47 protein-coding genes are annotated in these 52496 nt (G+C 69.5%); 25 read left to right on the top strand and 22 right to left on the bottom strand.

What is annotated here, in order from left to right:
- Positions 1-193: 193 nt before the first annotated feature.
- Positions 194-598 carry a DUF5318 domain-containing protein gene (locus E1202_RS24875; RefSeq protein WP_207918906.1) on the bottom strand — a complete coding sequence of 135 codons (405 nt, stop codon included), beginning with the start codon at positions 596-598 and terminating at the stop codon, positions 194-196.
- A gap of 212 nt (positions 599-810) precedes the next feature.
- On the opposite strand from E1202_RS24875, the gene E1202_RS24870 reads away from it, so the two are divergent.
- Together E1202_RS24870 and E1202_RS24865 are read left to right on the top strand one after the other, a co-directional pair.
- The gene (locus E1202_RS24870; RefSeq protein ID WP_132685551.1) at positions 811-1434 is read left to right on the top strand and encodes a PadR family transcriptional regulator; all 624 of its coding nucleotides are present in this window, start codon (positions 811-813) and stop codon (positions 1432-1434) included.
- Positions 1431-2552 carry an inositol-3-phosphate synthase gene (locus E1202_RS24865; RefSeq protein WP_408007268.1) on the top strand — a complete coding sequence of 374 codons (1122 nt, stop codon included), beginning with the start codon at positions 1431-1433 and terminating at the stop codon, positions 2550-2552. The genes E1202_RS24870 and E1202_RS24865 overlap by 4 nt, the downstream gene beginning before the upstream one ends.
- A gap of 205 nt (positions 2553-2757) precedes the next feature.
- On the opposite strand, the gene E1202_RS24860 is transcribed toward E1202_RS24865, so the two are convergent.
- Positions 2758-3600, bottom strand: coding sequence for a sensor domain-containing diguanylate cyclase (locus E1202_RS24860; RefSeq protein ID WP_235878976.1), 843 nt, complete (start codon positions 3598-3600; stop codon positions 2758-2760).
- 356 nt (positions 3601-3956) lie between these two features.
- On the opposite strand from E1202_RS24860, the gene E1202_RS24855 reads away from it, so the two are divergent.
- The gene (locus E1202_RS24855; RefSeq protein ID WP_132685549.1) at positions 3957-5252 is read left to right on the top strand and encodes a glycosyltransferase family 87 protein; all 1296 of its coding nucleotides are present in this window, start codon (positions 3957-3959) and stop codon (positions 5250-5252) included.
- A gap of 54 nt (positions 5253-5306) precedes the next feature.
- On the opposite strand, the gene E1202_RS24850 is transcribed toward E1202_RS24855, so the two are convergent.
- Complete coding sequence (locus E1202_RS24850) at positions 5307-6431, bottom strand: hypothetical protein (protein WP_132685548.1); 1125 nt, start codon at positions 6429-6431, stop codon at positions 5307-5309.
- A 161-nt stretch (positions 6432-6592) separates the two neighbouring features.
- Entirely contained in the window at positions 6593-7348 is a 756-nt protein-coding gene (locus tag E1202_RS24845; protein WP_132685547.1) for a hypothetical protein, read from the bottom strand.
- 377 nt (positions 7349-7725) lie between these two features.
- Here E1202_RS24845 and E1202_RS24840 point away from each other — a divergent pair, with 377 nt between their 5' ends.
- A complete protein-coding gene (locus tag E1202_RS24840; RefSeq protein WP_132685546.1) occupies positions 7726-8919 on the top strand; it encodes an AI-2E family transporter in 1194 nt (397 codons plus the stop codon).
- 23 nt (positions 8920-8942) lie between these two features.
- Here E1202_RS24840 and E1202_RS24835 read toward each other — a convergent pair whose 3' ends face one another.
- A complete protein-coding gene (locus tag E1202_RS24835) occupies positions 8943-10139 on the bottom strand; it encodes a GGDEF domain-containing protein (RefSeq protein WP_132685545.1) in 1197 nt (398 codons plus the stop codon).
- A gap of 208 nt (positions 10140-10347) precedes the next feature.
- Between E1202_RS24835 and macS the strand changes: the two genes are divergently transcribed.
- Complete coding sequence (gene macS, locus E1202_RS24830; protein WP_268952362.1) at positions 10348-11523, top strand: MacS family sensor histidine kinase; 1176 nt, start codon at positions 10348-10350, stop codon at positions 11521-11523.
- Positions 11520-12197 (top strand): response regulator, encoded by a 678-nt coding sequence (locus E1202_RS24825; protein WP_132685544.1) that lies wholly within the window; start codon positions 11520-11522, stop codon positions 12195-12197. The genes macS and E1202_RS24825 overlap by 4 nt, the downstream gene beginning before the upstream one ends.
- Before the next feature lie 228 nt (positions 12198-12425).
- On the opposite strand, the gene ptsP is transcribed toward E1202_RS24825, so the two are convergent.
- A complete protein-coding gene (ptsP, locus tag E1202_RS24820) occupies positions 12426-14060 on the bottom strand; it encodes a phosphoenolpyruvate--protein phosphotransferase (RefSeq protein ID WP_132685543.1) in 1635 nt (544 codons plus the stop codon).
- 256 nt (positions 14061-14316) lie between these two features.
- On the opposite strand from ptsP, the gene E1202_RS24815 reads away from it, so the two are divergent.
- The gene (locus E1202_RS24815; RefSeq protein WP_132685542.1) at positions 14317-14601 is read left to right on the top strand and encodes a hypothetical protein; all 285 of its coding nucleotides are present in this window, start codon (positions 14317-14319) and stop codon (positions 14599-14601) included.
- Between the two features lie 238 nt (positions 14602-14839).
- Here E1202_RS24815 and E1202_RS24810 read toward each other — a convergent pair whose 3' ends face one another.
- Positions 14840-15106: a glutaredoxin domain-containing protein gene (locus E1202_RS24810; RefSeq protein ID WP_132685541.1), complete on the bottom strand. Its 267-nt coding sequence runs from the start codon at positions 15104-15106 to the stop codon at positions 14840-14842.
- A 191-nt stretch (positions 15107-15297) separates the two neighbouring features.
- Between E1202_RS24810 and E1202_RS24805 the strand changes: the two genes are divergently transcribed.
- Positions 15298-15996, top strand: coding sequence for a TetR/AcrR family transcriptional regulator (locus E1202_RS24805; RefSeq protein WP_132685540.1), 699 nt, complete (start codon positions 15298-15300; stop codon positions 15994-15996).
- 7 nt (positions 15997-16003) lie between these two features.
- Here E1202_RS24805 and E1202_RS24800 read toward each other — a convergent pair whose 3' ends face one another.
- On the bottom strand, positions 16004-16318 hold the full coding sequence (locus E1202_RS24800) for a hypothetical protein (RefSeq protein WP_165943971.1): 315 nt from the start codon (positions 16316-16318) through the stop codon (positions 16004-16006).
- A gap of 747 nt (positions 16319-17065) precedes the next feature.
- On the opposite strand from E1202_RS24800, the gene E1202_RS24795 reads away from it, so the two are divergent.
- Genes E1202_RS24795 through E1202_RS24780 form a run of 4 tightly spaced genes read left to right on the top strand, consistent with a single transcriptional unit; the run spans position 17066 to position 20258 of the window.
- Positions 17066-18211 carry an ATP-binding protein gene (locus E1202_RS24795; RefSeq protein ID WP_235878975.1) on the top strand — a complete coding sequence of 382 codons (1146 nt, stop codon included), beginning with the start codon at positions 17066-17068 and terminating at the stop codon, positions 18209-18211.
- Positions 18208-18615 carry a roadblock/LC7 domain-containing protein gene (locus E1202_RS24790; RefSeq protein ID WP_132685537.1) on the top strand — a complete coding sequence of 136 codons (408 nt, stop codon included), beginning with the start codon at positions 18208-18210 and terminating at the stop codon, positions 18613-18615. Before E1202_RS24795 ends, E1202_RS24790 begins: the two co-directional genes overlap by 4 nt.
- Positions 18612-18962: a DUF742 domain-containing protein gene (locus tag E1202_RS24785; protein WP_132685536.1), complete on the top strand. Its 351-nt coding sequence runs from the start codon at positions 18612-18614 to the stop codon at positions 18960-18962. Before E1202_RS24790 ends, E1202_RS24785 begins: the two co-directional genes overlap by 4 nt.
- A gap of 15 nt (positions 18963-18977) precedes the next feature.
- Positions 18978-20258 (top strand): cytochrome P450, encoded by a 1281-nt coding sequence (locus E1202_RS24780; RefSeq protein ID WP_132685535.1) that lies wholly within the window; start codon positions 18978-18980, stop codon positions 20256-20258.
- Here E1202_RS24780 and E1202_RS24775 read toward each other — a convergent pair whose 3' ends face one another.
- From E1202_RS24775 to leuS, 3 genes are all read right to left on the bottom strand, one after another.
- Positions 20259-21206 (bottom strand): hypothetical protein, encoded by a 948-nt coding sequence (locus E1202_RS24775; protein WP_132685534.1) that lies wholly within the window; start codon positions 21204-21206, stop codon positions 20259-20261.
- Positions 21207-21336: 130 nt separating this feature from the next.
- A complete protein-coding gene (locus tag E1202_RS24770; RefSeq protein WP_132685533.1) occupies positions 21337-23280 on the bottom strand; it encodes an acyl-CoA dehydrogenase family protein in 1944 nt (647 codons plus the stop codon).
- A 208-nt stretch (positions 23281-23488) separates the two neighbouring features.
- Positions 23489-26389: a leucine--tRNA ligase gene (leuS, locus tag E1202_RS24765; RefSeq protein ID WP_132685532.1), complete on the bottom strand. Its 2901-nt coding sequence runs from the start codon at positions 26387-26389 to the stop codon at positions 23489-23491.
- A 290-nt stretch (positions 26390-26679) separates the two neighbouring features.
- On the opposite strand from leuS, the gene E1202_RS24760 reads away from it, so the two are divergent.
- Complete coding sequence (locus E1202_RS24760) at positions 26680-27081, top strand: SdpI family protein (protein ID WP_132685531.1); 402 nt, start codon at positions 26680-26682, stop codon at positions 27079-27081.
- Positions 27082-27205: 124 nt separating this feature from the next.
- On the opposite strand, the gene E1202_RS24755 is transcribed toward E1202_RS24760, so the two are convergent.
- Positions 27206-27778: a YqgE/AlgH family protein gene (locus E1202_RS24755; protein WP_132685530.1), complete on the bottom strand. Its 573-nt coding sequence runs from the start codon at positions 27776-27778 to the stop codon at positions 27206-27208.
- A 151-nt stretch (positions 27779-27929) separates the two neighbouring features.
- Positions 27930-29414, bottom strand: coding sequence for a CCA tRNA nucleotidyltransferase (locus tag E1202_RS24750; RefSeq protein WP_207918905.1), 1485 nt, complete (start codon positions 29412-29414; stop codon positions 27930-27932).
- Positions 29415-29539: 125 nt separating this feature from the next.
- Here E1202_RS24750 and E1202_RS24745 point away from each other — a divergent pair, with 125 nt between their 5' ends.
- From E1202_RS24745 to E1202_RS24705, 9 genes are all read left to right on the top strand, one after another.
- Positions 29540-30112 (top strand): NUDIX hydrolase, encoded by a 573-nt coding sequence (locus tag E1202_RS24745; RefSeq protein ID WP_132685529.1) that lies wholly within the window; start codon positions 29540-29542, stop codon positions 30110-30112.
- Positions 30109-32322 carry a DUF6049 family protein gene (locus E1202_RS24740; RefSeq protein WP_132685528.1) on the top strand — a complete coding sequence of 738 codons (2214 nt, stop codon included), beginning with the start codon at positions 30109-30111 and terminating at the stop codon, positions 32320-32322. Before E1202_RS24745 ends, E1202_RS24740 begins: the two co-directional genes overlap by 4 nt.
- Positions 32323-32424: 102 nt before the next feature.
- Positions 32425-34233, top strand: coding sequence for a murein biosynthesis integral membrane protein MurJ (murJ, locus tag E1202_RS24735; RefSeq protein WP_235878974.1), 1809 nt, complete (start codon positions 32425-32427; stop codon positions 34231-34233).
- An 84-nt stretch (positions 34234-34317) separates the two neighbouring features.
- On the top strand, positions 34318-35880 hold the full coding sequence (locus E1202_RS24730; RefSeq protein ID WP_132685527.1) for a protein kinase family protein: 1563 nt from the start codon (positions 34318-34320) through the stop codon (positions 35878-35880).
- 132 nt (positions 35881-36012) lie between these two features.
- A complete protein-coding gene (gene sigM, locus E1202_RS24725) occupies positions 36013-36618 on the top strand; it encodes an RNA polymerase sigma factor SigM (protein WP_132685526.1) in 606 nt (201 codons plus the stop codon).
- Positions 36615-37439 (top strand): anti-sigma factor, encoded by an 825-nt coding sequence (locus E1202_RS24720; protein ID WP_207918904.1) that lies wholly within the window; start codon positions 36615-36617, stop codon positions 37437-37439. The genes sigM and E1202_RS24720 overlap by 4 nt, the downstream gene beginning before the upstream one ends.
- 168 nt (positions 37440-37607) lie before the next feature.
- Entirely contained in the window at positions 37608-38588 is a 981-nt protein-coding gene (gene trxB, locus E1202_RS24715; protein ID WP_132685525.1) for a thioredoxin-disulfide reductase, read from the top strand.
- A gap of 241 nt (positions 38589-38829) precedes the next feature.
- Positions 38830-39162, top strand: coding sequence for a thioredoxin (gene trxA / locus E1202_RS24710; protein ID WP_328591016.1), 333 nt, complete (start codon positions 38830-38832; stop codon positions 39160-39162).
- 331 nt (positions 39163-39493) lie between these two features.
- Positions 39494-40642: an N-acetylmuramoyl-L-alanine amidase gene (locus tag E1202_RS24705; RefSeq protein ID WP_132677506.1), complete on the top strand. Its 1149-nt coding sequence runs from the start codon at positions 39494-39496 to the stop codon at positions 40640-40642.
- A 115-nt stretch (positions 40643-40757) separates the two neighbouring features.
- Here E1202_RS24705 and E1202_RS24700 read toward each other — a convergent pair whose 3' ends face one another.
- Positions 40758-41384, bottom strand: a complete 627-nt coding sequence (locus E1202_RS24700; protein WP_132677507.1) for a GNAT family N-acetyltransferase — start codon at positions 41382-41384, stop codon at positions 40758-40760.
- Positions 41385-41752: 368 nt separating this feature from the next.
- On the opposite strand from E1202_RS24700, the gene E1202_RS24695 reads away from it, so the two are divergent.
- Positions 41753-43090 (top strand): aminotransferase-like domain-containing protein, encoded by a 1338-nt coding sequence (locus E1202_RS24695; RefSeq protein WP_132685523.1) that lies wholly within the window; start codon positions 41753-41755, stop codon positions 43088-43090.
- Between the two features lie 79 nt (positions 43091-43169).
- The gene (locus E1202_RS24690; protein WP_132685522.1) at positions 43170-44120 is read left to right on the top strand and encodes a D-alanine--D-alanine ligase family protein; all 951 of its coding nucleotides are present in this window, start codon (positions 43170-43172) and stop codon (positions 44118-44120) included.
- Between the two features lie 134 nt (positions 44121-44254).
- Here E1202_RS24690 and E1202_RS24685 read toward each other — a convergent pair whose 3' ends face one another.
- From E1202_RS24685 to rpmH, 8 genes are all read right to left on the bottom strand, one after another.
- Positions 44255-45265 carry a ParB/RepB/Spo0J family partition protein gene (locus E1202_RS24685; protein WP_132685521.1) on the bottom strand — a complete coding sequence of 337 codons (1011 nt, stop codon included), beginning with the start codon at positions 45263-45265 and terminating at the stop codon, positions 44255-44257.
- On the bottom strand, positions 45262-46191 hold the full coding sequence (locus E1202_RS24680; protein ID WP_281420613.1) for a ParA family protein: 930 nt from the start codon (positions 46189-46191) through the stop codon (positions 45262-45264). The genes E1202_RS24685 and E1202_RS24680 overlap by 4 nt, the downstream gene beginning before the upstream one ends.
- 62 nt (positions 46192-46253) lie before the next feature.
- Positions 46254-46949 carry a 16S rRNA (guanine(527)-N(7))-methyltransferase RsmG gene (gene rsmG, locus E1202_RS24675; RefSeq protein WP_132685520.1) on the bottom strand — a complete coding sequence of 232 codons (696 nt, stop codon included), beginning with the start codon at positions 46947-46949 and terminating at the stop codon, positions 46254-46256.
- A gap of 273 nt (positions 46950-47222) precedes the next feature.
- Positions 47223-47774: a Jag family protein gene (locus E1202_RS24670; protein ID WP_132685519.1), complete on the bottom strand. Its 552-nt coding sequence runs from the start codon at positions 47772-47774 to the stop codon at positions 47223-47225.
- Positions 47775-47807: 33 nt separating this feature from the next.
- The gene (gene yidC, locus E1202_RS24665) at positions 47808-48716 is read right to left on the bottom strand and encodes a membrane protein insertase YidC (RefSeq protein ID WP_132685518.1); all 909 of its coding nucleotides are present in this window, start codon (positions 48714-48716) and stop codon (positions 47808-47810) included.
- Between the two features lie 5 nt (positions 48717-48721).
- Entirely contained in the window at positions 48722-49051 is a 330-nt protein-coding gene (gene yidD, locus E1202_RS24660; RefSeq protein ID WP_235878973.1) for a membrane protein insertion efficiency factor YidD, read from the bottom strand.
- Between the two features lie 17 nt (positions 49052-49068).
- Positions 49069-49500: a ribonuclease P protein component gene (gene rnpA, locus E1202_RS24655; protein ID WP_132685517.1), complete on the bottom strand. Its 432-nt coding sequence runs from the start codon at positions 49498-49500 to the stop codon at positions 49069-49071.
- 12 nt (positions 49501-49512) lie between these two features.
- Complete coding sequence (gene rpmH / locus E1202_RS24650) at positions 49513-49656, bottom strand: 50S ribosomal protein L34 (protein WP_132626978.1); 144 nt, start codon at positions 49654-49656, stop codon at positions 49513-49515.
- A gap of 665 nt (positions 49657-50321) precedes the next feature.
- Here rpmH and dnaA point away from each other — a divergent pair.
- Entirely contained in the window at positions 50322-52184 is a 1863-nt protein-coding gene (gene dnaA, locus E1202_RS24645; RefSeq protein WP_132685516.1) for a chromosomal replication initiator protein DnaA, read from the top strand.
- The last annotated feature ends 312 nt before the right edge of the window (positions 52185-52496 follow it).

The raw sequence follows: 52496 nt of genomic DNA, 5'->3' as shown, positions 1-52496 counted from the left end.
GTTCTGCGGCGGGGGTGGCGTGGGGCGACCGTCGGGGTTCGGATGCCGGGAGTGGCGGCCCTTGGCATGGTCGTCACGCTCGTCGTTCACGAGTTGGCCTCCAGGACAGGCGTCGGGGCGACGCCGGTGATGCGTTCACGTCGGGGGTGCGCCGCATCGGCGCGTGCGGGCGTGCCGGGTGCACGACCGAATCTCACTCCGCTGCAGTCTTGCGCCCGGATCGGCCGTCGTTCAAGCCGTTGGTCCCGAGAACGTAAGACAGCACCAGGTGGTTCCAGTTACATGTGCGGCACACCTCGACGACGTAGACGTTGAACTCCTCGAACAGGTTGGCCATCCGGTCCAGCTCTTCGGGTTTGCGCGCCGATCCCGACGCGTGCTTGAGAGCGTCGCCGAACACCCAGGAGACCTGGGTCAGCTCTTCCTTCCTGCACACGGGGCAGGTGGTGTCGCTGGGCTCACCGTGGAACTTCGCCGCCTGAAGCAAGTACGGGTCGGCGTCGCAGACCTCCATCACCCCGACGCGGCCAGCGTGCAACTGCGCGAGGAGCGCTCGGCGCTGCAACGCGTAGTCGACCACTTGCCGTTGGGTCCGCACGACCACAGGGTACGTGCCGCCCCCGCGCGCTCCATGCGCCGTTCAGGGCAGGCGGGCATCTCCGCCATCACGTGCGGTGACGCCGAACACCTCTGGCGCGGCTCGAGGGTGAGCCGCGATATATCGGCGCGATATACTTCGCGGGGTGCCCCTGCCAGCGCTGGCAGTCCTTATTATTCGCGGCGCCTATTAGACGCTCGTAGGAGGTGCAGATGCTCGAACTCGCGGTGCTAGGGCTCCTGCACAACTCCTCGATGCACGGATACGAGCTGCGGAAACAGCTGAACGACACGCTCGGCGTGTTCCGCGCGCTCTCCTGCGGATCGCTGTACCCGACGCTGCGCAGGCTGTGCCGTGCCGGGCTGATCGAAGAGGAATCGGACGCCGAGGAGTCCAAGGCGTGGGGCCGCCGCGCCCGCCGCGTGTACCGCATCACCGCCGCCGGCGAGCAGCGCTTCGACGAGCTGGTCGCCGACAGCGGTCCCCGTTCCTGCGAGGACAACGCCTTCGGCGTGCACGTGGTGTTCTTCTCCCGCACGCCCGCCGAGGCGCGCATGCGCATCCTGCTGGCCCGGCGCCGCAGGGTGGAGGAGCGCCATGAGGGGCTGCGCAGCGCGTTGGCCCGCTCCGGGGAGTGCCTCGACCGCTACACGCGGGAACTGCACCGGCTACGGCTGGACCACAGCGAGCGCGAGGTTCGCTGGCTGGACGAGATCATCGAGACCGAACGCGGCGAGCAGGCAGCTGCCTCGGCGCCCGGGCGGCCCGATGCCGGTGGGTACCCCGTTGCGGGTAATCAGCCACCGGCTCAATTCGAGCAAGGACACGACAGATGACCAAGAAGGAGGGCCCTGCCATGGGCGGAGATCGTCCCGGTCGCTCGGTGCGAGTGGCGATCGTCGGCGTTGGGAACTGCGCTGCATCGCTGGTGCAGGGTGTGCACTACTACTCCGACGCCGATCCGGACACGAGGGTGCCCGGGTTGATGCACGTCGCCTTCGGTGACTACCACGTCAGCGACGTGAAGTTCGTCGCCGCGTTCGACGTGGACGCCAAGAAGGTCGGCCGGGATCTCTCCGAGGCCATCGTCGCCAGCGAGAACAACACCATCAAGATCGCCGACGTGCCGCCGCTGGGCGTCACCGTGCAGCGCGGGCACACCCACGACGGTCTCGGCCGGTTCTACCGGGAGACCATCGAGGAGTCCGACGAGCAGCCGGTCGACGTGGTCCGAGCGCTGCGCGAGGCCGAGGTCGACGTCCTGGTGTCCTACCTGCCGGTGGGCTCGGAGGACGCCGACAAGTTCTACGCCCAGTGCGCGATCGACGCGGGCGTGGGCTTCGTCAACGCCCTGCCGGTGTTCATCGCCTCCGACCCGGAGTGGGCCGCCAAGTTCACCGAGGCCGGCGTGCCGATCGTCGGTGACGACATCAAGTCGCAGGTCGGCGCCACCATCACGCACCGCGTGCTGGCCAAGCTGTTCGAGGACCGGGGCGTGCACCTGGACCGCACCATGCAGCTCAACGTCGGCGGCAACATGGACTTCATGAACATGAAGGAGCTGGAGCGCCTGGAGTCGAAGAAGACCTCCAAGACGCAGTCGGTGACTTCGCAGGTCGACCGCGACCTGGGCAAGCGCAACGTGCACATCGGTCCGTCGGACTACGTGCCGTGGCTGGACGACCGCAAGTGGGCCTACATCCGGCTGGAGGGACGCGCCTTCGGCGACGTGCCGCTGAACCTGGAGTACAAGCTCGAGGTGTGGGACTCGCCGAACTCGGCGGGGATCATCATCGACGCGATCCGCGCCGCCAAGATCGCCAAGGACCGCGGCATCGGCGGCCCGATCCTGTCGGCTTCGTCGTACTTCATGAAGTCGCCGCCGGAGCAGTACTCCGACTCCGACGCCTACCAGGCGGTCGAGGACTTCATCTCGGGCGACGCCGAGCGCTGAGCCGTCGCGAACCGGAAGCGGGGCACCCACCTCACCGTGGGTGCCCCGCTTCGTTCAGCAGGGGTTACTTGACCCACGCAGTACCTCCTTCCCGATCGACGACCAGGCTCTTCGGGGCGATCCGGTCCAGTGGTGGTCGTCGTGCGCAGCGGTGCGGGTAGCGGTGCCTGACGCGGCCCCCGAACTCCGCACACCACACCGTCCGCTAGGCCTGCACCTTCGCGGTGAGCTGTTGTTCCGCGCGGGCCAGGACCGAGTGGACCGAGGCGAGGCCGTCGGTGGTCACCCAGGAGACCCGCAGGACGGGCCGGACCCGCTTGCGGCCGATGCGCATCGGCCAGCCGGCCACCTCGCGCGCCTGGGCGGCGATCCGCTCGCCCGTGCCGCTGGGATGCTCGGCGACCACCGCGAACTCGTCCCCTCCGTAGCGGGCCACGGTGTGCTCGTCCTTGAGGCCTTCGCGCAGCCGCCCGGCCAGCGTCGACAGCAGCTCGTCGCCGCGCTCGAAGCCGTGCGTGGCGTTGAAGTCGGAGAGCCGCTGCACGTCGATGAGCACCAGGGTCGACAGCGTGCCGCGGGAGCGGGACCGGACCAGCGACTGCTGCAGCCGGTCGAGCAGCAGCACGCGACCGGGCAGACCGGTCAGCGGGTCGAGCAGCCCGGAGGAGTGCGAGACGTCGGTGTGCACGGACTGCAGCAGGACGAGCACTCGCCTGCGACCCTGCACGGTGACGGCGTGGTAGTCCGCCCAGATGCGGCTCTCGGTGCGACCGCTGATGATGACGAGCGGGATGGACAGCGGGCAGCCCGCGCGCAGCACCTGACCGGCCAGGTCGGCCCAGTCCGGCATGGACGCGCCGGTGTCGTCGCGGACCTCCCAGTCGTGGGGACGCGTTCCGGTCAGCAGATCGGCCCGGTCCAGCTGCATCAGTTCGGCGGCGACGTCGTTGGTGGCCAGCACCTGGCCGCGGTCATCGGTCAGCAGCACCCCGACGTTCAGCCCGCTGACGAGCTCGTCCCACACGGGTGCCAGCTGGGCTGCAGCCACGTCAAGGACACTCATTCGGCCCCCTCCCTCCCCACCAAACGGAGCAGTCCGTCTGAGCCTCCCCTTGTGGTGGGGCGCATTTCAAGAGCGAAGCGACCACCCGTAATGGTGGTTTCACGCTCCGCTTATAACGCTGCGTCAGCGGCTTGTCCACACCTTGCCCACGAGTCACCTCGATGATCGAATTTTGATCATTCGTGCAGGTGAAACACGATCGAGAAGGCCTGTGCGAAACACCGCGCGGGCACTACCGATAGAGAGTGCGTCACGAACGGGCTTCCGCCCGACGCCGAGCGTCCGACTGCGCCGAGGCCATCTCTACCCTTGAGCGGCAGTGGTAGCCGAGAGGATGGTGCATGCCAATGCCCGGAACCGCGGATCTGGTTCCGCTGGCCGAGCGAATGCGTAGTCACAGGTCGTTGCTGGCCGTCATCGCGATCGCCGAGCTGATCGCCATCGTGGTGGTCTCAACGGTCAACACCCACGACCACATCGATGGCGAGGTCTACCGGCAGGGCGCCCAGGCGCTGCTGGGAGGTCGCGATCTCTACCACAACCTGCCGCCCACCGAGTCCGGTCTGAAGCTGCCGTTCATCTACCCGCCGTTCGCGGCGATCGTGTTCGCGCCGCTCGCGCTGGTGCCCAAGGCCGTGTCCACCGCGGTGATCATGCTGGTCAGCCACCTGGCGCTGCTGACCACGCTGTACGTGGTGCTGCGGGAGTCGACGTTCCTGCAGGCCCACCGGGAGCGGGTGCTGATGGTGACCGCGGCCGTGCTGCCGATCGCCACGATCAGCGAACCGATCATGGAGACGATCACCTACGCGCAGATCAACATCGTGCTGATGGCGCTGGTGGTGGTGGACCTGCTGTGGCGGGTGGAGGGCACCAAGAAGCTGCCCTACCCGCGCGGCCTGCTGATCGGCATCGCGGCGGGCATCAAGCTCACGCCGCTGGTGTTCCTGCTGCTGCCGCTGCTGCGACGGGACTTCCGGACGATCGCGGTGTCGCTGCTGACCTTCGTCGGCACCGCCCTCGTCGGGCTGCTGATCACCTTCGACAACGCCCGCCGGTTCTGGCTGCACGAGATGTTCGCCAACAGCCACGTCAACTTCGGGCCGAAGTTCACCGGTGACGCCTCGACCTACGCGGGCAACCAGTCGCTGAAGTCGCTGCTGTCGAAGCTCAGCGCGCCGAACCTGACGCTCGTGCTGGGCTTGCTCGCGGTGCTCGTGCTGGGCCTGGCGGTGCTGGGGATGATCAACGCCGTCCGGCAGCGAGACCTGCCCACCGCCGTGGTGCTCAACGGCGTGCTCGGTCTGCTGCTCTCGCCGATCTCCTGGTCGCACCACTGGGTCTGGGCCATCCCGGGGCTGCTGCTGCTGGCAGGCGCGGCGTACGTGCGGCGGGACTGGGCGATGCTGCTGATGACGACGCTGATCAGCGGGTTCTTCATGATGGGCCCGCACTGGAAGATGCCCCAGGGCAAGGGTCTGGAGCTGACCTGGAACGTCTTCGAGCAGTTCGTCGGCAACTCCTACGTCTACTTCGGCGTCGCCTACCTGGCCTACAACGGCTACCTGTGGTGGCGCGAACGCGACCGGACACCGGTCGACATCCCGCGGTCCGAGAAACCCGCGGTGACCCCCTGACGCGAGAAGGCCCCGTCCGCTTCCACAGCGGGCGGGGCCTTCTCGTGCGCGGGATCAGACGCGGTGCATGACCACGGTCTCGGCGTTGTCGAAGCGGTGCATCAGCTCGGGGCTGATGGCCGGCATCGGCAGGGTGACGTCGGGGGCGCCGGCCGTGCCGGACAGCAGCGGCAGGTCGGACCGGGAGGCGACCATCGTGTGCGCCGGGAGGACGGTGTCCTCCAGCGCGGCGGTGATCCGGCTGGGCGTCGGCGCCGAGGTCTGGCCGTTCTGCAGCGCGTTGAGCTCGCCGAAGCCCGGGATCGGGGCGGACAGGCCGGGACCGCTGCGCTCGACCGTTCCGGGCACCTTGGACAGCTCCAGCAGCGACAGCCCGGACAGCGGCGGCACCTCGGTGACCGGGGCCTGCCGCTCGCCCGGCACGTCCAGCGGCACGAACTCCACCGGCGCGGCCGGCGGAGCGGGCGGTTCGGCCAGGGCCGCGGACAGCACCAGCGGCGGCACGGTGCGCAGGTCGCTGCGCAGACCGCCGACGTCGGCGGAGGTCAGGTCGACCGAGTCGGTGGCCAGCAGGCCGCCGGTCTCCACCGGAGCCTCCTCGCGGGAGGCCAGCGCGCCTTCGTAGAGCTCCATGATCCCGTTGGCCGGGGCGAAGCCGTCGAAGTAGACGAGGTCGTCGTGCGGGATGACCAGCTCGGCCGTCTGCGGTCCGCTGTCGGGGAGGCGGTCGCGGACGACGTCACCGATGGGCGCGGACCAGCTCAGCGAGCGGTGGAAGCCCTCGGCCGGGGTGGTCGGCGCGCTGCCCTGCGGCGAGCGGCGCAGGTCCAGCGGCGTGGCCTCGGACGGGTCGGCCGCCCAGCCGGCCAGCTTCAGCGGCGAGTCCTGGAACCGCAGCGCGGGTATCTCGCGCGTGAGCTCGTTGACGGACTCGTCGAGCTGACCGCGGCGGGACTCGACCACCGGGCTGTTGTGCTGCGCACCCTCTGCGAACAGGTCCCCGACCAGGCAACGGCCGAGCGGCGCGGTCTCGTCGAGCGCGGGCGGGAACACCGACTCTCCCAACGGCATCGGACGCTGTTGACAGGCATCCCCGGCGGACGCGACCCCCGTACCGACGGCCAGCATGCCACCAGTGACCAGCGCGGTCTGAACGCCGCGCTTCGCCCAAGTCTGCATGGATCTTCTCCTTAACCAGGCTCCCCGCGTTCCGGGGGAAAATCAACTTCGAACGCCGCACCGTCATCAGAAATTGATCATGATCGGTCGGCGGTGGACTCAGATCGCGAAGTCGCCGGCACGCGCGTTCGCCACGCTGCGAATCGCTGCCGGTCAGCGGGTCAGTCAGGGGTCGCGCCGGGGCCAGGGGACGGCACCCCTCGCAGCACCTCGGCGCGGTCCTGCGCGCACGCGTCCGGACGCGCTCCGTCGGCGAGCGGTGCCGCCGGGTACCGGCCGGGGAGACCGGCGCCCGGTTGCTGGCCGTCCGCCGTCTTGGCGCAGCCGGTCGACGCGGGCAGTGCGGTGTTCACGGCCGGACGCTCCGGCTCGGGGGTGTTCGGGGCGACCGGAACGGGTTGTCCGGTCACCCGGACCGAAGCGTCCACCTGCGGGGATGCCGTGGACGGCCCGGGATCGGGGGTGTTCGCGGCCATCGGTGGCCGCGGGCCGTCCGCCTGCCGGTCCGGCCCGTCGGCGGGCTCGACCAGCGATGCCGCGGGCTCGGTGTCCTGCGGCGTCCGGGCGGGTGCGGCGGTCGCGTCGTCGTCGCCGCTGGGGAGGAGTTGTCCGACCGGTTCGTCGGGCACCAGGGCCAGCGGGTCCAGGTCGTCGAGCGGGAACGAAGCGGGGTCCGCGTGTCGCACGTGCTCCAGCGCGGTCGCCGGGAGGTCCGCGGCGTCGCCGGTGAGCGCGGCGGCCTCGGAGAGCGCAGGAGCTTCGGCGAGCGCGTCCGTCGGAGTCCCGGATTCGGCTTCCGCGGGCTGCCCGACCAGCAAGGCCGCGGAGGTTCCGGCGACTGCGGTGCCCGCCAGGACCAGAGAACGGCCCAGCAACCGCCGTCCGGCGGTCTGCGTCGTACGGTCACGGACGGACATCGCGGTGCCAGAACCTCCTCGGCCTGCTGTGGCTCCCCCACGGAGCTTCGTCCTCCCTCGCGACCGGAACTCTTTCAAAACAAGGTCGTCTTCCGTAAGCGCAGAGAAGCCAGTTCGCTACATCGTGTTACATCCTTCAACTTGCCGATCCGCCCGAACCGGACATCCCGCCGCCAACCGGCCTCCCCGGAGGAACCCGATTACGGCGGTGTTCGGGGTCCGGATTGCGGCGGCAGTCCGTTCGAACCCGGAATACCGCCGTAATCGGGTGCCGGAATACGGCCGTGATCCGGTCGACCCGGTCCGGTCGGGGGTGGAGGTTCGCGGGGGTGCCCGTTGTGGGGATGCGGGGTCGAGATCGGGGATACGGTGGCGGTGTGAGCGACCTGAAGATCAGCAAGCCCGACGACGCCTCGACGGCGATCCCACGGGTTCTGCGGGTTTCCGCGGCGGTGAGCTGGCGCATGCTGGTGATCGCCGCCGCCTTGTACGTGACGGGCATGATCATCACGCGGATCTACGTGGTCGTGATCCCGGTGGCGATCGCGCTGCTGCTGGCGGCGCTGCTGGCACCGCTGGTGTCCTGGCTGGCGCGGCGCAAGGTGCCCCGGGCGCTGGCGACGGCGATGGTGCTCGTCGGCGGTCTCGCGGTGGTCGGCGGTGTGCTGACCTTCGTCGTCAACGCCTTCATCAACGGCTTCCCGGACCTGCAGCGCCAGGTCGTGGCCAGCCTCGAAGCGATGCGGCGGTGGCTCGCGGTCTCGCCGCTGCACCTCAACGACGACCAGATCGCCAACTACATCCAGCAGGCGCGTGACTGGCTGCAGTCCAACCAGGCGATCCTGACCAGCGGCGCGCTGTCCACCGCGAGCACCTTCGGCAACCTGCTGACCGGGATCGTGCTGGCGCTGTTCACCCTCATCTACTTCCTCTACGACGGCCGCCGCGTGTGGTTGTTCGTGGTCCGCCTGGCGCCGCGCCAGGTCCGGCACCGGGTGGACAACGCGGGGGTCGCGGGGTTCACGTCGCTGGTCGGGTTCGTGCGCGCGACCGCGCTCGTCGCGGTGGTGGACGCGCTCGGCATCGGCCTCGGCCTGGTGATCCTGGGCGTTCCGCTGGCGATCCCGCTGGCCGCGCTGGTGTTCCTCGGCGGATTCGTGCCGATCGTGGGCGCGGTCGCCTCCGGTGCGGTCGCGGTGCTGGTCGCGCTGGTGACCAAGGGCTGGGTCGTGGCGCTGATCGTGGTCGGCATGGTGCTGCTGGTCCAGCAGCTGGAGGGCAACGTGCTCCAGCCGCTGATCCTCGGTCGCGCAGTGCAGATCCACGCCCTCGGCGTCGTCCTGGCGATCAGCATCGGCGTGGTCATCAACGGCATCGTCGGCGCGCTGCTGGCGATCCCGCTGGTCGCGGTGCTCAACGCTGCGATCCGGGCGCTGATCGCAGCCGAGGAGGAGTTCCCGGACACCACCGGCATCCCCCTGGAACCGTCAGCCCCCGCCGACACCGACGACGAACTCGCCGAGGACCAGCCCGCGGAGGACGAACCGGGGGACGAGGCGAAGAAGGACTGAGGGACGACCGCCGTGACCGCCGCTCACGCGACGGTCACGGCGTTGCGGCCGGCTGCTTTGGCGGCGAGCATCGCGGCGTCGGCGGCCACCAGGAGGTCGGTGAGCTCGTAGTCGAACCGGCCGGTGGTCGCCACGCCGATGCTCACCGTCAGCCCGGTGAGCTCCCGCTGGTCGCCGTGGATGTCGCGGGTGTCCACCGACAGAGCGGCCGTGGACACCCGGATCCGGTCCGCGACCCGGTAGGCCGTCTCGCCCTGGGTCCCGGGCAGCAGCACCACGAACTCCTCGCCGCCGAAGCGCCCCACCAGGTCTTCGCTGCGGACGTTGTCCTGCAGCATCGTCGCGAACCTGGCCAGCACCATGTCGCCGGCGAGGTGACCGAGCTCGTCGTTGACCCGCTTGAAGCGGTCCAGGTCCAGCAGCAGCAGAGCGACCGGCTGCTGCCGCTGCCGGGCGCGCATCAGCTCCACGCGCGCGATGCGCTCCCAGTGCGAGGAGTTGGCCAGGCCCGTCTTGCCGTCGTGCTGGGCGGTCCGCCGCCACTGCGGCAGCTGACCGGCCAGGTCCAGCAGGACCATCGGGGGGCCGGCGAGCAGCGCGGCCAGCGGCTCCGCCGACATCGCGACCGCGATCAGCCCGCCGAGGCTGGCCGCGACGATGCCCAGCAGCACGTCGATCGGCTCACCCAGCACTGTGGAGCGCGGAGCTCCGGGCGTGCGCAACCGAATCCCGCCCGCGACCACCGAGGCGCGCACCACCAGCAGCACCACGCCGACGGCGAAGAAGTTCACCGCCGTCCACACCGGCTCGTCCCACCCGGCGACCAGCCGGGCGGCGAACGTGGCGACGGTGGTGGCCGCGGTGGTGAACAGCCAGCGGTGCGCTTCCGGCCGGTCGTGCAGGACGCCGTGCAGGGTGGGACCGAGCAGCAGCAGGACGAGGAGGTTGGTCGGCAGCAACAGGATCCCGGCCGCCAGGTAGACGATGTGCAGGGTCCACGGGTTGCGCCGGATCTGCCGCCGGAGGTTGATCGACACGGAGGTGATCACGATGGTCGCGCCGGCGGTCGAGGCGAGCGCCGCGAAGTTCAGCAGATCGTCGGTGTCCGGTCGCCGCCCGGTCACGAACACGAGCACGACCAACGCCAGCGCCAGCGCTTGGACCAACAGGACGTAGCCGATCGCAGCAGGGCGCATGCGCCACAACAACCAACCGCCCATCAGTCACCTCCCGCCCGGAGCCTGGCACAGCGAATGAGCACACCGAAGCACAACGTGAAAACGGGAACGGCGTTTCGCGGCGAACGCCCCCAACCGGGCGTCGCGGATCGGCGGTTCGGAGCAGTGCGACGCATTTCGCTTTCCCGGCCACGCGATTCCGCAACGGAGCCCTCGTGGGGCAGGATGGGCGCTCGGGGAGGAGTTCGAGTTGACGGGTTGGCAAGCAGCGCCGACGCCACCTCAGGTGGCCGACGGCCGAACGCCGCTGTGGCGGGGGCACAACGTCTTTCGCGTCGTGACGTTCCTCTACGCCGCGGTCATGTTCTTCATGTTCTTCAACAGCTACGAGCGACCGTGGCTGGCGGCGATCTGCCTCGGCTGCATGGCGGTGTGGACGGCCTTCACCGTCTGGCGCTACCGGACCAGGGCCGGGCGCACCGACCGGCTGGTGGCCGTCGACGTCGTGGTGGTCAACGCGCTGTTCCTGCTCAACGAGTTCATCCTCACCGAGGCCCACATGAACTCCTCGGACCCGTCGGTGGTGACGGTCTGGCACTCCACCGGGGTCACCGCGGCGGCGGTGCAGTGGGGGATGAAGGGCGGTGTCACCACCGGAATCCTCGCCGCTGCCGGCAATCTGCTGGTCCGGGGCCGCACCGGATCAGACATGGCGCTGGACACTCTGCTGCTGGTCGGGGTGGGCCTCGTGATCGGCCTGAACTCCGACACCGCGCGCCGCTCCACCGAACGGCTCGCGCAGGCGCTGCGCGCCGAAGCCGCCACGGCGGAACGGGAACGGCTCGCCCGGTCCATCCACGACAGCGTGCTGCAGGTGCTGGCGCGGGTCCGCAGGCGCGGCGCGGAGCTCGGCGGCGAGGCGGCCGAACTCGCGGAACTGGCCGGGGAGCAGGAGATCAAGCTGCGCTCCCTGATCGCCACGAACCCGGAGACCACAGAGGACGGTGAGACCGATCTCGCGGCCCGCCTGCAGGTGTTGCGCACCGCGCGGGTGCACGTGTCGGTACCGGGCAACCCCGTCCGGCTGAGCGAGCAGCTCAGCGCCGACCTCGCGGCGGTGGTCCGGGAAGCGCTGGCCAACGTCGACAAGCACGCGGGCGCTCAGGCCCAGGCCTGGGTGCTGCTGGAGGAACTGCCGGACGAGGTGGTGCTCAGCGTCCGCGACGACGGACCGGGCATCCCCGAAGGGCGGTTGGACGAGGCTGCCGCCGAAGGGCGGATGGGGATTGCGAAATCCATCCGGGGTCGGGTCGCCGCCCTGGGTGGGAAGATCAGTCTCGACACCGCGCCGGGCGAGGGCACCGAGTGGGAGGTCCGGGTGCCGCGCGTTCCGGAGCCGAAACGCCGCCGAGGAGGACAGCGATGAGCGAACCGCCGGTCACCGTGATGGTGGTCGACGACCACCCGATGTGGCGGGACGGGGTCGCGCGCGATTTGAGCGAGCGCGGTTTCGACGTCCGCGCCACCGCCGGCGACGCCGCGTCGGCGTTGCGCATCGCGCAGACGGTGACGCCGGACGTCGTGCTGATGGACCTCAACCTCGGCGACACCTCGGGCGTTCAGGCGACGCTGCAGATCACCCAGGAGATCCCCGGTACCCGGGTGCTGGTGCTGTCGGCCAGCGGTGAGCACGCCGACGTGCTGGAGGCGGTGAAGGCCGGCGCTTCGGGGTACCTGGTCAAGTCCGCCTCGGCGGAGGAGCTGGTGGACGCGGTCCGCCGCACCGCCGCGGGCGACGCGGTGTTCACAGCTGGCCTGGCGGGGCTGGTGCTGGGCGAGTACCGCCGGATGGCGATCACGCCGGATTCCGAGCACCAGGCGCCGCAGCTCACCGAGCGCGAGACCGAGGTGCTGCGGCTGGTCGCCAAGGGCATGACGGCTCGGCAGATCGCGAACAAGCTGGTGATCTCCCACCGCACGGTCGAGAACCACGTCCAGTCGACCCTGCGCAAGCTCCAGCTCCACAACCGCGTGGAGCTGGCCCGCTACGCCATCGAGCACGGCCTCGACCAGGAAGGCGAACCCGAAGAGGAGCGCTGACCCCTAGGCCTCTGAGAACCTGGTGAGCCGTTGCTTTGCTTGGCGGTGCGGGCCGCAGGACTGAGCGGTTCCGTGGACTCCGTGCACCACTCCTGATGTATTCCGCTTACCCCTGGGGTGGACATCGGCGTCCCGGCCTGCTCGCCGCGAAACCGCTGACGAACCTGCGGCGGTGCGAGTTGAGTCCCACACCTGGAACAGCGGCTCCACCGCGTACTTCAACAGCCCCTAGGCCAAGGTCGTCTTGGTCGTCTGCCTCGCGGCTGCTGCGCTCGGTGCTTCCAGCGCGGCTTCGGCGGCCTTGCGGAACGTGGCGTGCGGGTGCGCGGCGAGCGCGGCGCCGACGGCCTGGACGGCCGAGGCGTTCATCGACAGGCTGGTGACGCCCAGCCCCGCGAGGACCCCGGCCAGGTGCGGGTCGGAGGCGGCCTCGCCGCAGACACCTACCGATTTGTCGACTTGTCGACCCGCCTGCCCGACCATCGCGATGAGCCGCAGCAGCGCGGGCTGCCACGGGTCGTTGAGGCTCGCGAGCGCCCCGACCATGCGGTCGGCGGCGAAGACGTACTGCGCCAGGTCGTTGGTGCCGATGCTGACGAAGTCCACCGCCTGCAGGATCTCCGCCGAAGACAGCGCTGCGGCCGGGACCTCGATCATCACGCCGACTCGATCGATTCCGCCGGCGCGAGCGCGTTCGGCGAACCAACCGGCCTCGTCCGCGGTGGCGACCATCGGCGCCATCACCGACACCTCGGCGCCGGAGTCCTGCGCGGCTCCGGCGATCGCTTCGAGCTGGGAGTCCAGCAGGTCGGGCCGGTCGAAGGCCACGCGCAGGCCGCGCACGCCCAGCGCGGGGTTCGGCTCGGCGCTCATGTCGAGGAACGACAGCGGCTTGTCGGCCCCGGCGTCCAAGGTCCGCACGATGACGGGTTTGCCGGCGAACGGCGTCAGCACCTCGGCGTAGGCGGCGCGCTGGGTGGCGACGTCGGGTTCGACGTCGGCGCCGAGGTAGCAGAACTCGGTGCGGAACAGGCCGACGCCCTGCGCCCCGGCCGCGACCGCGGTGGTGGAGTCGGTGGCCGATCCGACGTTGGCGAGCACCTTGACCGGGACCCCGTCGGAGGTCTGGCCGACGCCGTTCCAGTCGGCGTGCTCGCGTCGTTCGGCGACGCGGACGGCCACCTCGGCATCGGAGAGCTCGACGTCGCCCTCGTCCCCGTCGACGGTGGCGCCGGCGCCGGAGGCGGTCAGCACCCCGCGCACCGCGGCGACCGCCGGGATTCCCAGCGCACGCGCGAGGATCGCGGTGTGGCTGGTGGGCCCGCCCTCTTCGGTGACCAGCGCGAGCACCAGCTTCGGATCCAGGTCGGCGGTGTCGGCGGGCGCGAGGTCGCGCGCCACCAGCACGCTCGGGGTGGAGAGCTCGGGAACACCGGGCGGGGTGACGCCGTCGATCTCGGCGATGATGCGGTCTCGCACGTCGTGGACGTCGCGGGCGCGCTCGGCCATGTAGCCACCGGCGGCGCGAAGCGCGTCGGCGAAGCCGTTGGCGGCTTCGTAGACGGCGCGGACGGCGGGCAGCGACCGGGTGGTGACGAGCTGTTCGGCCTGCGAGATCAGAGCCGGGTCCATGGCCATGGCGGCGGTGGTCTCCAGCACCGCCTTGGCGTCACCTCCGACCCTGGCGGCGCGCTGGAACAGCCCTTCGGCCACCGCGTCGGCGGCGGGGCGGATCCGCGCGGCCTCGGCGACCTGGTCGGCCGGGGCAGGGGTGGGCGCGGGCTCGGGCAGCGGTTCGGCGACCCGGACGATCGGCCCGGCGGCGCGGCCGGAGCTGACTCCGACACCAGTCAAACGCGACATGGTCTAGACCATACCTTTCCGAGTTGCACAGCAGAAGCGCTCGGCGCGGATACGACACACACGAGAACGCACCGCTGACGACCAGCGTAAGGACGTGTTCCCCGTTTGGCTTGATCGTGTGAGCCAGCGGGCAGTCCCGCTACTCAGCGTGGGTTCTTACGTCACCCGAATGCAGCAGCGGGTGGCGTTACTCATAGGTAACAACTGAGTAGCCGTACGGATCCGGTTCGCACCCCTGAAATCGCAGGCTAGAGCCATGACATTCACCGCGACGCTCACCGAACCGCGACTCGACGTCGACCGGCTCGCCGAACAGCTCGCCGCCTTCGCGAGCTTCTTCGCGGCCCAACCCAAACCGGCCGATGATGACCGGGACACCGACCCCCGCGCCGAAATCCCCGGCCGGGTGGATCCTGTTCCAGGAGAGCCGGTCGACACCAGCCATCACAACGCGTCCCAGTCCCCGGTCGCTTCGACCGGGGGACCCAACAAACGCGATCTGCGGAAATCGCGCAAAAGATCGAACAAAAGGCGCGATTAGAGCTCCCACCAGGGACAACACCGTAAATCGCGAAAATCGTGTGCTCTCGGACACAAATGATTATTCCGCCTTTGATCCACCGTTCGAGCGAATTCAGGGGTCAAGGTGGATCTTTCCGCGGGGAGTTGCCGTCAAACTGAACAGGTTGTCGCTCGTCGGTATTCGCGCCATCGACGATCGCAACCTGCTGTGGGCCGGCCGCAACGCCCCCCGTGCGGTCGGCCCTCAGCTCGAAACATCAGGCGAGCAGCAGGTGCGGGGCGTGCTCGGCCACCGCGGCGACGACCTCGCGGGTCGACGGGTTGACCGCCTTCCAGTCGCCGATCACCACGGTCGGCACGGTCTCGTTGCCATCGGCGATGGAGCGCACGACGCCCGCCGCTTCCGGGTCCTGCCAGATGTCGACCTCGTTGAACTCCAGGCCGGAGCGCTGCAGCCCGGCGCGCAGCGACATGCAGAACGGGCAACCCGGCCTGCTGTAGACGGTGACTTGCTCGGCGGACATCCGACCTCCAGGTTTCCCGCACGGCTCTTCCTCCCGAGCTTGAACAACCGCGGCGCCGAAATCATTCGCACGAGACGCAGCTCATGGCTCGCGCGCGCAGCCGACTTTGGAGCCCGGTGGTGACGCCCGTTACGGTCTGACCGACGTCCCACGAGGTGGACGCCATCGGAGCGGACCGAGAGGTTGGGGACATGACGGAGCTGTCACCGCGCGAACGAGCGCGGGCAGCCACCGAGCAGGACATCCGGCGGCACGCCCGGACGCTGCTCGTCGAGCACGGCAGCGACGCGGTGACGCTGCGCGCGATCGCGCGCGAGCTGGGCATCACCGCGCCCGCCCTCTACCGCTACTACGCCTCCCGCGAAGACCTGCTGCGACAGCTGTGCGACGACATCTGCGCGGATCTCTCCGACGAGCTGTCGACGGCCTTCGACCCGTCCAGCGAGGACTTCCTGGGCCGCACCTTCGCGGTCTGCCGCCGGTTCCGCGCGTGGGCGCTGGCGCACCCGAAGGAGTTCGCGCTGGTCTTCGCCACCCCGAAGGACCTCTCCCGGCAGCCGGACCGGTTCGCGGGCGTGTTCCTGAGCATCGTCGCCCCGATGATGTCGGAGAACCCCAACGCGGAGGAGAAGGTCAAGGCGCCGCTCGACCTGCCGGACCTGTCGGTGCAGCAGAAGTCGCTGGCCGAAGCCTTCTCCCACGAGGGCATCGACATGCCGCCGGAGGCGATGGACGCCGAGGCCGTCTACTTCCTGATGCGCTGGTGGGTGCGCCTCTACGGGCACATCGCGCTGGAGGTCTTCGGCCGCTTCCCGTTCGACCTGTTCCACGCCGATCAGCTCTTCGACGCGGCCCTGCACGAGCTGGCGGCGGAGAGCGGCCTGACCTGATCCTTACTCAGTGTGGTCGGAGGGCCGCCGGGTCCAGGTAGACGTCCACCCTGGGGTGAAAGAGCTCAACCACGTCTTCGACGTGCCTGCGGTGCGCTCCGACGTAGGGCGGTGGCTCCAGCCTCTCCCTCAAGCGCACCGGCCCGACGGGCTTGGGTTCGAGACTCATGAGGCGGAAAAGCTCTGCGATCTCGTGGAAATGAGGCGATCGCGGCTTCAACGACTCGCGCAGCGCCCACACCGTCAACGCACCCGGCCCGGAGCCCGCGTGCTGACCGTGCCCCCCGCGCAGCGGGAAGGTCAGCAGGAAAACCGCTGTCACGAAGAGTGTTCCCGCCGCCATGAGCCACCCGGAGGACAGCTCCAGAAGCATGAATCCGTGAAACATGGTGTCTTACCTCCACTTTCATCAGTCCGATGTGGAGACACTAGCGACCGGCCCGCACCGCCCGGCAGCGGATCTCGACCGCTCTCGCGGGTGGGGGCGGCGCCGGCCCGAACCGACCGGGCGGCAACCGGCGTTGATCACGGGCGCTTCGGACCAGAACCGCCCGTCGTCCCGCGACCGGGAACCGGGGTACGCCGCCGGGAATGGCGGGGTGCCGCGCGCTGATCATTTTCGCGGGATCGGGTTGATCGGGAAAACGGGGCATTGTAACCATCCGGCGGGACGGTTACTCGAGGTTCATCAGATCGGGGAGTCCGTTGCTCGGGGGTTGTGATTGTGGCGGCGAATTCGGTTGCTCCGGTTCGCGGATTTCCGTCGTTCGGCGGAGTACCAGGCGGTCACCCCCGCGTTGTCACTGAGCGCATCTGAATGGTGATCAAACGGGTATGCGCGAATCACGCGGGTGTAGCAATGGCACGCTACCTAGATCACATATCCGCTGGTCATACCGCATCATCCGTCACGATCAGTGTTTGTTTGCGGGGTAAAGCTTCTTCGTTTGTCGCACCGCCACCGTGGTAACTTCGTCGATCCCAGCGCTTTCGAATTCATTCACGCACGCTAACGACGGAGCATTCCCAAGTGGACGTGGCATTGTGGGTTGCCCTCGCGGCAATCGTAGTGATTCTGCTGGCCTTCCTGGTTTCCCTGCAGCGCCTCAAGTTCCAGATCCGGCTGCGCGACGAAGAAGCGCACCACTTGGTCACACGACGACTCCCAGCGCTGATGGACGCCGAGCGGGGCCTGCCCATCGACGTGCCCGGACCACTTCGGCCCAACCTCGCCGACACCCCCTTCCACCAGGAGATGCAAACCGCCATCGGCCAGTTCGCCGGATTCGCCGACGAGACCAGGCAGCGCGCCGACCGCGCCGCCAAGGCCACGCTGATCTCCACCATGCGCGGCGTGCAGAGCCTCGCCAACGAGCAGCAGCTCGCCATCACCGAGATGCAGCACGAGCACGACGACCCCGCCGTGCTCGCCGGCCTGATGAAGATCGACCACGCGAACTCGCAGCTCGTGCGGCGCGCCCAAGCCACCGCCGTGCTGTGCGGGACCTGGCCCGGCCAGCAGCGATCCGCCGCGCCGGTGCTCGACGTCGTGCGCGGGGCGACCTCGCGGATCCGCGATTACCTGCGGATCGAGGCGCACTCCGAGAGCGAGCTGTCGGTGTCCAGCCGGGCCGTGGAACCCGTCGTGCTCGCGCTCGCCGAACTGCTCGACAACGCGGCGCGCTACTCGCAGCCCGCCACCCAGGTCCAGGTGCACTTCCAGCCCGCCCACAACGGGCTGTCCATCGTCGTCGACGACGCCGGGGTCGGCATGAACCCCGAAGCCCGCGAACGCGCGAAAGCGCTGCTCACCGGCCGGGAAGTCGTCGACATCAACAAGCTGGGCGACCCGCCGCAGATCGGTTTCGCGCTCGCCGGCGTCCTCGCCGCGCGCTACGGGTTCAAGGTCTTCGTGGAGGCCGCCTCGCCCTACGGGGGCATGCGCGCGGTGCTGTTCCTGCCCAACGAACTGCTCACCAAGGCCGAAACACCGGCGCCCGCGCCTGCGATGAACGAACCGGCCGCTGATCAGCGGACCAGCTCGGGCCTGCCGAAGCGGCAGCGCCGGAGCCACGCCGTGCCCGCGCAGTCCGCCGAGCACGGGAACTGGGGAATGGGCAAGCCATCGGTGATGGGCGCGTGGCAACGCGGCAGCCTCACCGGTCGCGGGTCCGACGACGAACCGGACGACGAAAAGGGAATTTCCGCGTCATGAACAGCAACCGGCAACACGACCTGGGGTGGATGCTCGACGAGGCACTGCGGATCCCGGAGGCCAGGCACGCGATCCTGCTGTCCTCCGACGGCCTGCTGATGGCCCACTCCGCGGACATCACCTCCGACGACGCCGAGCGGCACGCCGCCGCCATGTCCGGCCTGCAATCGCTGGCACGGGCCAACTCCGCGTTCTGCGGCTCGACCGAGAAGTCCTGGCAGCAGACCATCACCGAGTACGACCACGGCTACGTGTTCCTCGTCGCCGCAGGCCCGCGCGCCTACGTCGCCGCGTCGGCGGGGCACGGCGTGGACGTGGAGACCATGACCCACCGGTTGATGGGACTCGTCCAGCGGCTCGGGAAGGAACTCAGCGCCGGTCAACGCGTCGGTGAGTTCGCGTGAGGCGCGGTGAGCGCGCGTTAGTCCGGCCGCACGTCGTCACGCGCGGCCGGGCACGACCGACGCGCAACACCTTCGAGATGGACACCCAGATCTACGCGGTGCGCGAAGCCCCGCCCGGCACGGCCGGTCCCGAGATGCGGCGCGTGCTCCGCCTCTGCAGCGACGGGGCGACGTCCGTCGCCGAAATCGCCGGACACCTCAAGTTGCCGATGAGCGTCACGAAAGTGCTGCTCGGCGACCTGCTGGACAGCGGCCACATCGTCACCCGCAGCGCCCAGCACGACCTGGAAGCACCGGACATCGGGCTGCTGCAGGACGTCCTGGACGGGCTTCGGGCCAGCTTGTAGAGAGCAGGAGACTTCGTGACCGACGATCGAACCCGGCTGCACGGACCGGAATTCGCCGCCGCCCCGCAGGCCGTCTACCAGCAGCTGCGCCAGGCGGGTCCGACGGCTCCGGTGGAGATCGCGCCCGACGTGCCCGCCACGCTGGTGCTCGGCTACGCCGAAGCCCTGCAGGTGCTGCGCGATCCCGCGAACTTCCCCAAGGACCCGCGCACCTGGCAGCGCACCGTCGCGCAGGGCTGCCCCGTGCTCCCGCTGATGTCCTTCCGGCCGAACTGCATGTTCACCGACGGCGCCACCCACGCCCGGCTGCGCGGAGCCGTGACCGACGCGCTCGCTCGGGTCGACACCCGGGAACTGCGCACCCACCTGGAGGAGACCGGCGACGCGCTCATCGACCGGTTCGCCGCCGAGGGCGAGGCCGACCTGGTGGAGCAGTACGCGCGGGTGCTGCCGCTGCTGATGGTCACCCGCATCTGCGGGGCACCACCGGTGATCTCGGAGAAGATCGTCTCCGGCGCGCTGGCGCTGTTCGACGGCGTCGACGGGGGGAGGGGGATCGGCACCGCGGTCGCCGAGCTCGTCGCCGCCAAGCGGAGCCGTCCGGGACCCGACGTCGTGTCGTGGCTGCTGGCGCACCAGGCCGGGCTGACCGATGACGAAGCCGTGCACCAGATCGCGCTGCTGTGCAGCGCCGGGAGCGAGCCGCTGCAGAACCTGATCGCCAACACGCTGCGGCTGCTGCTGGTCGACGAGCGGTTCGCCGGCGACCTCTCCGGGGGCAGCCTGCCGGTGGCCGACGCGCTCGACGAGGTGCTGTGGTCCGATCCGCCGGTCGCCAACTACGGCACGGTCTTCCCGCCCCGGGAGGTGCAGGTGGGCGGCAACCCGGTGCCCGCCGACCAGCCCCTCCTGATCAGCTTCGCCGGGGCCAACACCGATCCCGCCGTCGACGCGGGCGGACGGGTGGGCAACAGGGCGCACGTCGCGTTTGGCGCGGGCAGGCACGCGTGCCCGTCACCCGCGCAGCGCATCGCGCGGATGACGGGCACCGCCGCGGTCGAACGCGTCCTGGACCGGTTACCCGACCTCGAACCCGCGGTGCCCGCGGAGGCGTTGGAGTGGAATTCCGGCCCGTTCCACCGGTCCCTGGCCTCGCTTCCGGTGCGGTTCCCACCACCGCCCAAGCAGATCCGGCCCTGGCTCGGCTCACCCGCGCCCGTCGTCCGCCGCGAACCCGGGCCCTACCGGCCCGCCGGGCGGTGGGCCGCGTTCAGCAGGTGGCTGCGCGGCGGTTGATCACAGGTCCGCGACCGGCGCCTTGTGCAGGTTCTCGATGACGTTGCGGGCGTCCGGGTACTGGTAGGAACCGGATTCGTAGAGCACGTAGGCGTTTCCGCCCAGGTCGTCGATGCCCTCGGACATGCTCGGCGAGCGGAAGCAGCGCGTCGACGGGATGTCGATGTCGGTGGCGCCCTTGTCGATCACGTACAGGTTGCTGCGCACGTCGCGGGAGAGCGAGGTGCTGTAGACGAACTTGTCGCCGGTGACCATCAGGCCCTGCGTGCCCTTCGGGATCTCGAAGGACTTGCCGGTGGTGAGCGTGCCGTCGGCGGCGACGCCGTAGGCGTACATCTTCTCGCGGCCGTCGCGGCTGTACTTGCCCGCGTAGAGCGTGTTCCCGTCGCCGGACAGGAACGACGCGCCGTAGACCTCGCGAGCCTCGCCGGTCTGCTTGACGTACGGGCTGCCCTCGGCCTTCAGGGCATCGGCGAGCTCGCTGAGCTCGTACTTGCGGATGGTGTAGTGGCCCTCGGCGTTGTTGCGGCCCGTCACGAACGCCCAGCCGCGGGCGATCGCGATGCCGCTGGCGTGGGTTTCGGCGATCTCGACGTCACCGACGGTCTTGCCGGTGGAGGGGTCGACGCCGTAGATCTTGGCGTTCGAACCGTCCTTGCCGTAGGCGCTGATCAGCAGCAGGTCGTTGCCCGCGCCGTCCCAGTCGTTCCACGCGGCCAGGCCCTGCGGGGTGTGCTCGGGCAGGCCCGGGATCTTCGGGCCCGCGCTGAACTTCTCGTCGTAGGTGTAGCCCGCGGACGGCCCGCTGTAGAAGGAAGCGTCCTGGCCGCTGGAGTCGTCATCGCAGGCGATCGCCGCGGTCTCGGCGGCAGCGCCGGTCGCGGGCACGCCGAACAGCAAGGCACCGCTCACCGCGGCGACAACGGATTTCCGGGCCAGCGCTCTCATCGTTTCTCCCTTAGTGGTGGTCGACATCTACTCCACTGAGACGCACTCGAGCCGGTTCGGTTCCCACCATCACCGGGACGCGGTTTTCGCGCGGTGTTCGGACCCCGCGCGAAAACCGCGAAACTGCTGATCAGGGAAGTGGGTTCGCCTCGTCGTGGGCTCGTTGGGCGTCCTGGCGGGAGGTTTCGGCGCCGGTGGCGATGGGCGCGGTGAGCCACTGGCGCGGCGTGCCGAAGGCGTCGACGAGGTCGACGGCGTGCGGCCGGAGCTCACCGCAGAGCTCGTTGACCGCCTGGGTGACGGACTTCGCCCTGCGCGGGCTGATCCGCTCGTGCTCCAGGAACCACGCCTTGTCCTCCTCGATGGTGGACAGCGCGTAGAGGTCGCAGAGCTTGTCGAGGATCTCGGCGTTGCGCGGGTCCTGGCAGCGGTCGACGGCGGCGACGAAGGCGTCGAGCACCAGCCGGTCGATGTGCACCCGGGCCGCCCGCAGCACGTGGTCCTGGGCGTTGTTGAACACCTCGAAGGCGTTGTCCCTGTTGGCCTTACGCAGCCGGCGGCCCAGGCCGTCGAGGACGTGCGCCTCGCGGTCGTCGAAGAGCTTGAGCTGCCAGCCCCGGTCGAGGATGTCGTCCTTGTTCGAGGCGTCGATGATGCGTTGCACGATCGAGTGCGCGGCGGAGCGCTCGATGACCGCGCCCACGAACTGGTCCGCGACGAACTTCGCCAGGGCCAGCGTGCCGATGCCGTCGAACTGGTCCTTGTAGTCGGTCAGCAGCCCCTTCGCGACCAGCTGCAGCAGGACCGTGTTGTCGCCCTCGAACGTGGTGAACACGTCGGTGTCGGCCTTGAGCCCCGCCAGCTGGTTCTCGGTGAGGTAGCCGGCGCCACCGCAGGCCTCGCGGCAGGTCTGGATGGTGTGGGTGGCGTGCCAGGTGGTGATGGCCTTCAGCCCGGCGGCGCGGGATTCCAGCTCGCGCTGGGCGCGCTCGTCGTCACCCCGCCCGACCTCGTCGAGGGCCTGCACCAGTTCTTCCTGCGCGAAGTGCAGGGCGTAGGACTTCGCCAGCGCCGGGAGGAGTTTGCGCTGGTGCGCCAGGTAGTCGAGGACCACGACCTCCTCGCCGGTGCCCGGCCGGTCGAACTGGCGGCGCGCGTCGGCGTAGCGCAGCGCGATCTCCAGCGCGAGCTTCGCCGCGGCGCCCGAGGTGCCGGCCACCGAGATCCGGCCGCGGATCAGGGTGCCGAGCATGGTGAAGAACCGCCTGCCCTGGCTGTCGATCGGGCTGCTGTAGGTGCCGTCCTCGGCGACGACGCCGTAGCGGTTGAGCAGGTTCTCGCGCGGCACCCGCACCTGGTCGAAGTAGATGCGGCCGTTGTCGACGCCGTTGAGACCGGCCTTGCGCCCGCAGTCCTCGATCCGCACGCCCTCGCAGGTGTTCCCGCTCGCGTCGCGGATCGGCACCAGCAGCGCGTGCACGCCGTGGCTCTCGCCCGCGGTGATGAGCTGGGCGAACACCACCGCCATGCGACCGTCGCGCGCGGCGTTGCCGATGTACTCCTTGCGCGCCGACTCGTGCGGGGTGTGCACGACGAACTCGCGGGTCGCCGGGTCGTAGGTGGCGGTGGTGCGCAGGCTCTGCACGTCGGAGCCGTGGCCGGTCTCGGTCATCGCGAAGCAGCCCGGCAGTTCGGCGCTCATGATGTCGCTCAGGTAGCGCTCGTGGTGGTATTCGGTGCCCAGCGCCACGACGGCACCGCCGAACAAGCCCCACTGCACGCCGGACTTGACCATCAGCGAGAGGTTCCCGCACAGCATTTCCAGCGAGACCACCGAACCGCCCTGGTCACCGCTGCCGCCCTGGGCGACGGGGAAGCCGAGCTCGGGGACGCCGGACTTGGCCAGCAGGCGCAGCTGCTCCAGGGTCCGCGCCCGGTGGCTCTCGGTGTCCAGGTCGTCGGCGTTGCCGAGGTCGTTCTCGCTGAGCAAGTCGCGGACCTTCTCGCGCACGGACGCCCACCGCCCGTCCAGCAGACTGCGGAGCTCACCTGCGTCGATTGCGGGGTTGGTCATGGCGGCCTCCACTAGCTCGTCCCGTGCCGCCCACCGTAGTTACCGACGGGTAACCCTGCTATGCGACGTAACTCACCACGCAGCGTAGTGCCCCAGCCGCCGCTCCCACCCCGAAGACGCAGCGGAGGGGCGCCCCCGAGGGGACGCCCCTCCGAACCACGCTCACCACCCCGGCCCGCACAACCCGGGTTGTGAGTGGGGGCCCAGGTCAGGCGACGATGTTGACCAGGCGGTTGGGGACGACGATGACCTTGCGGGGGTCCTTGCCGTCGAGGGCCGCCGCGATCTTGTCGTCGGCCAGGGCCGCGGCCTTGACCGCGTCCTGGTCCGCCGAGGCCGGGACCTGGACGCGCGAGCGCACCTTGCCGTTGACCTGGATCGGGTACTCGATCGAGTCCTCGACCAGGTACTGCTCGTCGGCAACCGGGAACGGTCCGTGCGCCAGGCTCTCGGTCCGGCCCAAGCGGGTCCACAGCTCCTCGGCCAGATGCGGGGTCAGCGGCGCCACCATCAGCACCAGCGGCTCCACCACCGAGCGCGGAGTGCCCGCGGCCGACGCGTAGTTCTTGGTGATCCGGTTGTTGAACTCGATCAGCTTCGCCACGGCCGTGTTGAACCGCAGCTCGGCGAAGTCCTCCCGGACGCCCGCGATCGTCTTGTGCAGGGCGCGCAGCATCTCGGTGTCCGGCTCGTCGTCGGTCACCCGCAGCTCACCGGTGCTCTCGTCGACGACGTTGCGCCACAGCCGCTGGAGGAACCGGTGCGAACCGACGACGTCCTTGGTCACCCACGGACGCGAGGCCTCCAGCGGACCCATCGACATCTCGTACAGCCGCAGCGTGTCCACGCCGTAGGCGTCGGCCATCTCGTCCGGCGACACCGAGTTCTTCAGGCTCTTGCCCATCTTCCCGTACTCGCGGGAGACCTCTTCGCCCTGGTAGAAGAACTTTCCGCCCTTCTCCTCGACCTCTTCGGCCGGGACGTAGACGCCGCGCGCGTCGGTGAAGGCGAACGCCTGGATGTAGCCCTGGTTGTACAGCCGCCGGTACGGCTCCTCCGAGGACACGTGGCCCAGGTCGAACAGCACCTTGTGCCAGAAGCGGGAGTACAGCAGGTGCAGCACCGCGTGCTCCACGCCGCCGACGTACAGGTCCACGCCGCCCGGGTCGTTGCCGCCGTGCTCCTGCGCGTTCTTGCCCATCCAGTACTGCTCGTTGACCGGGTCGACGAACCGCTCGGAGTTGTCCGGGTCGATGTAGCGCAGCTGGTACCAGCACGAACCCGCCCACTGCGGCATGACGTTGGTGTCGCGCTCGTAGTGCTTGAGCCCGTCGCCCAGGTCCAGTTCGACGTGGCGCCACGCCTCGGCCTTCGCCAGCGGCGGCTCCGGGCGGGAGTCGGCGTCCTCCGGGTCGAAGGTGCGCGGCGAGTAGTCCTCGACCTCGGGCAGCTCGACCGGCAGCTGGTCCTCCGGCAGCGCGCGCGGCACGCCGTCCGAGCCGTAGACGATCGGGAACGGCTCGCCCCAGTAGCGCTGGCGGGCGAACAGCCAGTCGCGCAGCTTGTACTGCACGGTGCCGCGGCCGTGGCCGTGCTCCTCCAGCCAGGCGATCACGGTCTTCTTCGCGTCGGCGATGTCCAGGCCGTCCAGGCTCAGGCCGGTGGTCTCCGACGCGGAGTTGATGGCCGGTCCGTCACCGGTGTAAGCGTCGCCGTCGAACCCGTCGGCCGGCTGCACCGTGCGGATGATCGGCAGTCCCAGCACCGTGGCGAAGTCCCAGTCGCGCTGGTCCTGGCCCGGAACCGCCATGATCGCGCCGGTGCCGTAGCCCATCAGCACGTAGTCGGCGATGAAGATCGGGATGCGGGCGCCGTTGACCGGGTTGGTCGCGTGGGCACCGGTGAAGACGCCGGTCTTCTCCTTGTTCTCCTGCCGGTCCAGGTCGGACTTCATCGACGCGGCGCGCCGGTAGGCGGCCACGGCGTCCGCCGGGGTGGCCGCGCCACCGGTCCAGCGGTCATCGGTGGCGTCCGGCCAGGAAGCCGTGGTCAGCTCGTCGACCAGCGGGTGCTCCGGCGCCAGCACCATGTAGGTGGCGCCGAACAGGGTGTCCGGGCGGGTCGTGAAGACCTCGACGGAACGACCGGAGTCGCCGACCGGGAACACCACGTTGGCGCCCTGCGAGCGGCCGATCCAGTTCCGCTGCATCGTCTTGACCTTGTCCGGCCAGTCCAGCCGGTCCAGGTCGTCGACCAGGCGGTCCGCGTAGGCGGTGATCCGCATCATCCACTGCTTCAGGTTGCGGCGGAACACCGGGAAGTTGCCGCGCTCGGTCAGCCCGTCCGCGGTCACCTCCTCGTTGGCCACCACGGTGCCCAGGCCCGGAGCCCAGTTGACCGGCGCCTCGGACAGGTAGGCCAGCCGGTGCGAGTCGACGATCTCGCGGCGCTCGTCGTCGGACAGCTCCGCCCACGGGCGGCCGTCCGGGGTCGCGCGGTCACCGGAGGCGAACTCGGCCTCCAGCTCGCTGATCCGCCGCGCGCGGCCCTTGCCGCCGTCGGCGTCCGCGTCGTACCAGGCGTTGAAGATCTGCAGGAAGATCCACTGCGTCCACCGGTAGAACTCGATGTCGGTGGTGGCGATGCGGCGGCGCTCGTCGTGGCCCAGGCCCAACCGGCGGATCTGACCCAGGAAGCGCTGGATGTTCGCCTCGGTCGTGGTGCGCGGGTGGGTGCCCGTCTGCACCGCGTACTGCTCGGCCGGCAGGCCGAAGGAGTCGAAGCCCATCGTGTGCAGCACGTTGCGGCCCTGCATCCGGTGGAAGCGGGCGTAGACGTCGCTGCCGATGTAACCCAGCGGGTGGCCGACGTGCAGACCGGAACCGGACGGGTACGGGAACATGTCCTGGACGAACAGCTTGTCCGCGGGCACCTCGCCGCCGGCGAGCGAACCCGCCGGGTTCGGCGCGTGGAACGTGCCGCGCTCGGTCCACTCCCGCTGCCAGCGCTGCTCGATCTCGGTCGCTGTGCCCGCTGTGTAGCGGAACGGCGGCACCTCTTCTGAAGAAGAGGCCGCCGCTGTGTTGACCTCTTCTGGCTGGCCAGTCATGTTCTGCGTCCTTCCCTGCTCCGCCGGAACGCGCGCGTTCGTGCGCTCTAGTGTGCCGCCCCCGGAAAACGGAAAACCCCCCAGGCCCTGGTCGGGCATGAGGGGTCGCCGCGCTGAACCGGTCCTACCGACTCAACGCGGCCTCGCAAGAAGCAGCCTCGCGCGCATGCAGCCAGGGTAGCGGACCAGGCAAAACGGTTTCCGGCCAGCCGTGCGGTGGCCGTGTGGGGCAGGGCACCTCAAGCCGATGTCCGGCGGATCGGCCCCGAGCGGGGGTTTAGGCTGCTGGGGTGCTCGCTGTTCAGGTGATCCTTTGCGCGGTTCTGATCCTCGGCGGAGCGGCCCTGCTGCTGCTCGGGTTCCGGGGCCTTCGGGGTTCGCTGCCCCTCAACACCTACGTCGGCGTGCGGACTCCCGCCGCGATGCGCAGCGAGGAGGCGTTCGAGCTCGCCAACCGCGCCGCCGGTCCGGCGATGCTGGCCGCCGGTGCGATCGCCGCGCTGGCCGGCGTCTCGATGCCGGCGCTGGCGAGCGGGTTCAGCGTCGCGATGGTCGCGGTGCTCGGCCTGGTCGGCGCATTCGTGCTGATGACCCTCGGTGGGGTTGTGGGCAACCGCGCCGCGGAGACCGTGCCCGCCCCCGCTCCGGCCGGTGGCTGCGGCGGTTGCGCGGGCGGCTGCTGCGGCGGATGACCAGCGCTTTCACGCCTGTCCCCAAGTTATCCACACCTAGTTGTCCACAGACTGTGGAGAACTGCTGATCTTCAAGTGCGGGGCACAGCCCGCACCGCCGAGCGAGGCGACCGCTCGACAGGCCCTAGTTCAGCTTGACGTCGCCCGGGTGGGTGGCGAGGAACGCCAGGGGCGGCCCCTGCCTGCGCAGCACCCTCGACCACAGCTCGGTGTCGGGGTCGGCGATGACGTCGTCCGGCAGCGCGGGAACGATCAGCCAGTCGCCCCGGTCGATCTCCCCGGCGAGCTGGCCGGCGTCCCAGCCCGCGTAGCCGGCGAAGAAGCGCAGCCCTCGGGCCTTGGGCGCGAGCTCCTCCGGATCGCCGTCCAGGTCGACCATCCCCACCGGGCCTCGCACGCCCACCACGCCGTCGATCGCCGAGAGGTCCTCGCCGGCTCGCAGCGTGGCCAGGCAGATGGCCGTGCGCTGCTCGACCGGCCCACCCACGAACAGCGACTGGGGGAGCGTGGCGTGGTCGCCCCACTTCGGGAGCACGTCGTGCACCGCGACCTCGCTCGGCCGGTTCAGCACGACGCCGAGGGTGCCCTCCGCGCGGTGGTGGATGACGTAGACGACGGTTCGCCGGAAGTTCTTGTCCATCAGCTGCGGAGCAGCGACCAGCAGCGTCCCCGGCTCCACCTCAGCGTCCGATCCCACCTCCGCATGATCTCACCGGATGGGCGGAGGTGACCCCTTCCTCGCGCAACAAGATGGGCGGAAAACGGGAAATCGATACCAACGAATGGTGACCAGCGAGCACTAAAACTCACTGATCACCATTCAGTAGTAATACCAGAACACTGGAAGCTCACTGACCTGGGGATTCGATGCCCTGCTCGCGGGCCCAGCGGTGGAGTTCCTCGACCGCCTCCTCGCGGGACATGGGTCCGCGATCCAGCCGGAGCTCCTTGAGGTGCTTCCACGCCTTGCCCACGATCGGACCCGGCTCGACCCCGAGCAGACCCATGATCTCGTTGCCGTCGAGGTCCGGGCGCACCTTCGCCAGGTCCTCCTCGGCGGCGATCCGATCGATCCGCTCCTCGAGGTCGTCGTAGGCGCGCTGCAGCGCGTTGGCCTTGCGCTTGTTGCGCGTCGTGCAGTCGGCGCGCACCAGCTTGTGCAGCCGGGGCAGCAGCGGACCCGCGTCGTTGACGTAGCGGCGCACCGCCGAGTCGGTCCACTGCCCGTCGCTGTAGCCGTGGAACCGCAGGTGCAGGAACACCAGATCGGCGACCTGGTTGATGACGTCCTTGGGGTAGCGCAGGGCGCGCATCCGCTTGCGGGTCATCTTCGCGCCGACCACCTCGTGGTGGTGGAAGCTCACCCCGCCACCGGACTCGAACCGCCTCGTCGCCGGCTTGCCGATGTCGTGCAGCAGCGCGGCCAGCCGCAGCACCAGGTCGGGTTCGGCGTCCGGGTCGGCCGACCTCTCCAGGTCGATGGCCTGGTCGAGCACGGTCAGCGAGTGGCTGTAGACGTCCTTGTGCTGGTGGTGCTCGTCGATCTCCAGCTTCATCGCCGGCACCTCGGGCAGCACGTGATCGGCCAGGCCGGAGGACACCAGCAGCTCCACGCCGCGCCTGGGGAACTCGCCGCAGAGCAGCTTCGAGAGCTCCACCTGCACCCGCTCGGGGGTGATCCGGGCGATCTCGGCGGACATCTCGGTCATCGCCGTCACCACCCGGTCGCTGGGGGTGAAGCCGAGCTGGGCGACGAAGCGGGCGGCGCGCAGCATCCGCAGCGGGTCGTCGGCGAAGGAGTCCTCCGGCGCGGCCGGGGTGTCGAGCCGCTTGTCGACCAGGTCGGTCATGCCGCCGTGCAGGTCGACGAAGGCGCGCTCGGGCAGCTGGATGGCCATCGCGTTGACGGTGAAGTCGCGGCGCACCAGGTCGCCCTCGATGGTGTCGCCGAAGGCCACCTCGGGATTGCGGCCGACGCGGTCGTAGCTGTCGGCGCGGAAGGTCGTGATCTCCACGGTGGTGCCGTGCCGGAAGGCGCCGAGCGTGCCGAACTGGATCCCGGTGTCCCAGATCGTCTCCGCCCACCCGGTCAGCAGCTCGCGGACCTGCTCCGGCCGCGCGTCGGTGGTGAAGTCCAGGTCCGTGCCCAGGCGACCCAGCAGCGCGTCCCGCACGCTGCCGCCGACCAGGTACAGCCGGTGCCCGGCTGCGGCGAACCGCTTGCCGAGCTCCTCGGCGACCGGTGCGACCTTGATCAGCTCGACGACCGCGTTGCGCTGGGCGTCCCGCTCCAAGGACGTCGGGCCGGAACCGATGGGCTGCTTGTTAGACACGATGAACCAGGGTATCGGCCGCGCGAGGCCACCCACGACGCACGCCCGGAAGTCCGCCGAGGTTCCACCGCCCGCGCCGCTGAGCAAGACGACCACGCGATCCTGGAGCAATTACCATCAGGGTCATGCCCCCGTCGCCCGGCCGCTCCGGCGGTTCCCAGCCGGGGCGTCGAAACCGGCGCCGACGGCGTCGGCTGCGGACCGTGGACGAGACTTCGGCGGGCGGGCTGGTGATCGACGGCGTTCACGGGCTGGCTGCGATCATCGGGAGGCTTGATCGCAGGGGGCGACTTCTGTGGTCGTTGCCGAAGGGGCACATCGAGCCTGGTGAGACGCCTGAGCAGACCGCGGTGCGGGAAGTCGCTGAGGAGACCGGCATCATCGGCCGTGCTGTCACTGCGATCGGCACCATCGATTACTGGTTCGTCGCGGGAAATCGACGAATCCACAAGACCGTGCACCACTTCCTGATGGATGCGGTGGGCGGAGAGCTGTCCGACGAGGACGTGGAGGTCACCGAGGTGGCATGGGTGCCGCTCGGTGAGCTGGACGAGGTGTTGGCCTACGCCGACGAACGCCGGCTGGTGCGCCGGGCTCTGAGCCTGCGCGACGACGGCGATCGCCGCCGCGTGGGTCTCGCTGGGAGCGAGCGCCTCGGGGCACGACCGACGAGAGGGAGCGGGACGGAGCAGGCGTGAGGTTTCTGCTGGCCGCGCTGTGTGCGCTGCTGATGGTCGCGATGCTGCCGGTCACTCCGGCGACCGCGCAGAGCGGCAGTTCAGCCGACTTCGACGTGACCAAGGTCACACCCTCGGTGGTGGGTCAAGGTTCGCCGGGCGAGGTCGTCGTCAGCGGCACGCTGACCAACCGCAGCGGACGCGCCCTGACCGGCGTCCAGGCCCGCATCGAGCGCGGCACCCCGCCGAGTGGCGAACCCGCCGTCCAGCGTGCCATGCGCGAGGGCGTCAGCGGCATCACCGAGCCGGCCTTCTCGCCGGTCACCGACCGGCTCGAACCGGGCCAGTCGCTGCCCGTCCAGGTCCGCATCCCGCTGACCGGCTCGAACTCGCTGCAGCTGAGCCAGACCGGCGTCTACCCGCTGGTGGTCAACATCCAGGCCGGGCGCAGCTCGGTCGCCGAGACCCAGTTCCTGCTGCCGGTCACCTCGCTGCCGGGGCAACCGGCGATGCGCCCCTCGCAGGCCACCCCGACCACCCTGGTCGTACCGATCGTCGACACGCCGCGGCTCGAGCGCGAGGCGCTGCCGGGCGGTCGCGCGGTGCTCGTCGACGACCAGCTGTCGACCTCGCTGGCCCCCGGCGGCCGGCTCTACGACCTCGTGCAGGCCATCAGCGACAGCGCCCCGGCCGGATCCTCGCTGGGCAACGCGCTGTGCTTCGCCATCGACCCGGACCTGCTGATCACCGCCAAGGCCATGCAGGGCGGCTACCAGGTCCGCCAGCCCAACGGCGCCCTCGTCGAGGGCATCGGCCGCTCCGCCGCCGACCTGTGGCTGACCAAGCTGCGCCAGGCCACCACCGGCCGCTGCGTGATCCCGCTGCCCTACGCCGACGCCGACGTGGTCGCGCTGGGACGCGCCGGGCTCGACGACCTGGTCAACGGCGCGATGGACGGAGCTCAGCTGCTCAGCGCCCCGGACGGCCTCGGCGTCGAACCGCGCGACGTGATGTGGCCGATCGAAGGCGCCCTGGCCGAGCACCCCGTGGGCGACCTGCCCTCGACGATGCTGCTGGACACCCGCGCGGTGAACGTCCCGGCAGGCTCGCTGACCCCGGTCAAGCTGCGCGGCCAGAACCGGACCGCGATCCCGATCGACCCGCTGCTGGCGTCCGCGCTGGACCCCAACCGCGACACCAAGCAGGAGGTCACCGAGCCCTCACCGCCCAGCGGCGGCGCGCTGACCTCGCAGAACGCGCTCGGCGCGCTGGCCTTCCGGGCGACCGGCGGATACGTCCCGAACGCGACCTCGGTGCTGGTGCCGCCGCGCCGCTGGAACATGCGGGCCGACGACCTGCGCGGACTGCTCACCGGCATGTCGAAGCTGGACGCCGACGGGCTGATCCGCCTCACCGCGCTGCCCTCGCCGAACCCGGCGACGCTCGCCGAGGCCGACCTGACCTACCCGGTGCAGGCCGGTGGCTCGGAGATCCCGCGCGAGGCGATCGACAAGCTGGCCGCGCAGAACTTCAAGGTCGGCGACCTGGCGCGATCCTCCGAATCGGACCGCGCCCAGACCGTCTCGCCCGGCCGGGTCACCACCCCGCTGCGCAACGGCCTGCTGCACGGCGTCTCCAGCGCCTGGCGCGGCAACTCCGGCGCGGCCGAGGACTGGGTTCGCCGGGCCACCGGACCGATCAACGACATGCTCGGCAAGGTCCGCATCGAGGAGTACCCGGGCACCACGAACCGGCTGTCCTCGGACAGCCCGATCCCGGTCACCGTGGTCAACGACCTGCCGTTCACCGTCGGCATCCGGTTCAAGATCCCCACGGTTCCCGGCGTGGAGGTGCAGCACGACTTCGGCGGTGGCCTGGCCACCGTGCCCGCCAACGGGCGGCGCCAGTTCATGCTGGAGGCCTCCGCGCAGCGCGCCGGCCGGTTCATGGTCGACATCAGCGTGACCGCCGACGCGGGCACCCCGCTGGGCACCACGAAGCGGCTGCCGATGGAGTCCACCGAGTACGGCGCGATGATCCCGTGGCTCACCGGCATCGCCGGAGCCGTGCTGGTGCTGATGTCGGTGCGCCGGATCGTGAAGAAGGCCAAGGCCCGCCGGGAGCGCACCGCGGCTGCTCGCAAGTCGGTGGCCGAGGCCCAGACGCAGCCGCTGGCGCACGCGGTGCCCTCCTCCCGGCCCGCTCCTGAGGGCGACCGCGACCAGGGCTGACCGGGTGGCCGAGAACCGAAGGAAGTTCGCGAACTGCTTCTGAGATCCTGGTGCGAACGTCCCGGTGCTCCCGGGTGGCGCAGGCGGGTAAGGATTGAGGCAGTGAACCGACAAGATCCACGGCGGACGAGCGGGCGGCCGGACGGCCCGACCATGCCGATCCACCGCACCCCCGTACCGGGCGCGGGCGGCAGGCAGGGCTGGCACGTCGCCGAGACGCAGCCGATCGCCGCGATCCCCGCCGAACCGGGGCCGGACCAGGCGTTCGAGCAGTCCGCCGAGCAGACCCAGGTCATCCGGCCGGTCTCGCCCGGCAAGCCGTCGCTGCTCAAGGCCAGCGGTTCGATGGCCATCGCGACGCTGATCAGCCGGATCACCGGCTTCCTGTGGAAGCTGCTGCTGGCCTTCGCGGTCGGCTTCGGCGTCGTCAACGACTCGTTCAACGTCTCCAACACGCTGCCCAACAGCATCTTCGAGCTGCTCATCGGCGGCGTGCTGACCAGCGTCGTGGTTCCGGTGCTGGTGCGCTCGCAGAAGGCCGACGCCGACGGCGGCGAGCGGTTCGTGCAGCAGATGATGACGCTGGCCGTGGTGGTCCTGGGCATCGGCACGCTCATCGCCGTGGTCTGCGCCCCGCTGCTGACCTGGATCTTCGTCACCGAGTCGGACACCTCGAACACCGAGCTGGTCAACGTCCTGGCCTACCTGCTGCTGCCGCAGATCTTCTTCTACGGCCTGTCCGCGCTGGCCGGCGCGATCCTGCAGTCCAAGCAGATCTTCAGCCCGCCGGCGTGGGCTCCGGTGGTCAACAACCTGGTCGTGATCGTCACGATCGGCGTCTACATGCTGCTGCCGGGCGAGATGTCGGTGAACCCGGTGTCGATGACCGACGCGCACGTGCTGGTGCTGGGCATCGGCGTCACGCTCGGCGTGGTCAGCCAGGCCGCCATCCAGGTCCCCGCGCTGCGCGCCACAGGCTTCACCTTCCGCTGGCGCTGGGGCTGGGACTCGCGGCTGTCGGAGTTCTCCGGTCTGGCGCTGTGGATGCTGGCCTACGTCGCGGTCAGCCAGGTCGGCCTGGTCGCGCTGAGCCGGGTCGCCTTCACCGGCGACGCGGGCGGCTGGTCGACCTACAACTACGTCTGGATGCTGCTGCAGCTGCCCTACGGCGTCATCGGCTTCTCGATCATGACCGCGATCCTGCCGCGCATGTCGGCGGCCGCGGCGGACGAGGACTACGCCAAGGTCATCGACGACCTGTCGCTGGGCAACCGGCTGTCGACGGTGACGCTGATGCCGGTCAGCGCGGTGATGACCGCGCTCGGAGTGCCGCTGGCGCTGTCGCTGTTCGCGCTGCGCGGCGAGACCGGGTCGGCCACGACGCTCGGTCTGGCGCTGGCGATTTCGGCCTTCGGCGTGCTGCCGTACGCGCTGACGATGATGCAGATGCGGACGTTCAACGCGCTCAACGACGCCCGCACCCCGACGCTGATCATGGTCGTGATGACGGTCGCGAAGGTGCTGCTGGCGATCCTGGTCGCCGCGATGCTGCCCTCGGATCAGATCGTGTTCGGCCTGACCTTCGTCAACTCCTTCACCTTCATCGTCGGCTGGCTGGTCGGCGAGGCGTGGCTGCGGCACCGGCTCGGCCCGCTCGGCAGCAGCCGATTCCTGGTGACGCTGGGCAAATCCCTCGTCGCCTCGGTGATCGGCGGGCTCGCCGCGTGGGGTGTCGCGATCGGCATCGACGCGCTCGTCCCGGGTTCGGCGGGCGCCGGAACCGGATGGCTCCAGCTGCTGATCGGCAGCGCGGTGGGCTTCGCGGTCATCTTCGGGTTGATGTCGATGCTTCGAGTGGCCGAACTTCAGCCCGCGATCGGGCGCCTCACCGGTTTGCTGCGTCGTCGCTGACATTCGCGTCACGTACCCTCATCTAGGAAGTCTCCTTCCGTGAGGGCAACCCGTAGGCGGACCGGAAGGAGCGGGAGAGGGAAGGTGACCAGCAAACCCACCGAGCGGATCGCGGCGGACAGCGACGAACCGGAAGCCGATTCTTCGGCTGAGCAGCTCACACCTGGCCGGGTCTTGGACCACGGCCGGTATCGGCTGCTCTCCAAGGTCGGCTCGGACGAGCGCTGCAACGCCGAACTGTGGCGTGCCAAGGACGGAGTCCTGGGCCGCGACGTCGCGCTGACGATCCTGATCGGGGATCGCGCCGACGCGCAGGCCGCCACGAACGCGCGACGCACCCTGGAACGCGCGATGCACGCCAGCACCTTCAACCACGTCGGCGTCGCCCGGGTGCTCGACGTCGTCACGCAGTCCGCAGGTGATCCGCCCGGCGTTCTCGGCCTGGTCATCGCCGAATGGACGCACGGCACGGACCTTTTGGACCTGGTCGCCGAAGGACCGCTGCCGCCCGGAACCGCCGCTCGGCTGATGCAACCGCTGGCCGCCGCGGTCGAATCGGCGCACCACGCCGGTCTGGTCCTGGGCGCCGACCACCCGCAGCGCATCCGGGTCACGCCCGAAGGCGAAGTGCGGATGGCGTTCCCGGGCCCGCTCTCGCACGCCTCCTCCAGCGACGACGTGCGGGGGCTCGGCGCCGCGCTGTACCTGCTGCTGACCGGGCGCTGGGCGCTCGGCGACACGCCCGAGGGACTGCCGTCGGCTCCGACCGGACCGGACGGGAACCTCGTCGCACCGCGCACTCTCCGCCCGACCGTGCCGATGGAGCTGTCCACCGTCGCGGTTCGCGCGCTGGGCAACCCGGATTCGACCGGCACCACCGGGGGAGTCCGGACCGGCGCCGCCGTGCTGCGGGTGCTGGAGCAGTACGCGACCTACGAGCCGGCGAACACGCTGTCCAACGGCGCGCCGCCGGCCGAGTCCAACGAGGTGTGGCGCCGCGACGACCCGAAGCCCGACCAGGCCAAGCGCCGCAAGCTCGCGATCAGCGTCGGCGTGCTCGCGGTCGCGACGATCCTGGTGATCGGCTGGATCGCGGTCGGCGTGATCGGCATCTTCACCGAGTCGAACCAGTCCAGCGGCACCGGCACGGTGATCGAGGGCAACAACCCCGGAACCAACACCCAGCAACCACCGCCGCCGCAGGCGGCACCGGTGCGGGTCACGGAGGGGACGTCGTTCACCGCCCAGGGCGAGCCGGACGCGCCGGGGCGGATCAACAACCTCTTCGACGGTGACCCGAGCACCTACTGGTCGACCTTCGGCTACTTCCAGCAGCTCGGTCCCGGCGGCATCAACACCGCCACCGGTGCCGTGCTGACGCTGGAACGCCCGTCGGTGCTGCAGCAGATCGTCATCAACTCGCCGAGCGCGGGGGCGAAGGTCGAGATCCGGCAGGTCGACGGCTCGCCGAGCATGAACTCCAAGCTGCTCGGCAGCGCGGTCCTCGGTGCGGGCGACACCCCGATCAAGCTGGAGGCGGTCGCGCCCAGCAGCAAGATCATGGTGGTGCTCACCCAGCTGTCCCAGAAGGGCGGCGAGTACTCCTCCCAGATCAACGAGGTCACGGTCACCGGCTCGGTGGCCTGACCGCAGACACGATGAAGCGGATGTGATCGCAGTCACGATCACATCCGCTTTTTCGTTGGCTGACCAGGAGAATTCGATTCCATTTCCGCACGGGGCCCTACCCGTGATGCACGGTCAGTATTGTCTTGAGCCGTGTCTGTCCCTGCCCTCTCAGACGCCGATCTCATAGCGGCGCACACCAACGGGGATCCACATGCGTTCTCCGAGCTCTTCCGCCGACATCGGGACCGGCTGTGGGCCGTGGCCCTGCGGACCATGCGCGACCCCGATGAAGCGGCGGACGCGTTACAGGACGCGATGATCTCGGCCTTCCGCAACGCCGCGTCGTTCCGCGCCGAATCGGCCGTCACGACCTGGCTGCACCGGATCGTGGTGAACGCGTGCCTGGACCGGATCCGGCGCCGCCAGGCGCGGCCCACCGTTCCGCTGCCCGAGACCGGCCCCGAACCCGCGGTCCCGCGCGACGCGATCGCCGATCGGGACACCAGCATGGTCGTGCAGGAAGCCCTGTCCCAGCTCCCCGAGGACCAGCGAGCGGCGATCGTGCTGGTCGACGTGGAGGGGTATTCGGTGGCCGAAACCGCGGTGATGCTCGGCGTCGCCGACGGCACCGTCAAGAGCCGATGTGCACGCGGCCGGGCAAGACTCGCGAAACTTCTGGGGCACCTGCGGAACCCAAGTGCAGATGCGAACGTCCCAGATGACGCGATGGCCATGCGTCGACGGGAGGGACGATGAGTGGGGAGAGCCGGCGCACGGGGGCGCCGCAGGGACCACCTTGGTCCCTGGACCTGCTGGCCGATCTGCACGCAGGAGTGCTGGACGGACCGACCGCCGACGAACTGCGTCGTCAGGTCGAAGCGGACCCGGAGGCCAGGGAGATCATGGCGGCGCTCGACGCCACCACCACCGATCTCGCCGACCTGCCCCCGCTGACCGTTCCCGACGACGTCTCGGCGCGCATCGACGCGGCGCTGCAGGACGAGGTCCGGAACTGGACCCGCGAGTCCGCGCCCGCGCAACCCGCGCAGCAGATGGCAACGATGTCAACGCCCGCCGGGACCGAGGCGCAGGTCGTCGACTTCGCCGCGGCCAAGGCCCGCCGGCGCCGCAGGACGACCATCGGTGCCGGGCTGGTCGGTGTCGCCGCGGCGGCGGCCGCCGTGGTCTTCGCGGTGCTGCCCGGGACCGGCGACAACGACAACACCGCCCAGCCACCGGTCCCGACGTCCACCCGGCCGGGTGGAGGCCACGGCGCTCCGCTGGCCCTGGCCGGTGACCAGGTCACCCTCGACGGACAGCAGTTCTCGCAGGTCATGGCCTCGGACCAGTACGTGTCCACGCTCGCCGGCCCGCAGCAGCTGATCGGCTGCCTGCAGGCCAACGGCGTGCGGGGAGGCAAACCGATGGGCGCTCGCGAGATCACCCTCAACGGCCAACCCGCCCAGCTGCTGATCCTGCCGGGCGGTGGCCTCGGCGAGTTCCGGCTCTTAGCGGTCGGCACGGACTGCGGCCCGGGCAACCCCTCGACCGTCTCCGACAGCACCTTCGGCGGCTGAGCAGCACCGCCCGCAACGCGCCCGGCTCCCGCATCGTGGGAGGCACCGGGCGCGTTGTGCTGTGACGCACCGGGTCCCGGGGTTCGGGAACATCGCCGAATAGGATCGCGTTGATGCCAATACGGTCGCGCTCAGCGCGGCGGAGACGCTACGAAGGGAAGGGGCGCGGTGACCAGCGACGTCCGCAACGTGATCATCGTTGGTTCCGGTCCTGCCGGCTACACCGCTGCGGTGTACGCGGCACGGGCAGAGCTGGAGCCGGTGATCTTCGAAGGAACCCAGTTCGGTGGGGCACTGATGACCACCACCGACGTGGAGAACTACCCCGGGTTCAAAGACGGGATCATGGGTCCCGACCTGATGGAGCAGATGCGGTCGCAGGCCGAGCGCTTCGGCGCCGAGCTGCGCACCGAGGACGTCGAGCGCATCGACCTCTCCGGTGACGTCAAGACCGTCGTCGCAGGCGGGGTCGAGCACGAGGCCCGCGCGGTCATCCTCGCGATGGGTGCCGCCGCGCGCTACCTCGGCGTCCCGGGCGAGGAAACCCTGCTCGGCCGCGGTGTTTCCGCCTGCGCCACCTGCGACGGGTTCTTCTTCCGCGACCAGGACATCGCCGTGATCGGCGGTGGTGACTCGGCGATGGAGGAGGCCACCTTCCTGACCCGCTTCGCGAAGTCGGTGACGATCATCCACCGCCGCGACGAGTTCCGCGCCTCCAAGATCATGCTGGAGCGCGCTCGGGCCAACGAGAAGATCAAGTGGCTGACCAACAAGGCCGTCGAGGAAGTCCAGGGCGAGGGCAAGGTCGCCGGGCTGAAGCTGCGCGACACCGTCACCGGTGAGACCTCCGAGCTGGCCGTGAGCGGCATGTTCGTGGCCATCGGCCACGACCCGCGCAGCCAGCTGGTGCGCGGCCAGGTCGGTCTCGACGACGAGGGCTACGTGCAGGTGCAGCAGCCCAGCACGCACACCGGGGTGCCCGGCGTGTTCGCCTGCGGCGACCTGGTGGACCACACCTACCGGCAGGCCATCACCGCCGCCGGGTCCGGTTGCTCCGCCGCGATCGACGCCGAGCGCTGGCTCGCCGAGAACGAGATCCCGCAGGCCGAGATCGCCTCCGAGCTGGTCGGCGGCGGCTACGGGGCCTGAGCCCCGAGAACAATTCCACAGCGTGTCCCGGAACCGCGTGCGTGCGAGCGGCTCAGCCGCGAGCCAGGAGGTCCGCCCTCGCAGGTTGCACCGCCGCGGGTTCTGACACGTCGTCCGGTGAGTACGCCGCGACGCCGCGTAATTGGACGTACATCAGGAGTGGCGCAACGGAGCCGGGCGGCGTGTCAGGTTCCGCTACCCGCACCGCTGAGCAAACCGTCCCACCTTCAACAACAGGGAGATGAACATGGCCGGCAACACCGTGACCGTGGACGCCGATTCCTTCAAGACCACCGTCTTGGACAGCGACAAGCCCGTGCTGGTCGACTTCTGGGCGACCTGGTGCGGCCCGTGCAAGATGGTCGCCCCGGTGCTTGAGGAGATCGCCGACGAGCACGCCGACAAGATCACCGTCGCCAAGCTCGACATCGACCAGAACCCCAGCATCTCCCGCGACTACCAGGTCATGTCGGTCCCGACCCTGCTGATCTTCCAGAACGGCCAGCCGGTCAAGCAGATCGTCGGCGCCAAGCCCAAGGCCGCGCTGCTGTCGGACCTGTCCGACTACCTGTGATTTCGCTGTGAAGTCAGCCTCGTTTTGAGGCAACCGAATAACGCGCGCCCGCCGTCTTGTCGATAGGACAGTGACGGCGGGTTCGTGCTTTCACAGCACCGCCGCCGCGGCGGGACTCGTTTTCGCCGCAGCGAGGGATCATTCGCGTACGGTCCGTTGTCGCACGTCCGGCCCGGTGCTCGTAGGCCGCAGCGCCGGGGTACGGCGCACAAGGCACAATGACCCGACGGGTCCGCCCACCCGCGGGCCCGCTCCGCAAACGCAGAACTCGGGAGAATCCCGACAATCCTCCGCGTCGGTCTCGCCGACGCCTGAATCGAGCGAGGAGTGCATGCAGCTGCTCCACCGCGGTGACGTCGGTCCGGCCGTTGCCGAGATCAAGAACACCCTTGCGTCGCTGGGACTGCTGCCGGCAAACGGCCGGCCAGGGCCCGCGCTCTTCGACGAAGCGGTGGAACAAGCGGTACGCGGATTCCAGCAGCAGCGGGGCCTGATCACCGACGGAGTCGTCGGCCCGGCGACCTACCGCGCCCTGACCGACGCCCGCTGGCGCCTCGGTGACCGGTCGCTGGCATTCCTGGTGTCCAAGCCGGTCAGCGGCGACGACGTGTTCGCCCTGCAGGAGCGCCTGCTGGAGCTGGGCTACGACGCGGGCCGCCCGGACGGCATCTTCAGCGCCGAGACGGAGCAGGCGCTGCGCAGCTTCCAGCGCGACTACGGGCTCACCCCGGACGGCATCTGCGGCCCCGGCACCCTGCGCGCGCTCAAGCAGCTCGCTCCCAAGGTCCGCGGTGGCCGCCCGGTGTTCCTGCGCGAGCAGGAGAAGGTCCGGCGCGCCGGACCGCGGCTGCGCGGCAAGCGCATCGTGATCGACCCGGGCCACGGCGGCGGCGACCGCGGCGTGACCGTCGGGGACGTCTCCGAGGCCGACCTGACCTGGGACCTGGCCCGCCGGCTCGAAGGCCGGATGGTGGCCACCGGCATGGAAGCGCTGATCACGCGCGGCCCGAACGCCTGCCCGCCCGACTCGGACCGCGCCGCGTTCGCCAACGAGGCGGGCGCCGACATGTTCCTGTCGCTGCACGCCGACGCCAACCCGTCCCCGGGCGCCGAGGGCGTGGCGAGCTTCCACTTCGGCACCGGCAACGGCACCACCTCGACGGTGGGGGAGGCGCTGGCCGGATTCCTGCAGCGCGAGATCGTCGCCCGCACCGGGATGCGCGATTGCCGCACCCACCCGAAGACCTGGGACGTGCTCCGGCTGACCCGGATGCCCGCCGTCCGCATGGAGATCGGCTACCTGACCAACGAGCACGACCGCAACCGCCTGCTCGACCCGTCGTTCCGCGACGTGGTGGCCGAGGGCCTGCTGGTCGCTGTGAAGCGCCTGTACCTGCTCGGCAAGGACGACCAGCCGACCGGGACCTTCACCTTCGACGACCTGCTGCGGCACGAGCTGGCACGCGCCGAGGGCGCCTGAGGGCCTCTCAACCGCTCGTTGTCGACCACCTCGAGCAGCTGGCACCACCGCGGGTTCTGAGCGGCTCTCAGGCGGAGACAGCCGGGGAGTCGCTCAGGTTCCGATCAACGTTCGGTCAGGCACCGCCGACGGCGGGTTCCGCCGTCTTGATGGTCACGGACGTCAGCAGGCGCTCCAGGGCCGCCTCGACGTCCTCCTTCCAGCTGATGGCGGTGCGCAGCTCCAGGCGCATCCGCGGCCACTTGGGGTGCTGGCGGACGGTCTTGAAACCGACCTGCTGGAGGAACCCGGCCGGGATCACGCATCCGTCGGCTTCGCCGGTGAGGTCGCCGAACGCCTCGACGGCCTTCACACCGCGCCGGGTGAGGTCCTTGGCAACGTTCTGCACCAGGACGCGCCCCAGGCCGCCCTCCTCGAACTCCGTGGTCACCTTCAACGCCGTGAGCAGCACGGCGTCCGCGCTCACCGGCGCGGTGGGGAAGGACGCGGCACGCGGGACGGCGGCCGGCGGCGCGTAGATCGCGTATCCGGCCGGGACACCGTCGACGTAGATGATGCGCCCGCAGGAGCCCCACTCCAGCAGGACGCTGGAGACCCAGGCCTCCTTCTCGAGCTCGGTCTCGCCGAACTCCTCCGCCTGCTCCCTGATGTGCGGTGCGAGCTCCCAGTAGACGCACCGGCGACACCTCGGGGGCAGGTGGTCGAGGTTGTCCAGCGTGATGCCGACCACGCGTCGCGACACCTGACCTCCTGGCAAGCCGCAATTGCCCGCACGCGACCACGGCGGGTTGACGCCAGAATAAGCCGCTGGCCGGCCGGACGGCTAGCACCGCTACACACCCGGGCCGCCTCGAAGGGGTGACATCCCTAACCGCAACCGAACCAAGATCCAACGGGCGGACTCCGACGACCAGCGCCAACCTGTTGTTCCACGTGAAACAACGGCCGAAAAGCGCCCGAGGCGCCCGCCGCCACCGGGCACGAGCACGACCACCGACGAGAGACCTGTTACACAGGCGATACCGCGGAACGATAGGGCCTATAGAATCGCCCGATCGTTTGTACGAGCTGCAAACGCGCTGGTGCGCCTAACCGAAACGGGAGCGCGATATGTCGGATCAAGGAAGCCAACCGGACCAGCCTGACCACTCCGTGGACAAGGCGGCCCGCAACCTGGACGCGTACCGGGCTCGTTACGCCGAGCGGACCGCCGGGATGACCGCCTCCGAGATCCGAGCTCTCTTCGCCGTCGCCAGCCGCCCCGAGGTGGTCTCGCTGGCGGGCGGCATGCCGAACCTCGCCGCCCTCCCGCTGGACTCCCTGGCCACCGAGGTGGCCAGGCTGGTGTCCGAGGACGGGCAGGTCGCGCTGCAGTACGGCTCCGCTCACGGCGTGCCGGAACTGCGCGAGCAGATCTGCGAGGTCATGGCCCTGGAGGGGATCAGCGCCCACCCGGACGACGTGGTGGTGACCGCCGGCTCCCAGATGGGCCTGGACATGGTGACCCGCATCTTCTGCGACCCGGGTGACGTGATCCTCGCCGAGGGCCCGTCCTACGTGGGCGCGCTGGGTTCGTTCGGCGCCTACCAGGCCGAGGTCGTTCACGTCGCCATGGACGAGGACGGCCTGCAGCCCGAGGCGCTGCGCCAGGCGATCGCGGACCTGGGCAAGCAGGGCAAGCGGATCAAGTTCCTGTACACGATCCCGAACTTCCACAACCCGGGCGGCATCACGCTGGCGGTGAACCGGCGGGCGGAGGTCCTGGAGATCTGCCGCCAGGCGGACATCCTCGTCGTCGAGGACAACCCGTACGGCCTGCTGGGCTTCGACGGGAAGCCGTACCCGGCGCTGCGCAGCATGGACCCGGACAACGTGGTGTACCTGGGTTCGTTCTCGAAGACCTTCGCATCGGGTCTGCGGGTGGGCTGGGTGCTGGCCCCGCTGGCGATCAGGGAGAAGCTGGTCCTCACGGCCGAGTCGGCCACGCTGTGCCCGCCCACGCTGAACCAGATGATCGTCTCCCGCTACCTGTCGACGCACGACTGGCAGGGCCAGATCAAGATCTTCCAGGAGCAGTACCGGGAACGCCGCGACGCGATGATGTCCGCGCTGGAGCAGCACATGCCGGCGGGGTGCACGTGGACGAAGCCGGAGGGCGGCTTCTTCGTCTGGCTGACCGTGCCGGAGGGCGTGGACACGAAGGCGATGCTGCCGCGCGCGGTGACCCAGCGGGTCGCCTACGTCTCCGGAACCGGCTTCTACCGGGACGGGTTCGGCAGCCGTCAGATGCGGTTGTCCTACTGCTACCCGACGCCGGAGCGGATCCGCGAGGGTGTGCGCCGGCTCGCCAACACGCTGTCCGAGGAGATGGAGCTGGTTCGCACCTTCGGTACCGTGCCGCCCAGGAGCGTGCCGGGACCGCAGGCGCCGTCGCCCGACACCGCGTGAGTTTTCCCCATCCACACGACCGGTCCACTGCGCCTGATCTGGTGCAGTGGACCGCTACTTTTCCGAGGTGCTGAAGAGAGTGTCTGATCGCTGGGTTGCCGTGCTCGCCGGTGGGCTTTCGCACGAGCGCGATGTGTCGCTGCGTTCCGGCCGCCGGTTGTCCGCCGCGCTGCGCTCGGTCGGCATGACCGTCGCGGAGTGGGACGCCGATGCCCGGCTGCTGTCCCGACTCACCGAGGAGCAGCCGGACGCGGTGGTCATCGCCCTGCACGGCGGCGAAGGGGAGAACGGCTCGGTGCAGGCCGTGCTGGACATGCTCGGCATCCCCTACGTCGGAACCGGTCCGCACGCTTCCCGTCGCACCTGGGACAAGCCCACTGCGAAGGCTGAGGTGGCCCGTGCCGGGCTGACCACTCCGGACTGGGTGGCACTGCCGCACGCGACCTTCCGCGAGCTGGGAGCGCAAGCAGTGCTGGACGCGCTCGTGAGCAAGCTCGGTCTGCCGCTGATGCTCAAGCCGGACCAGGGCGGCTCGGGACTGGGCGCCCAGGTGGTGCGCGACGCGGCGAACCTGCCGTCGGCGATGGTGGGCGCGCTGTCCTACGGGGACGCGGTTCTGGTCGAGCGCTTCATCGAGGGGACCGAGGTCGCGATCACCGTCGTCGAGGGACCGGACGGGCCGGAGGCGCTGCCGGCAGTCGAGATCGAAGCGGCCGACGGCGTCTACGACTACACCGCTCGCTACACCGCCGGGCTGACGAACTACCGGTCCCCGGCGGACATCTCCGCCGACACCGCCGCGGCAGCGGGCGAGCTGGCGATCGCCGCGCACAAGCTGCTCGGGCTGCGCGACATCTCGCGGACGGACGCGATCATCGACACCGACGGCGTCCCGCACTTCCTCGACGCGAAGGTGTCGCCCGGGCTGACCGAGACCTCGCTCCTGCCGATGGCCGTCGAAGCCGCCGGGCGTTCACTGGGGGAGACCTACGCCGGACTCGTCGAGCGGGCGATCAAGCGCGGCGGGTGACTCGCGCGTTTCACGTGAAACAAAAGCGGCGGACTCCGTGGAGTCCGCCGCTTTGTCGTCGATCGCCGACCGTCACCGAGGTCGCCCGATTCGATCACGATCAGTAATCATCACCGTGACGTAAGGCCCCGGTGTCATTCCTCGCTGATTCCGCGGGCCTCATGACCCAAGATCAACTCCGCGATGCGCTCAAGATCGTCGACCGACCCGTATTCGATGACGATCTTGCCCTTCCGGCTCCCGCGAGCCACCTTCACCTTGGTGTCGAAGTGGTTCGCGAGCCGGTCCGCCAGCCGATCGAACCCAGGCGCCTGGATCTGCTTCTTCGCCGAGGACTTCTCCTTCGCAGGAGCCTCGGACTTCTTGAGCGTCACCTGCTCCTCGGTCGCGCGGACCGAAAGACCCTCCGCGACGATCCGCTTCGCCAGGTCCTCCTGGTGCCCGACGTCCTCGAGGCTCAGCAGCGCGCGGGCGTGGCCGGCCGACAGCACGCCGACGGCGACCCGACGCTGGACTTCGAGGGGGAGGCGCAGCAGCCGGATGGTGTTGGTGATGACCGGACGGCTCCGACCGATCCGGTCCGCGAGTTCATCGTGAGTAACGCCGAACTCGTCCAGCAGCTGCTGGTAGGCCGCCGCCTCTTCCAGCGGGTTGAGCTGCACGCGGTGGATGTTCTCCAGCAGCGCGTCCCGGAGCAGCGCGTCGTCCTTGGTCTCGCGGACGATCGCGGGGATGTACTCCAGACCGGCCAGCTGGGAGGCGCGCCACCGGCGCTCGCCCATGATCAGCTCGTACTGATCGTCCTCGATCTCGCGCACCACGATGGGCTGCATGAGCCCGAACTCGCGGATCGAGTGCTCCAACTCGTTGAGCGCTTCCTCGTCGAAGACCTGACGAGGCTGCTTCGGGTTGGGGTTGATCGATGCGATGGCGATCTCTTTGTAGACGGCACCCGCGACGGATCCCTGCGCCTCGCTCTCCGTTTCACGTGAAACGGAGGGCTCGGGCTGGGAGCCGCCGTACGCGGGCCCACCACGGACCCCTGAGGACGCCCCGCCCAGCGTGGCGCCATCGGCACCGGCTGGGGGAGCGCTCGGGATCAGCGCGGCGATACCGCGGCCCAGACCACCTCGTCGCTCGGTCATGCTGTCTTCCTTTCGGCACCCCGCTCCGCGATCTCTCGCGCCGCGTCCAGGTAGCTCATCGAGCCTCGTGATCCCGGATCGTAGGTCAGCACAGTCTGACCGAAGCCCGGAGCCTCAGAAATCTTCACGCTACGCGGAATCACCGTCCGCAGGGTCAGGTCACCGAAGTGACCGCGCACCTCGGCGGTGACCTGATCGGCGAGCTTGGTTCGCCCGTCGTACATCGTCAGCAGGATCGTCGAGACCCACAGCGCCGGGTTGAGGTGGGACTGCACCAGCTCGATGTTGCGGAGCAGCTGTCCCAGACCCTCCAGCGCGTAGTACTCGCACTGGATCGGGATCAGCACCTCGTGCGCGGCGACCAACGCGTTCACCGTGAGCAGCCCGAGCGACGGCGGGCAGTCCACGAAGACGTAGTCGAAGTCCAGCGCCTCGACCGCTTCGGAGTTCAGCGCCTCCTTCAGACGGCCTTCACGAGCCACCATCGTGACGAGCTCGATCTCCGAGCCGGCGAGGTCGATCGTGGCCGGAACGCAGAAGAGGTTGTCCGACTGGGTGCTCTTGGCGGCCGCGTCCGCGACGCTGATCTCGCCGAGGAGCACCTCGTAGACCGAGGGGACGCCACCGCGGTGCTCGACACCGAGCGCGGTGCTCGCGTTGCCCTGCGGGTCGAGGTCGATCACCAGAACCTTGAGCCCGTGCAGCGCCAGACCGGCCGCGAGATTCACCGTGCTCGTCGTCTTGCCGACGCCGCCCTTCTGGTTGGCCACGGTGATGATGCGCCGGTTCTTGGGGCGGGGGAGGTCCAGCTCGTCGGGGTGCAGCACGCGCGTCGCGCGTTGCGCCTCCTCCATGATCGGAGTCCAGCCGATGTCGTCCCGGCCGAAGCTCATGGCGTTGGTCTCCGGGCCGGAGGGGAATCGCATGGCGCCCATCGCGCGCCCCCTTGTTTCACGTGAAACCCGACCCGCTCCGTTTTCCTCCGGATTCACCGTCCACGTTCCTTTCTCGCTCGACGTGTCTCACGACGCCGACCGGACGAGGTTCGGGCCGCCGCGACCCGCTCCACCACGACAACGGTCGTCGGCACATCGAGTACGCCGACACCGCATGATTTGACATCGCCACGACCGCCACCGGCCGCAGCGATCGCCGCCGCATCCCGTTCGAGTTCCTCAGCCGCGCTGTCGCCCTTCATGGCGAGCAGTAGGCCGTCCTGCCGCAGCAGCGGGAGAGACCACTTCGCGAGCCGTTCCATCGGCGCCACGGCGCGCGCGGTCACGACGTCCTGATCGGCAAGTCGTTCGCGCACCGGCCCCTCCTCGGCACGACCACGCACCACCTCAACGGTGAGTGCCAGCTCGGTGATGACTTCCTGCAACCACGTCACCCGCCGAGCCATCGGCTCCAGCAAGGTGAGGGTGAGATCCGGGCGAGCGATCGCCAACGGGATGCCCGGCAACCCCGCCCCAGAGCCTACGTCGACAACCCGGCTTTGAGGGGGGAGCAACTCCGCAATCACAGCAGAGTTCAGCAGATGTCTTTCCCAGAGCCGGTCCAATTCGCGTGGACCGATCAATCCGCGACGGATTCCGTGCTCGTGGAGTAACTCGGCGAACCTCTCCGCCAACTCCACTCGCTCGCCGAAAACGACCCGCGCCGCCTCGGGCGCACCTCCGGTCAAGACATTCACCCCGCTGTTTCACGTGAAACCAAAGACTTCGCGTCTAGCCTGCCGGATCGCGATCCGAAGCCGCGCACCAACCCGCTGTTTCACGTGAAACCACGCCGAACGAGTACCGGCGAGGCCAAGGACCATTCAGCCAGACCAGAGTTTCAGAACGGTTGCACCACGACTACAGCCCAGTCCGAGGCACGGCACACCGGTAAGTGTTCAAGTCGACAAAACGCCCCCGCCGGACCGAAGTCCGACGGGGGCGTTCAGCGGGGGAGGGCGTCAGCTCTTGAAGACGACGACCTTGCGGTTGGGCTCTTCGCCTTCGCTCTCGCTGTAGACCCCATCGATCGCCGCGACGGCGTCGTGGATGATCTTCCGCTCGAACGGGGTCATCGGCCGCAGCCGAGCCTCCTGGCCGCTCTCGAGGACTTCCTCGGCGGTGGACCGGCCGATCTCGGAGAGCTCCTCGCGGCGCCCGGCTCGCCAGCCGGCGACGTCGAGCATGAGCCGGCTGCGCACGCCGGTGTCCTGCTGAACGGCGAGCCTGGTCAGCTCCTGCAGGGCTTCGAGGACCTGGCCGCGACCGCCGACGAGCTTCTCGAGGTCGGAGCCTCCGTCGATGCTCACCACCGCACGTCCGGCCTCGACATCGAGGTCGATGTCTCCGTCGTAGTCGAGCAGGTCGAGCAGCCGCTCCAGGTAGTCGCCCGCGACGTCACCTTCCTGCACCAGCAGGGCCTCGGTGTTGGACACCTCGGGGGAGGACTCGTCGTTGGCGGGGGAGTCGGTGGCCTCGGCGACGGCCGGGCTCTCCTGCACAGTTTCAGACACTGGGTGTCTCCTCTCCAGGGGTTCGCGACGGGGTCAGCGGGTCTCGCCCGGCTTGTCCGTGTCACGAGCGCGGTCTTCGATCACCCCGGGGATCTCACCGGGTTGGTCATCGGGCGCCTTCTCAGCAGTGGTGCTGTCGACGACCGCGGGCGCGTCAGCGGACGCAGCCTCCTCGCGATCGATCCGGCGGTACACCACTCGTTGCTGTCCCAGCGTCCAGAAGTTGTTGGCCAGCCAGTAGATCAGAATGGCCAGCGGGAGGAACGGACCACCGACGATAGCGAACATCGGGAAGATCCACAGCATCAGTTTGTTGGTCATCGCCGCCTGCGGACTGGCGGCGGCCTCGGGGCTCTGCCGCTGCAGCGAGTGCCGGGCGGTGAAGTGCGTGGCGATCGCAGCGGCGATCATCAGCGGCACAGCGACGGTCATCATCGACAGCCGGTCGGTGCCGAACGTGGCGAGCAGCTCGGCCGGCTGACTGAGCGTGTTGGACAGCTTCGCGCCGAACAGATCGGCCTCGACGAAGGAGGCGACGTCGGCGGCGTTGAACACGAAGTTGCCGGGGGCGCCGGGCTTGAAGCCGTTGAGCACGTGGAAGAGACCGATGAACACCGGGACCTGCACGAGCATGGGCAGGCAGCCGGAGAGCGGGTTGAAGCCCTGCTCGGTCTGGAGCTTCTGCATCTCCGCGGCGAGCTTCTGCTTGTCGTCGCCGTGCTTCTCCTGCAGCTCCCGCACCAGGGGAGCGAACTCCTGCATCTTCTTCATCGACCGCACCTGGTGCACGAACGGCTTGAACAGCAGAACGCGCAGGGTGAAGACCAGGAAGATGACCGAGAGCGCCCAAGCGAACCCGCTCGACGGTTCGAGCACGGAGCCGAAGACCTTGTGCCAGAACCAGAGGATGGCCGACACGGGGTAGTAGATGAAGTCCAGCACGCGGGCTACTCCTCGGCGGGTTTGTCGGAAAGGCGAATGCCGGCTCGCCGCTCACGGTGTGGTGGGACCGGGTCCAGTCCTCCGGGGTGCCAGGGGCCGCAGCGCAGGAGCCTGCGGACGGTGAGCCATCCGCCGCGGAACAACCCGTGCACGGTCAGCGCCTCGACAGCGTAGGCGCTGCAGCTGGGGTAGAACCGGCACATCGGCGGCAGCAGCGGGGAGATGACCTTGCGGTAGACGTGCACCGGGCCGAGCAGGAGCCAGGCGGACAGGTGGGGTTTGCGCCCCGCACGACTTTCGTCATGCGATTCGTCATGCCGCCGATCCGGTGCCATCTCCTGCAACCCCGCCATCACCTGCTGTCCGGGTCATCGGGGTAACGGACGCGAAGCTTCTTCAACGCCGCGTCGATGTCCGTGCCGAGCTCCCGGCTGGACGCGTCCGCTGCCGGAGGCAGCGCCCGGACCACCACCAGTGTGCCAGCGGGCAGGTCCGGGAGGCGGTCGCGCATCAAGTGACGCAGACGGCGGGCGACCCGGTGGCGCACCACCGCGACACCCACGGCCTTGCTGACGACAAAACCCACCCGGGTCGAAGCAGACGAATCCCGGGTGGGTGCCGTATTAGCTTGAGCCTCCGGCTTGGCCTCACCACAGTCCCGAGCCCGGGTCTGATCCGGGCGCAGGACGTGGACCACCAGTCGGGGACGTCCGGCCCGACGACCACGACGGACCACCAGGCGAAAGTCCTGGTTCCTGGTCAGCCGGGCTGCCGTGGGAAGCACGGCCGGACGCGATCAGGCAGACAGCTGCGCGCGGCCCCGGCGACGGCGCGTGGCCACGATGGCCCGGCCGGCGCGAGTGCGCATGCGCAGCCGGAACCCGTGCTTCCTGGCACGGCGGCGGTTGTTCGGCTGGAAAGTGCGCTTGCCCTTGCTCACGGTCGGATCTCCCGGTTACTACAGGCACCGATGGTCGCCTTCGGACCACGGTTCGGTCTTGGTGTCCCCGGTTCTTCAACCCGCAGGTCCGCAGGTTACGGACCAAGAGCCGCAAGGCCGGGCGTGATGTCGGCGCGCCGACATGCCCGCTGCACAAGCGGGGGACTGTACGAGGGTACGCCAGAGCCAACAGCAGGTTCACAGCCGGGGTCGGCATCCGGCGATATCGGCCCCATAACGAAGGTGGCCAGGTCCGGCGAAGAGGGTCGCGAGGCTCGCGGAGATGTCCGCGCTGGTGATCGGGTCACCGCTCGTCGACACCGAAGAGCCTGCCACATCACGATCTCCGCGAGGCCGCGGGGACCTGCTTGTGGCTGAGGCCGCCGCTTGTTAGCGTGCCTCCCTGCGATGTCGCAGACCGGTGGTTGGGAGCATCGGTCGGCAGTCAGGGGGAACTGACCTGGATCGCAGGGGTACTACGGCCCCAGGGGGAAACACCGGAACGGGCTGCCGTACCTTCATACACAAGCTGTGGACAACTCTGTGGACACGTGTGTCCATCGAGTCGCCCACTCATTCCGTGGTACCCGCTACCCGTGCAACCTTGGGGGTTGGGGACGGGGGCCGCAACCGGGGAGCATCAAGCGAGGGGAGGGGAGCAGGCGGTGTCCGACCACCAAGCCGATCTCGGTCGAGTTTGGGAAGAGGTGGTGCAGGAGCTGTCCTCCGGCACTCTCTCGCCGCAGCAACGCGCGTGGATGCGGGTCACCCGCCCCATCGGGCTGCTCGACGGGACCGCGCTGCTGGCCGCTCCGAGCGACTTCGCGAAGGAAGCCATCGAACGCGCGCTGCGCGATCCCATCACCGATGCCCTCTCCCGCCGTCTCGGCCGCGACGTCTCGCTGGCCGTGAAGGTCGACACCGCGGTGCCCGCGCCGACCCGCCCGGTCGCCGCGCCGGCGCCCGCACCTGCCCCGGAGACGTGGAGTCCGCGCGGCGGCGGCGACCAGTCGTCGTCCAGCTACATCTCCGTTCCCGGTTACGGCGGCGACAGCTCCTTCGGGCACACGGCGCACACCGGGTCGATCGGGCACACGGGATCCATCCCGATCGTGCCCAGCGCCGGTCCGCACAGCGCCGGTTCTCCCAGCTCAGAGCCCCAGGGCAGGCACGCCGCGCCCGAACCGAAGCCCAAGGCCGCGGACATCGACTTCCCGACGGCCGAGTTCAAGTGGCCCAACGGCGAGGTCCCGAAGCCCGCTACGGCCAAGCCGGAACCCGAGGCCGAACCGGAGCCCGAGCCCGCCGAACCCGCGGCGGAGAGCTCCGAGCCCTCCGCCGGTTCGAGCTCGGCCGAGCCCGAACCCGGTGAGCAGGCCGCTGACGAGGGCGTGTGGCCGACCTTCGGTCGCGGCCAGGGCGGTCAGACGATCCCGTCGGCCGAGCCGCAGCAGGGCCAGCCGTTCACAGCGCCCAAGCACGCGCCGCCGACCTCGCAGACCAGGCTCAACGCCAAGTACACCTTCGACACCTTCGTGATCGGTTCGTCGAACCGTTTCGCGCACGCCGCCGCGGTCGCCGCGGCCGAGGCACCCGCTCGGGCGTACAACCCCCTGTTCATCTGGGGCGAGTCGGGTCTCGGCAAGACGCACCTGCTGCACGCGGTCGGGCACTACACGCAACGGCTGTTCCCCGGGATGCGCGTCCGGTACGTCTCGACCGAGGAATTCACCAACGACTTCATCAACTCGCTGCGCGACGACCGGCAGGTGGCGTTCCAGCGCCGCTACCGGGACGTCGACGTGCTGCTGGTCGACGACATCCAGTTCCTGGAGGGCAAGGAAGGTACTCAGGAGGAGTTCTTCCACACCTTCAACACGCTGCACAACTCCAACAAGCAGATCGTGGTGTCCTCCGACCGGCCGCCGAAGGGGCTGCGCACGCTGGAGGACCGGCTGCGCACCCGGTTCGAGTGGGGTCTGATCACCGACATCCAGCCGCCTGAGCTGGAGACCCGGATCGCGATCCTCCGCAAGAAGGCGGCCCAGGACCGGATGAACGCGCCGGCCGACGTGCTGGAGTTCATCGCCTCCCGCATCGAGCGCAACATCCGCGAGCTGGAGGGCGCGCTGATCCGGGTCACGGCGTTCGCGTCGCTGAACCGCCAGCCCGTCGACCTGCAGCTGGCCGAGATCGTGCTGCGCGATCTGATCCCGGACTCGCAGACCCCGGAGATCACCGCGCCGACGATCATGGCGGTCACCGCGGACTACTTCGGCGTGACCATGGACGACCTCTGCGGGCCCGGCAAGACGAAGGCGCTGGCCCAGGCCCGGCAGATCGCGATGTACCTGTGCCGGGAGCTGACGGACTCGTCGCTGCCGAAGATCGGGCAGTACTTCGGCAGCCGTGACCACACCACGGTCATGTACGCCGACAAGAAGATCCGCAAGGAGATGGCGGAGCGCCGGCGCGTGTACGAGCACGTCCAGGAGCTGACCGCCCGCATCAAGCAGCAGTCCCGCTGATCGACCGCACGACGCCGAGGACAACCGCCGTCCGAGTAGTTCTCGGTCCTTCCCGCACACCGCCCACCGGACCAAGCCGGTCAACGCGTGGCTCTGACCTGCTCTTTTTCGCCGTCAGCCGCTCATTTCGCCGCTGACGGGATTTTGCGGGTCCCCTGGTGTGATTCCCTGGGCCGCGCGCGGCCCATCTTTCTGGTACTGGGGTCTGCCCCGACCCACCCGCCGCAGCAGAAATGTTCCGGCGTTCCGACGCGGGTCCACCCCTGCCCGCGCGCCCCGCACCGGTGCCCGCCGAGGTGCTCGCGAGGTTTC

Origin of the sequence: Saccharopolyspora karakumensis, from assembly GCF_004349225.1 — a bacterium.
In the GTDB taxonomy this organism is placed as follows: domain Bacteria; phylum Actinomycetota; class Actinomycetes; order Mycobacteriales; family Pseudonocardiaceae; genus Saccharopolyspora; species Saccharopolyspora endophytica.
The sequence above is the reverse complement of the archived record's forward strand: the minus strand, read 5'-3'. Positions and strand labels throughout refer to the sequence as shown.

Coding starts and splice junctions, on each gene's coding strand:
- E1202_RS24870 (WP_132685551.1), top strand. CDS start 811: ATGCTCGAACTCGCGGTGCTAGGGCTCCTGCACAACTCCTCGATGCAC.
- E1202_RS24865 (WP_408007268.1), top strand. CDS start 1,431: ATGACCAAGAAGGAGGGCCCTGCCATGGGCGGAGATCGTCCCGGTCGC.
- E1202_RS24855 (WP_132685549.1), top strand. CDS start 3,957: ATGCCAATGCCCGGAACCGCGGATCTGGTTCCGCTGGCCGAGCGAATG.
- E1202_RS24850 (WP_132685548.1), bottom strand. CDS start 6,431: ATGCAGACTTGGGCGAAGCGCGGCGTTCAGACCGCGCTGGTCACTGGT.
- E1202_RS24845 (WP_132685547.1), bottom strand. CDS start 7,348: ATGTCCGTCCGTGACCGTACGACGCAGACCGCCGGACGGCGGTTGCTG.
- E1202_RS24835 (WP_132685545.1), bottom strand. CDS start 10,139: ATGGGCGGTTGGTTGTTGTGGCGCATGCGCCCTGCTGCGATCGGCTAC.
- E1202_RS24825 (WP_132685544.1), top strand. CDS start 11,520: ATGAGCGAACCGCCGGTCACCGTGATGGTGGTCGACGACCACCCGATG.
- ptsP (WP_132685543.1), bottom strand. CDS start 14,060: ATGTCGCGTTTGACTGGTGTCGGAGTCAGCTCCGGCCGCGCCGCCGGG.
- E1202_RS24815 (WP_132685542.1), top strand. CDS start 14,317: ATGACATTCACCGCGACGCTCACCGAACCGCGACTCGACGTCGACCGG.
- E1202_RS24810 (WP_132685541.1), bottom strand. CDS start 15,106: ATGTCCGCCGAGCAAGTCACCGTCTACAGCAGGCCGGGTTGCCCGTTC.
- E1202_RS24805 (WP_132685540.1), top strand. CDS start 15,298: ATGACGGAGCTGTCACCGCGCGAACGAGCGCGGGCAGCCACCGAGCAG.
- E1202_RS24790 (WP_132685537.1), top strand. CDS start 18,208: ATGAACAGCAACCGGCAACACGACCTGGGGTGGATGCTCGACGAGGCA.
- E1202_RS24775 (WP_132685534.1), bottom strand. CDS start 21,206: ATGAGAGCGCTGGCCCGGAAATCCGTTGTCGCCGCGGTGAGCGGTGCC.
- E1202_RS24770 (WP_132685533.1), bottom strand. CDS start 23,280: ATGACCAACCCCGCAATCGACGCAGGTGAGCTCCGCAGTCTGCTGGAC.
- leuS (WP_132685532.1), bottom strand. CDS start 26,389: ATGACTGGCCAGCCAGAAGAGGTCAACACAGCGGCGGCCTCTTCTTCA.
- E1202_RS24745 (WP_132685529.1), top strand. CDS start 29,540: ATGCCCCCGTCGCCCGGCCGCTCCGGCGGTTCCCAGCCGGGGCGTCGA.
- E1202_RS24720 (WP_207918904.1), top strand. CDS start 36,615: ATGAGTGGGGAGAGCCGGCGCACGGGGGCGCCGCAGGGACCACCTTGG.
- trxA (WP_328591016.1), top strand. CDS start 38,830: ATGAACATGGCCGGCAACACCGTGACCGTGGACGCCGATTCCTTCAAG.
- E1202_RS24705 (WP_132677506.1), top strand. CDS start 39,494: ATGCAGCTGCTCCACCGCGGTGACGTCGGTCCGGCCGTTGCCGAGATC.
- E1202_RS24695 (WP_132685523.1), top strand. CDS start 41,753: ATGTCGGATCAAGGAAGCCAACCGGACCAGCCTGACCACTCCGTGGAC.
- E1202_RS24685 (WP_132685521.1), bottom strand. CDS start 45,265: ATGACCGAGCGACGAGGTGGTCTGGGCCGCGGTATCGCCGCGCTGATC.
- E1202_RS24680 (WP_281420613.1), bottom strand. CDS start 46,191: ATGCGATTCCCCTCCGGCCCGGAGACCAACGCCATGAGCTTCGGCCGG.
- yidD (WP_235878973.1), bottom strand. CDS start 49,051: ATGGCACCGGATCGGCGGCATGACGAATCGCATGACGAAAGTCGTGCG.